General features: G+C 70.0%; 55 protein-coding genes (1 of these 55 only partly in view). 24 read left to right on the forward strand and 31 right to left on the reverse strand.

All coding sequences use genetic code 11. The features are described 5' to 3' along the window. Positions 1-257 precede the first annotated feature (257 nt). Complete coding sequence (locus tag ACZ6YG_RS41355; RefSeq protein ID WP_466020951.1) at positions 258-1,463, forward strand: ATP-binding protein; 1,206 nt, start codon at positions 258-260, stop codon at positions 1,461-1,463. Then, entirely contained in the window at positions 1,464-1,928 is a 465-nt protein-coding gene (locus ACZ6YG_RS41360) for a GNAT family N-acetyltransferase (RefSeq protein WP_466020952.1), read from the forward strand. A 15-nt stretch (positions 1,929-1,943) separates the two neighbouring features. Here the strand turns inward: ACZ6YG_RS41360 and ACZ6YG_RS41365 are convergent, their stop codons facing one another. After that, positions 1,944-2,528: a hypothetical protein gene (locus ACZ6YG_RS41365; RefSeq protein WP_364237524.1), complete on the reverse strand. Its 585-nt coding sequence runs from the start codon at positions 2,526-2,528 to the stop codon at positions 1,944-1,946. Positions 2,529-2,594: 66 nt separating this feature from the next. Between ACZ6YG_RS41365 and ACZ6YG_RS41370 the strand changes: the two genes are divergently transcribed. Continuing rightward, entirely contained in the window at positions 2,595-3,455 is an 861-nt protein-coding gene (locus ACZ6YG_RS41370; protein WP_466020953.1) for an alpha/beta fold hydrolase, read from the forward strand. Next, positions 3,455-4,240, forward strand: coding sequence for a MerR family transcriptional regulator (locus ACZ6YG_RS41375; protein ID WP_466020954.1), 786 nt, complete (start codon positions 3,455-3,457; stop codon positions 4,238-4,240). The genes ACZ6YG_RS41370 and ACZ6YG_RS41375 overlap by 1 nt, the downstream gene beginning before the upstream one ends. Here ACZ6YG_RS41375 and ACZ6YG_RS41380 read toward each other — a convergent pair. The 8 genes from ACZ6YG_RS41380 to ACZ6YG_RS41415 are packed head-to-tail and all read right to left on the reverse strand — an operon-like array spanning position 4,225 to position 11,795. Beyond that, on the reverse strand, positions 4,225-5,154 hold the full coding sequence (locus tag ACZ6YG_RS41380) for an aldo/keto reductase (protein WP_466020955.1): 930 nt from the start codon (positions 5,152-5,154) through the stop codon (positions 4,225-4,227). The genes ACZ6YG_RS41375 and ACZ6YG_RS41380 overlap by 16 nt on opposite strands. Next, positions 5,151-5,456 carry an L-rhamnose mutarotase gene (locus ACZ6YG_RS41385; RefSeq protein WP_466020956.1) on the reverse strand — a complete coding sequence of 102 codons (306 nt, stop codon included), beginning with the start codon at positions 5,454-5,456 and terminating at the stop codon, positions 5,151-5,153. Before ACZ6YG_RS41385 ends, ACZ6YG_RS41380 begins: the two co-directional genes overlap by 4 nt. Next, positions 5,456-6,442 carry an ABC transporter permease gene (locus ACZ6YG_RS41390; protein ID WP_466020957.1) on the reverse strand — a complete coding sequence of 329 codons (987 nt, stop codon included), beginning with the start codon at positions 6,440-6,442 and terminating at the stop codon, positions 5,456-5,458. Before ACZ6YG_RS41390 ends, ACZ6YG_RS41385 begins: the two co-directional genes overlap by 1 nt. Next, positions 6,439-7,887 carry a sugar ABC transporter ATP-binding protein gene (locus ACZ6YG_RS41395; protein ID WP_466020958.1) on the reverse strand — a complete coding sequence of 483 codons (1,449 nt, stop codon included), beginning with the start codon at positions 7,885-7,887 and terminating at the stop codon, positions 6,439-6,441. Before ACZ6YG_RS41395 ends, ACZ6YG_RS41390 begins: the two co-directional genes overlap by 4 nt. Positions 7,888-7,916: 29 nt before the next feature. Further along, entirely contained in the window at positions 7,917-8,945 is a 1,029-nt protein-coding gene (locus tag ACZ6YG_RS41400) for a sugar ABC transporter substrate-binding protein (protein ID WP_466020959.1), read from the reverse strand. An 8-nt stretch (positions 8,946-8,953) separates the two neighbouring features. After that, the gene (locus tag ACZ6YG_RS41405; protein WP_271277218.1) at positions 8,954-9,697 is read right to left on the reverse strand and encodes an SDR family NAD(P)-dependent oxidoreductase; all 744 of its coding nucleotides are present in this window, start codon (positions 9,695-9,697) and stop codon (positions 8,954-8,956) included. Beyond that, complete coding sequence (locus ACZ6YG_RS41410; RefSeq protein WP_466020960.1) at positions 9,694-11,001, reverse strand: L-fuconate dehydratase; 1,308 nt, start codon at positions 10,999-11,001, stop codon at positions 9,694-9,696. Before ACZ6YG_RS41410 ends, ACZ6YG_RS41405 begins: the two co-directional genes overlap by 4 nt. Then, a complete protein-coding gene (locus ACZ6YG_RS41415; RefSeq protein WP_466020961.1) occupies positions 10,998-11,795 on the reverse strand; it encodes a fumarylacetoacetate hydrolase family protein in 798 nt (265 codons plus the stop codon). Before ACZ6YG_RS41415 ends, ACZ6YG_RS41410 begins: the two co-directional genes overlap by 4 nt. 344 nt (positions 11,796-12,139) lie before the next feature. Between ACZ6YG_RS41415 and ACZ6YG_RS41420 the strand changes: the two genes are divergently transcribed. Together ACZ6YG_RS41420 and ACZ6YG_RS41425 are read left to right on the forward strand one after the other, a co-directional pair. Continuing rightward, the gene (locus tag ACZ6YG_RS41420; protein ID WP_466020962.1) at positions 12,140-13,333 is read left to right on the forward strand and encodes a cytochrome P450; all 1,194 of its coding nucleotides are present in this window, start codon (positions 12,140-12,142) and stop codon (positions 13,331-13,333) included. Between the two features lie 113 nt (positions 13,334-13,446). Next, positions 13,447-15,042 (forward strand): AAA family ATPase, encoded by a 1,596-nt coding sequence (locus ACZ6YG_RS41425; protein ID WP_466020963.1) that lies wholly within the window; start codon positions 13,447-13,449, stop codon positions 15,040-15,042. Positions 15,043-15,068: 26 nt separating this feature from the next. On the opposite strand, the gene ACZ6YG_RS41430 is transcribed toward ACZ6YG_RS41425, so the two are convergent. The 4 genes from ACZ6YG_RS41430 to ACZ6YG_RS41445 all read right to left on the reverse strand — a co-directional run bounded on the left by ACZ6YG_RS41430 (position 15,069) and on the right by ACZ6YG_RS41445 (position 17,935). Then, positions 15,069-15,914 carry a hypothetical protein gene (locus ACZ6YG_RS41430; protein WP_466020964.1) on the reverse strand — a complete coding sequence of 282 codons (846 nt, stop codon included), beginning with the start codon at positions 15,912-15,914 and terminating at the stop codon, positions 15,069-15,071. 192 nt (positions 15,915-16,106) lie between these two features. Then, entirely contained in the window at positions 16,107-16,511 is a 405-nt protein-coding gene (locus ACZ6YG_RS41435) for a DUF2000 family protein (RefSeq protein ID WP_466020965.1), read from the reverse strand. A gap of 51 nt (positions 16,512-16,562) precedes the next feature. Next, a complete protein-coding gene (locus tag ACZ6YG_RS41440; protein ID WP_466020966.1) occupies positions 16,563-17,384 on the reverse strand; it encodes an SRPBCC domain-containing protein in 822 nt (273 codons plus the stop codon). Beyond that, positions 17,381-17,935, reverse strand: a complete 555-nt coding sequence (locus tag ACZ6YG_RS41445) for a helix-turn-helix domain-containing protein (RefSeq protein ID WP_466020967.1) — start codon at positions 17,933-17,935, stop codon at positions 17,381-17,383. The genes ACZ6YG_RS41440 and ACZ6YG_RS41445 overlap by 4 nt, the downstream gene beginning before the upstream one ends. A 52-nt stretch (positions 17,936-17,987) precedes the next feature. Here ACZ6YG_RS41445 and ACZ6YG_RS41450 point away from each other — a divergent pair, with 52 nt between their 5' ends. Next, positions 17,988-18,800 carry an AraC family transcriptional regulator gene (locus tag ACZ6YG_RS41450; RefSeq protein WP_271279969.1) on the forward strand — a complete coding sequence of 271 codons (813 nt, stop codon included), beginning with the start codon at positions 17,988-17,990 and terminating at the stop codon, positions 18,798-18,800. Between the two features lie 4 nt (positions 18,801-18,804). Here the strand turns inward: ACZ6YG_RS41450 and ACZ6YG_RS41455 are convergent, their stop codons facing one another. After that, complete coding sequence (locus ACZ6YG_RS41455; protein ID WP_148029387.1) at positions 18,805-19,830, reverse strand: GDP-mannose 4,6-dehydratase; 1,026 nt, start codon at positions 19,828-19,830, stop codon at positions 18,805-18,807. Positions 19,831-20,043: 213 nt separating this feature from the next. Here ACZ6YG_RS41455 and ACZ6YG_RS41460 point away from each other — a divergent pair, with 213 nt between their 5' ends. The 4 genes from ACZ6YG_RS41460 to ACZ6YG_RS41475 all read left to right on the forward strand — a co-directional run bounded on the left by ACZ6YG_RS41460 (position 20,044) and on the right by ACZ6YG_RS41475 (position 24,182). Further along, on the forward strand, positions 20,044-21,285 hold the full coding sequence (locus ACZ6YG_RS41460) for a glycosyltransferase family 4 protein (protein WP_372452505.1): 1,242 nt from the start codon (positions 20,044-20,046) through the stop codon (positions 21,283-21,285). A 31-nt stretch (positions 21,286-21,316) separates the two neighbouring features. Next, positions 21,317-22,033 (forward strand): class I SAM-dependent methyltransferase, encoded by a 717-nt coding sequence (locus ACZ6YG_RS41465; RefSeq protein WP_148029385.1) that lies wholly within the window; start codon positions 21,317-21,319, stop codon positions 22,031-22,033. Next, complete coding sequence (locus tag ACZ6YG_RS41470; protein WP_466020968.1) at positions 22,030-23,070, forward strand: prenyltransferase; 1,041 nt, start codon at positions 22,030-22,032, stop codon at positions 23,068-23,070. Before ACZ6YG_RS41465 ends, ACZ6YG_RS41470 begins: the two co-directional genes overlap by 4 nt. A gap of 140 nt (positions 23,071-23,210) precedes the next feature. Then, on the forward strand, positions 23,211-24,182 hold the full coding sequence (locus tag ACZ6YG_RS41475) for a DUF1702 family protein (RefSeq protein ID WP_466020969.1): 972 nt from the start codon (positions 23,211-23,213) through the stop codon (positions 24,180-24,182). A 9-nt stretch (positions 24,183-24,191) separates the two neighbouring features. On the opposite strand, the gene ACZ6YG_RS41480 is transcribed toward ACZ6YG_RS41475, so the two are convergent. Then, the gene (locus ACZ6YG_RS41480) at positions 24,192-24,827 is read right to left on the reverse strand and encodes a class I SAM-dependent methyltransferase (protein ID WP_466020970.1); all 636 of its coding nucleotides are present in this window, start codon (positions 24,825-24,827) and stop codon (positions 24,192-24,194) included. Between the two features lie 78 nt (positions 24,828-24,905). Between ACZ6YG_RS41480 and ACZ6YG_RS41485 the strand changes: the two genes are divergently transcribed. The 3 genes from ACZ6YG_RS41485 to ACZ6YG_RS41495 are packed head-to-tail and all read left to right on the forward strand — an operon-like array spanning position 24,906 to position 26,650. Continuing rightward, entirely contained in the window at positions 24,906-25,361 is a 456-nt protein-coding gene (locus ACZ6YG_RS41485; protein WP_148029382.1) for a pyridoxamine 5'-phosphate oxidase family protein, read from the forward strand. Further along, positions 25,358-25,549, forward strand: a complete 192-nt coding sequence (locus ACZ6YG_RS41490; RefSeq protein WP_148029381.1) for a ferredoxin — start codon at positions 25,358-25,360, stop codon at positions 25,547-25,549. The genes ACZ6YG_RS41485 and ACZ6YG_RS41490 overlap by 4 nt, the downstream gene beginning before the upstream one ends. A gap of 15 nt (positions 25,550-25,564) precedes the next feature. Continuing rightward, complete coding sequence (locus tag ACZ6YG_RS41495) at positions 25,565-26,650, forward strand: Zn-dependent alcohol dehydrogenase (RefSeq protein WP_466020971.1); 1,086 nt, start codon at positions 25,565-25,567, stop codon at positions 26,648-26,650. Positions 26,651-26,712: 62 nt separating this feature from the next. On the opposite strand, the gene ACZ6YG_RS41500 is transcribed toward ACZ6YG_RS41495, so the two are convergent. From ACZ6YG_RS41500 to ACZ6YG_RS41540, 9 genes are all read right to left on the reverse strand, one after another. Further along, positions 26,713-27,309 (reverse strand): hypothetical protein, encoded by a 597-nt coding sequence (locus ACZ6YG_RS41500; RefSeq protein WP_148029379.1) that lies wholly within the window; start codon positions 27,307-27,309, stop codon positions 26,713-26,715. Between the two features lie 110 nt (positions 27,310-27,419). Then, entirely contained in the window at positions 27,420-28,427 is a 1,008-nt protein-coding gene (locus ACZ6YG_RS41505; protein ID WP_148034296.1) for a sugar phosphate isomerase/epimerase family protein, read from the reverse strand. After that, on the reverse strand, positions 28,424-29,572 hold the full coding sequence (locus ACZ6YG_RS41510) for a Gfo/Idh/MocA family protein (RefSeq protein WP_187280958.1): 1,149 nt from the start codon (positions 29,570-29,572) through the stop codon (positions 28,424-28,426). Before ACZ6YG_RS41510 ends, ACZ6YG_RS41505 begins: the two co-directional genes overlap by 4 nt. An 11-nt stretch (positions 29,573-29,583) precedes the next feature. After that, a complete protein-coding gene (locus ACZ6YG_RS41515; RefSeq protein WP_148029378.1) occupies positions 29,584-30,639 on the reverse strand; it encodes a substrate-binding domain-containing protein in 1,056 nt (351 codons plus the stop codon). After that, positions 30,636-31,661 carry an ABC transporter permease gene (locus tag ACZ6YG_RS41520; RefSeq protein WP_148029377.1) on the reverse strand — a complete coding sequence of 342 codons (1,026 nt, stop codon included), beginning with the start codon at positions 31,659-31,661 and terminating at the stop codon, positions 30,636-30,638. The genes ACZ6YG_RS41515 and ACZ6YG_RS41520 overlap by 4 nt, the downstream gene beginning before the upstream one ends. Further along, on the reverse strand, positions 31,661-33,157 hold the full coding sequence (locus ACZ6YG_RS41525; RefSeq protein ID WP_466020972.1) for a sugar ABC transporter ATP-binding protein: 1,497 nt from the start codon (positions 33,155-33,157) through the stop codon (positions 31,661-31,663). Before ACZ6YG_RS41525 ends, ACZ6YG_RS41520 begins: the two co-directional genes overlap by 1 nt. An 11-nt stretch (positions 33,158-33,168) precedes the next feature. Then, on the reverse strand, positions 33,169-34,326 hold the full coding sequence (locus ACZ6YG_RS41530) for an ROK family protein (RefSeq protein ID WP_466020973.1): 1,158 nt from the start codon (positions 34,324-34,326) through the stop codon (positions 33,169-33,171). 148 nt (positions 34,327-34,474) lie between these two features. Beyond that, positions 34,475-35,347: an SDR family oxidoreductase gene (locus tag ACZ6YG_RS41535; protein WP_466020974.1), complete on the reverse strand. Its 873-nt coding sequence runs from the start codon at positions 35,345-35,347 to the stop codon at positions 34,475-34,477. A 68-nt stretch (positions 35,348-35,415) separates the two neighbouring features. Further along, entirely contained in the window at positions 35,416-36,486 is a 1,071-nt protein-coding gene (locus tag ACZ6YG_RS41540) for an MBL fold metallo-hydrolase (RefSeq protein WP_466020975.1), read from the reverse strand. A gap of 46 nt (positions 36,487-36,532) precedes the next feature. Between ACZ6YG_RS41540 and ACZ6YG_RS41545 the strand changes: the two genes are divergently transcribed. Continuing rightward, on the forward strand, positions 36,533-37,360 hold the full coding sequence (locus tag ACZ6YG_RS41545; protein WP_148029372.1) for a glutathione S-transferase family protein: 828 nt from the start codon (positions 36,533-36,535) through the stop codon (positions 37,358-37,360). On the opposite strand, the gene ACZ6YG_RS41550 is transcribed toward ACZ6YG_RS41545, so the two are convergent. Continuing rightward, entirely contained in the window at positions 37,308-38,588 is a 1,281-nt protein-coding gene (locus ACZ6YG_RS41550) for an MFS transporter (protein WP_148029371.1), read from the reverse strand. The genes ACZ6YG_RS41545 and ACZ6YG_RS41550 overlap by 53 nt on opposite strands. Next, positions 38,585-39,154: a winged helix-turn-helix domain-containing protein gene (locus tag ACZ6YG_RS41555; protein ID WP_148029370.1), complete on the reverse strand. Its 570-nt coding sequence runs from the start codon at positions 39,152-39,154 to the stop codon at positions 38,585-38,587. The genes ACZ6YG_RS41550 and ACZ6YG_RS41555 overlap by 4 nt, the downstream gene beginning before the upstream one ends. Before the next feature lie 75 nt (positions 39,155-39,229). Here ACZ6YG_RS41555 and ACZ6YG_RS41560 point away from each other — a divergent pair, with 75 nt between their 5' ends. The 5 genes from ACZ6YG_RS41560 to ACZ6YG_RS41580 all read left to right on the forward strand — a co-directional run bounded on the left by ACZ6YG_RS41560 (position 39,230) and on the right by ACZ6YG_RS41580 (position 45,672). After that, entirely contained in the window at positions 39,230-39,880 is a 651-nt protein-coding gene (locus ACZ6YG_RS41560; RefSeq protein WP_148029369.1) for a B3/B4 domain-containing protein, read from the forward strand. Between the two features lie 204 nt (positions 39,881-40,084). Beyond that, on the forward strand, positions 40,085-43,753 hold the full coding sequence (locus ACZ6YG_RS41565; protein WP_271276595.1) for a multifunctional oxoglutarate decarboxylase/oxoglutarate dehydrogenase thiamine pyrophosphate-binding subunit/dihydrolipoyllysine-residue succinyltransferase subunit: 3,669 nt from the start codon (positions 40,085-40,087) through the stop codon (positions 43,751-43,753). A gap of 105 nt (positions 43,754-43,858) precedes the next feature. Beyond that, on the forward strand, positions 43,859-44,035 hold the full coding sequence (locus ACZ6YG_RS41570; RefSeq protein WP_187280957.1) for a DUF6104 family protein: 177 nt from the start codon (positions 43,859-43,861) through the stop codon (positions 44,033-44,035). A gap of 96 nt (positions 44,036-44,131) precedes the next feature. Then, positions 44,132-44,935, forward strand: a complete 804-nt coding sequence (locus ACZ6YG_RS41575) for a DUF4097 family beta strand repeat-containing protein (RefSeq protein ID WP_466020976.1) — start codon at positions 44,132-44,134, stop codon at positions 44,933-44,935. Next, on the forward strand, positions 44,932-45,672 hold the full coding sequence (locus ACZ6YG_RS41580) for a PadR family transcriptional regulator (RefSeq protein WP_397198836.1): 741 nt from the start codon (positions 44,932-44,934) through the stop codon (positions 45,670-45,672). The genes ACZ6YG_RS41575 and ACZ6YG_RS41580 overlap by 4 nt, the downstream gene beginning before the upstream one ends. 53 nt (positions 45,673-45,725) lie before the next feature. On the opposite strand, the gene ACZ6YG_RS41585 is transcribed toward ACZ6YG_RS41580, so the two are convergent. The 5 genes from ACZ6YG_RS41585 to ACZ6YG_RS41605 form a co-directional block, all read right to left on the reverse strand. Further along, the gene (locus ACZ6YG_RS41585; RefSeq protein ID WP_466020977.1) at positions 45,726-46,682 is read right to left on the reverse strand and encodes a zinc-binding dehydrogenase; all 957 of its coding nucleotides are present in this window, start codon (positions 46,680-46,682) and stop codon (positions 45,726-45,728) included. Between the two features lie 9 nt (positions 46,683-46,691). After that, positions 46,692-47,579 carry a hypothetical protein gene (locus ACZ6YG_RS41590; protein WP_466020978.1) on the reverse strand — a complete coding sequence of 296 codons (888 nt, stop codon included), beginning with the start codon at positions 47,577-47,579 and terminating at the stop codon, positions 46,692-46,694. A 35-nt stretch (positions 47,580-47,614) separates the two neighbouring features. After that, entirely contained in the window at positions 47,615-48,043 is a 429-nt protein-coding gene (locus ACZ6YG_RS41595) for a type II toxin-antitoxin system VapC family toxin (protein ID WP_364236994.1), read from the reverse strand. Beyond that, the gene (locus ACZ6YG_RS41600) at positions 48,030-48,308 is read right to left on the reverse strand and encodes a hypothetical protein (RefSeq protein ID WP_364236996.1); all 279 of its coding nucleotides are present in this window, start codon (positions 48,306-48,308) and stop codon (positions 48,030-48,032) included. The genes ACZ6YG_RS41595 and ACZ6YG_RS41600 overlap by 14 nt, the downstream gene beginning before the upstream one ends. 99 nt (positions 48,309-48,407) lie before the next feature. Further along, positions 48,408-49,847, reverse strand: coding sequence for an acetyl-CoA synthetase (locus ACZ6YG_RS41605; RefSeq protein ID WP_466020979.1), 1,440 nt, complete (start codon positions 49,845-49,847; stop codon positions 48,408-48,410). Positions 49,848-50,196: 349 nt separating this feature from the next. Between ACZ6YG_RS41605 and ACZ6YG_RS41610 the strand changes: the two genes are divergently transcribed. The 4 genes from ACZ6YG_RS41610 to ACZ6YG_RS41625 form a co-directional block, all read left to right on the forward strand. Continuing rightward, positions 50,197-51,276, forward strand: coding sequence for a trypsin-like serine peptidase (locus ACZ6YG_RS41610; protein WP_466020980.1), 1,080 nt, complete (start codon positions 50,197-50,199; stop codon positions 51,274-51,276). Positions 51,277-51,479: 203 nt separating this feature from the next. After that, positions 51,480-52,643 (forward strand): trypsin-like serine peptidase, encoded by a 1,164-nt coding sequence (locus ACZ6YG_RS41615; RefSeq protein ID WP_148029359.1) that lies wholly within the window; start codon positions 51,480-51,482, stop codon positions 52,641-52,643. 469 nt (positions 52,644-53,112) lie between these two features. Then, positions 53,113-54,621 carry a trypsin-like serine peptidase gene (locus ACZ6YG_RS41620; RefSeq protein WP_466020981.1) on the forward strand — a complete coding sequence of 503 codons (1,509 nt, stop codon included), beginning with the start codon at positions 53,113-53,115 and terminating at the stop codon, positions 54,619-54,621. Between the two features lie 442 nt (positions 54,622-55,063). Continuing rightward, positions 55,064-56,280, forward strand: partial view of a trypsin-like serine peptidase gene (locus ACZ6YG_RS41625; protein ID WP_466020982.1) — the 5' portion only. 292 nt of this gene lie beyond the right edge of the window; the window shows 1,217 of its 1,509 coding nt (coding positions 1-1,217); its start codon is at positions 55,064-55,066; its stop codon lies beyond the right edge, outside the window.

Consider the following 56,280-nt stretch of genomic DNA (forward strand, 5'->3'; position numbering starts at 1 on the left):
GGAGTGGCCGCCCTCATGTCACATCGATCTTCCCTTACGGGCGCCAAGGTGACGAACGGGTTCAAACCCGTACACCACTCCCGTGGACGCTAACCCAGGGTACGGCCAACCCACCACAGCATGAGCGGCCAATCACCCATAAGAAGGGCGACCAAACCACCACGTGAGTAGCGTCCAAACCACCGCCGATGTGCGATGCTGACCCCATGGCGCATACCCCCTTGGGCAGAGTGGTCGTCCGGCACGCGGAAACCCTCGTGAAGGAAGCCCTGACGGACACACGGGTGGTGCTGATCAACGGCGCCCGCCAGAGCGGCAAGAGCACGCTCGTGAAACAACTGGTCAACGAGCACGCGGCAGAGTGGCGCGATCTGGACGTGGCGTACATTCTCCAGGGCGCCCGAGCGGATCCCGATGGCTTCGTCGACGTTCCCGGCATGATGGTCATCGACGAGATCCAGCGGGCACCCGAGTTGCTGCTCGCCATCAAGGCTCAAGTCGACGCCGACCAACGTCCCGGTCGGTTCCTCCTGACGGGCTCGTCCCGTGTTCTCGCGCTGCGAACGTTGCCTGACACGCTCGTGGGACGGATGGAAACGATAGAACTGTGGCCCTTCTCCCAAGGAGAGATCGACGGCGCCCCCGACGGCTTCATCGATGCCGTGTTCGACCAAGGGCCAGACCTACGTCACACCGCCGATGTCTCACGAGCCGACTATGCGGAACGCGTCGTGCGGGGCGGTTTTCCGGAAGCGGTGGCGCGGGTGAACGATCGCAGACGGCGGCGCTTCTTCAGCTCCTATGTCGATCATCTGATTGCCCGCGACATGACCGCGTTGCTGGAGATCGAACGAGTGGCCGAGCTGCGCGTGCTCATCCGGCTACTCGCGGCACGTTCCGGACAACTTCTCGTCAGCCAGTCCCTCGGTGGCGAGGCAGGGCTGCCGGCCACCACGGCCTCCCGCTACCTGAACCTGCTCGAAGAGGTCTTCCTGATCAAACGCATACCTGCCTGGTCGAGAAACCTGAGCAACAGGGCCATCCGCACTCCCAAGGTGGCGTTCGTGGACTCCGGGATCGCCGCATACCTGCTCGGCGCCGACGCCCGGGGCCTCGTACGTCCTGGGGGACAGTTCGGCCCCCTTATGGAGGGGTTCGTGCTCATGGAGCTCGCCCGCCAGCTGACCTGGGCGGAAGAGCAGGTGGACCTCTACCACTACCGGACCAAGGACAAGGTGGAAGTGGACACGGTCCTGGAAAACCGCCGGGGTCAGGTCGTGGGTATCGAGGTCAAGGCCGCATCGACCGTACGGCCGGACGATTTTCGAGGACTGCGGCACCTCGCCGACCGCCTTGGGGACGACTTCATCGCCGGGATCGTGCTCCACACGGGAACGCAGACGCTGCCGTTCGGGGATCGGATGAGGGCGATGCCGGTGAGCGCGTTGTGGGAGATTGGCTGAATGCGTATATCCGAGATCTCAGCTGATCAGCCGGGCCTGATCGATCTGCAGCACGCCGCCTACCGGGTCGAGGCGGAGATCATCGGTGATGACCGCATCCCGCCGCTGCACGAGACATCGGAGGAATTGCGGGCCCAGCCGCTCACCTGGCTGGGGGCGTTCGACGACGACGGCGAGCTGGCCGGGGCCGTGGCGTGGGAGGAGACGGCCGGGGAGATCGACCTGAACCGGCTCATGGTGCACCCCTGCGCGCACCGGCGGGGCATCGGCCGTGCTCTGGTGAAGGAGGTCATGGCCAGGGCCGGCGAGCGCCGGGTCGCGGTCTCCACCGGGCGCGACAACAAGCCCGCCAGGATGCTGTACGAGCGACTCGGGTTCACTCTCACCGGGGAGGCGGAGCCGGTGCCGGGGCTGTGGGTGGTGCACTACTTGCGATCCCGGTGTCTCTCGACGGACGCTGGTTGACCCGGCCATCACGCCTCACCAGTTGTCCCATCCATGATGACCGAACCAGCGACCGCCGACGTGGCGGTACTCGTCGTCGATGGTCTCCGCCTCCGGTTCTCCATGAGGCACCATGAGGAAGCCCGTGTTGCTGTCGATGACCCATTCTTCGGTGCCGAGGTAGGCCGAGCCCGGGACCGGTTCCGAGTCGACGTAGTGCGGAGCCGAGTAGCACACGCGATACAGCCCGACCCATTCGCAGGGCGCGTCGAGCCGCGACTGCTCCTTGACCGTCGCGGCATACGCCTCCATTTCGGGAAGAGAGATCGCGAATCTCAACTGGAAAGGCGCGTCCGTGACGAGCGACAGCAACATGACCCAGACGATCAGCGGGGCTGCCAGCCATCTCCATGGGCGACCGCCGGCCTGGCCCTTCAGCGAGGCCGCGATGAGGCGGCCGATGTAGATCAGAACCAGCGGGCCCAGGACGAAGACCCCTACCAGCAAGATCTCGGCGCGATACCAGAACGGCACGCTGGCCCAGTAGAGCACGAGCAGGCACGGGGCCAGCAGTCCGATCAGGAAGACCCACCCGGGTGGCTTGGTGATCGTGAAGATCATTAGAACACCATAGTCTCGGAGGAGCCGCTTGCCCCTGACGCAGGGTCAACCCCACAGCATGGTGAGATGACCACGAAACCCACGGTGACCGAGGTCGCCGGACCGCACCGGTCGCACGGCGAGCACGACGACGGGGAGCGGGCCGAGAAGGGCGACAGGACGATGCGGCACTTCACGATCCACCACGACGGCGTCACTATCCCGGTGTCCCGGGGCGGCCGGGGACGACCGCTCGTCCTGTGCCCCGGGCTGCACTCGACGCGGGCCCACCTGCGCGAGCTGGCCGGCCTGCTGCGGCGCGACCACGACGTGGTGACCTTCGACCTGCGCGGCCACGGCTTCGCCTCGGCCGCCGGCCGGTACTCCTTCGAGGGGTTCCTGAGCGACCTCGGCGCGGTCATGGCGGAGCTGTGCCTGCCGGAGGCGCCCGTGCTGGCGGGTTACTCGCTGGGCGCCGACCTGGCCGTGCACCATGCCGCCGAGCATCCCGGCTCCGTCTCCGGGCTCGTCCTCATCGACGGGGCGAACCCGGTGCCCGAACCGTTCGTCACCGAGGCCGTCCTGCCGGCGTTCCGGGCCATGTGGGCGGATCTGGCGACGCGGCAGGAGGCCGAGAGGGGCACCGCACGCCAGGTGCTCCTCACCGCCGAGGAGACTCTCGACCTGAATCTCGAGATCGATGCCATCCGGTCCGAGATCCTCGACCGATACCGGAGGATCGACGTGCCCATCAGCCTGATCATGTCCACCTCGATGGCCGGCGACGGGCCGCCGAGTTTCAACGCGAACTGGCGTGCCGGCGCCGAGCGGCTCGTCCGCGAACATCCGCACATCGCCCTGACCTGGCTCGACGCCGACCACCAGCTGGTCTTCACCCATGCCCAGGACATCGCCCGGATCGTCCGGGATTCGACCGGCCGGGTGTGATGCTGACCATCGGCGAGCTGGCGTCGTACGCCGGGGTGACGGTCCGCGCGGTGCGGCACTACCACGCCAAAGGGCTGCTGCCGGAGCCGGAGCGGGACCGCTCCGGCTACCGCAGGTACGGCGCCGGCGCCGTGGTCGAGCTGATCAGGATCCGGACCCTCGCCGAGGCCGGGGTGCCGCTGGCGCGGGTGCGGGAGCTGCTGCGGGCCGACGAGGAGGAGTTCGCCGCGGCGATCGCGGACATCGACAGGCGGCTGCGGGCGGAGATCCGCGAGCGGCAGCGGCACCGCGAGCGGATCTCCCGGCTCGCCTCCGGAGACAGTCTGGCGCTGCCCCCGGAGGTGGTCGAGTATCTCGACCGGCTGCGGGCGCTCGGCGTCGACGAGCGGATCGTCCAGGCCGAGCGCGACGGCTGGATCCCACTGGCCGCGCACTCACCCGAGCGGGTCCCCGGCTGGATGGCACGCAAGCGGGAGCAGCTCGACGACCCGCGGCTCGCCGGCTTCTACCTCACCCTGAGCCAGGCCCTTGACCGGACCGACGACGACCCGCGGCTGGTCGAGCTGGCCGACAGGCTGGCCGCCTACCTCACGCGGATGGCGGACGAGCGGGGCGAGGAGTACGTCGACGACACCGATATCGACTCGCCGCTCGCCCGGCTGATGGACACGCTGGCCTTCGACGTCGTGCCGCCGGCGCGCCGGCTGATCGCGTTGCTGGAGCAGCGGGGCTGGACGGGCTGGACCAGGCTTGAGCGCGTGGCGCCCGATCAACGCCCGTCGTGAAGCAGGCCCTCGGCGCGCAGTTCGGGCCAGAGCGCGCCGGGGACGGGCCGCTCCATCGACGCGGCGTTGGTCCTGACCTCGCCGGGCGAGCGCGCGCCGAGGACGATCGCCGCCGTCGCCGGGTGCCGCAGCGGGAAGGCCATCGCGGCCCGCGGGAGCGTCACCCCGTGGGCCGCGCACACCGAGGCGATCCGCCGGGCCCGGTCCACCAGCTCGGGCGGGGCCGGGTGGTAGTCGTAGGTGCCCGACGGCTCGGGCGTCGCGAGGAGGCCGCTGTTGAAGACCCCGGCCGCCAGCACCCGGACGCCCCGCGACGCGCAGGCGTCCAGGAGCGGCAGGCCCGACTGGTCGAGCAGGGTGTAGCGGCCGGCGAGCATGACCACGTCGAGGTCCGTCTCCCGGACGAACCTCAACGGCGCCCGCCACTGGTTCATGCCGACCCCGATGGCCTTGACCACGCCCTGCGAGCGCAGTTCGGCGAGCGCCGGGTACGCCTCCGAGAGCGCCTGGTCGAGGTGGTCGTCCGGGTCGTGGATGAGCGCGAGGTCGACGCCCGGCAGCCCGAGCCGCTCCAGCGACTCCTCCAGCGAGCGGAGCACGCCGTCGCGGGAGAAGTCCCACACGCGTTCGAAATCACCCGGCACGTCGAAGCCCTGGGTGTCCCTCCGGACAGAGGACGAGGGCACCAGCAGCCGGCCGACCTTGGTCGAGAGCACGTATCCCGACCGGCCGCGGAGCGCCGCGCCCAGGCGGCGCTCCGACAGGCCGAGCCCGTAGTGCGGCGCGGTGTCGAACAGGCGCACCCCGCTCTCCCAGGCCGCGTCGACGGTGGCGCGGGCCTGCTCGTCGGTGACGGCCGAGAACAGGTTGCCGATGGGCGCGGCGCCCAGGCCGACGCGGGGCAGCGCGATCACGTCAGCTCCCAGACCAGCCGGAGACCGCCGGAGTCCTTGTCGAAGCCGCCGTCGAGGAGCCGGTTCATGCGCGCCTGCCACGCCCGGTCGGCCGGGTGGTCGCGGAGCGCGGCCTGCAGTGCGGCGTAGTCGTCGGCCTCGACGAAGTGGAACAGGTCCAGCCCGTCGCGGTAGATCCGCCACGAGTGCAGGCCGTGCGCGCGCATGGCCCGCTCGAGCTCCGCCGGGAGCTCGGCGTGCTCGCGGTCGTAGACCTCCTCGCAGCCGGGCTTCAGCCTGGTACGCAGCGCGAGCCGTTCCATCAGTCCTGTGCCTTCCCGCCGGCTATCCGGCTGATCATGAGGGCGAACAGGATGATGGTCCCGTAGACGACCGGCTGCCAGAAGCCCGAGACGCCCTGGAGCGTGAGCAGGTTCTGCACCAGGCCGATGACGAGCACGCCGGTGAGCGTGCCCTTGCCGCCGTCCATGCTGACGCCGCCGATGACGGCCGCCGCGAACACCATGAAGATCCAGTTGACGCCCATGCCGGAGCCGATGGCGCCGAGCCGGCCGGTCTCCAGGATGCCCGCCAGCGCGGCGAGCGTGCCGCCGAGGATGAACACGCCCCACAGCACCCGGTCCACCCGGATGCCGGCGGCGCGGGCCGCGTCGATGTTGCCGCCGATCGCGTACAGGGACCGGCCGACCCGCAGGTAGGCGAGCCCGGCGATGCCCGCGGCGAACAGCGCGCCGGCGATCCAGATCGAGGCCGGCAGGCCGAGCCAGACGGCGCCGCCCAGGTAGAGCATCGACTCGGGCAGCTCGAACAGCGTCTTGCCCTCGGTAGGGCCGAGGTGCAGGCCGTGCACGATGATCAGCATGGCGAGCGTGACGATGAACGCCGACAGCTGGAACTTGATGATCAGGAACCCGTTGAACGCCCCGATCGCGGCCCCGATGAGCAGGCAGAGCGGGATCACCAGCACGGCCGGCAGCCCGATGCCGAGCCCTCCGGCCGACACCGGCACGACCAGGAGCACGGCCAGGGCGGGCGCCATGCCGACGGTCGACTCCAGCGACAGGTCGAACTTGCCGGAGATCAGGATCAGCGCCTCGGCCAGCACCAGCAGCGAGATCGCGGCCTGCTGCTGGAGGACGTTGGTCAGGTTGCCGGCCGTCAGGAAGACCGGGTCCAGGAACGCGCCCACGATCAGCAGGAGCACGATCACCGGGACCAGCGTCAGGTCCCGGAACCTGGCCAGCCTGAGCCGGGGCACGGCCGGGGTCAGTGCGGTCGGTGTGGTCACTCTTCGATGCCTTCCATCACGGCCACGAGTTCGTGGTCACTCCAGCCACGCGGCACGTCCTTGACGACCCGTCCGTGGAACATCACCAGGACGCGGTCGCAGATCCGCAGGTCGTCCAGCTCGTCGGAGACGAGCACGGCGCCCGCGCCCCGGTCGGCCGCGTCCTCGACGGCGCCGAGCAGCGCCTGCTTGGCCTTGACGTCGACGCCCGCGGTCGGGTTGATCACGACCAGCGCGTCCGGGTCGTCGGCCAGCGCCCGGGCGAACACCACCTTCTGCGCGTTCCCGCCGGACAGGTCGCCGACGGGCTGGTCGGGCCCTTCGGTCTTGATGTCCAGGTCCTGGATCATCCGTACGGCACGGGCGCGGCGTCTCGCGGGTGAGACGGTGCCGAGCCGGCCCAGCTTGTGCGCGATCGACATCGTCCCGTTCTCGGCCACGGACAGCAGCGGCACGAAGCCCTGGTGGTGGCGGTCCTCCGGGACGAACCCGAGCCCGGCGGCGAGCGCGGCCGGGACGTCGCCCGGCCTGACCGCCCGGCCGTTCACGGTGACGGCGCCGGTGTCGGCCCGGCGCAGGCCGACCAGGGTCTCGGCGAGCGACACCTTGCCGCTGCTGCCTGACCCGGCCAGCCCGACGACCTCGCCTGACCGTACGGACAGCTCGACGTCCTGGTAGCGGCCGGCGAGCGAGAGGCCGGACGCGGCCAGCACCACCGCCTCGCGCGGGGTGCGGGCGCGGGCCTGGTAGGCCGCGGTCGCCTCGCCGGTCATGGCGTCGACCAGCTCGTCGTGCGGCAGGTCGGCGACGGGTGAGGTCATGATGTGCCGGGCGTCGCGGAAGACCGTGACGCTCTGGCAGATCTCGTAGACCTCGTCCAGGTGGTGCGAGATGTACATCATCGTCACGCCCTGCCGGCGCAGCGCGCGCATGCGGTCGAACAGCCGCTCGATGGCCGGGCCGTCCAGGCGCGCGGTCGGCTCGTCCAGGATGATGAACCGCGCGCCGAAGGAGAGGGCGCGGGCGATCTCCACGAGCTGCCGCTGCTCGACGCCGAGGTCCCCGGCCAGCGCCCCCGGGTCGACGTCGACCTCGTACGTGTCGAGCAGCTCGCGCGCCCTGGCCCGCAGCGCCCGCCAGTTGATGAGGCGGCCCTCGGTCTGGCGGTTGAGGAACAGGTTCTCGGCCACGGTCAGGGCGGGGATGATCGTGGACTTCTGGTAGACGCAGGCGACCCGCTGCCGCCAGGCGTCGCGGTCGGCGAGGGCGGGGGCGGGCTCTCCCGCGAAGCGCACCTCGCCCTCGTCGGGCCGCTGGAGCCCGGTGAGGATCGACACCAGCGTGGACTTGCCGGCGCCGTTCCTGCCGACGAGCGCGTGGGTCTCGCCCTCCGCGATCGAGATGCCCGCTCCGTCGAGCGCCGTGGTCGGGCCGAAGCGCTTCACGACATTTCGGGCTTCAACGTGATAAGTCATCACTTGACCTGGTTGCCCCAGAGGGTCTGGTCCTCGACGTTGTCCTTGGTGACCAGCGGCGCGGGAAGCTGGTCCTCAAGGCCGTTCGGCAGCTCGATGATCGTGCTGTCGTGGTCCGTCGCGCCCGGCTGGAACGTCTTGCCCTCCAGCGCCGCCTTGGCGTAGTAGAGCGCGTACTTCGCGTACAGGTCGGCCGGCTGCGAGATGGTGGCGTCGATCTCGCCCTTGCGGATCGCCTCGAACTCCTGCGGGATGCCGTCGTTGGAGATCACGACCACGTGCTCGGGGTCGTCGGGCGGCAGCAGCAGGCCCTTCTGCTTGAGCACCTGCAGCGTCGGGGCCAGGTGCACACCGCCCGCGTGCATGTAGACGCCCTTGACGTCGGGGTGCTGCTCCAGCCGGGTCTGCAGCATGGACGCGGCCTTGCTGCCCTCCCACTCGGTGGGCTCGTCGAAGACCGTGATGCCGGGGAACTTGGTCTTCATGCACTCGCCGAACGCCTCGGCCCTGTCGCGCCCGTTGATCGAGCTGAGCGCGCCCATGAGCTGCACGACCTTGCCCTTGCCGCCGAGCCGCTCGCCGAGGAACTCGCAGGACTTGGTGCCGTAGGCGCGGTTATCGGCCCGTACCACCATGTAGACCTTGCCCTTGTCGGGGCGGGTGTCGACGGTGACGACCGGGATGTTCTTGTTCTCCAGGTTCTGCAAGGTGCTGGCGATGGCGCCGGTGTCCTGCGGGGCCATGACGATCGCCTTGGCTCCCTGGCCGATCAGCGCCTGCACGTTGTTGACCAGCTTGGCCACGTCGTTCTGCGAGTTCGTGGCCGGCATCAGCTCGACGCCGAGCTCGCCCGCCATCTCGGGGACGTACTTGATGTAGGAGTTCCAGAAGTCGGAGTCGGCGCGCGGGTGGTCGATGCCGACCTTGCCGCCTTCCCCTCCCGCTGCCGGGGTCGTGGTGGCGTCCGAACCGCACGCGGCGAGGGCGGCGACGAGGGCCGCGCAGACGGCCAGCGGCTTGAGCTTCATCAGGGGGGTTACCTTTCTGGATGGTGCGGGCGGAGCCTCAGCCCCTGCATGCCGCCGTCCACGGCCAGGGCCGTGCCGGTGGTGGAGCCGGACTCGGGGCCGGCCAGATACGCGATGGCGGCGGCGACCTCTTCGGCGCTGACCAGACGGCCCATCGGCTGCCTGGCTTCCAGCGCCGCCCGCTCGGCCGCGGGGTCGTCGGCGGCGTCGAGCAGCCGGGCGACCCAGGGGGTGTCGGCGGTGCCCGGGTTGACGCAGTTGACGCGGATGCCCTCGTGGATGTGGTCGGCGGCCATCGCCAGCGTGAGCGACAGCACCGCGCCTTTGGTCGCGCTGTAGAGGGCCCGCATAGGGAGACCGGCGGTGGCCGCGATCGAGCACGTGTTGACGATCGAGGCGTGCTCCGACCTGCGCAGGTACGGCAGCGCGGCCCGGCTGACGCGGACCATGCCGAACACGTTCACGTCGAACACCCGGCGCCACTCCTCGTCCGGGTTGTCCTCGACCGTGCCCTGGGCGCCGATGCCGGCGTTGTTGACGAGCACGTCGACGCCGCCGAGCCGGTCGGCCGCCTCGGCGACGGCCCGGCGCACCGCGGCGTCGTCGGCGACGTCGGCCGCGATGCCGATCAGCGGCTCGCCGGGCGGGTTCAGGTCGAGGCAGGCGACCTTCATGCCCCGCCCGGCGAGCAGGGTGGCGGTGGCCAGGCCGATGCCGGAACCGCCGCCGGTCACGATGGCTCTCAGGTTCACGTGTTCCTCCAGACCTCTCCGCCGGGGTAGGTGTGGGCGGCGATCGACTCGGCGTGCATCTCGGAGCTGAAGCCGGGCGCCGACGGGGCTCGGTAGCGGCCGTTCTCGATCACCACCGGGTCGGTGAAGTGCTCGTGCAGGTGGTCGACGTACTCGATCACCCGGTTCTCCATGGTCCCGGTGACGCTCACGTAGTCGAACATCGACAGGTGCTGCACCAGCTCGCACAGGCCCACGCCGCCGGCGTGCGGGCACACCGGCACCCCGAACCTGGCCGCGAGCAGCAGGATCGCGATGTTCTCGTTGACGCCGCCGACCCGGGCGGAGTCGATCTGCAGGTACGAGATCGCGCCGGCCTGCAGCAGCTGCTTGAACACGACGCGGTTCTGCACGTGCTCGCCGGTGGCGACCGGGACGGGCCTGATGCCCTCGGCGATGGCGGCGTGGCCGAGCACGTCGTCGGGGCTGGTCGGCTCCTCCACCCAGTGCGGGCCGAACGGCTTGAGCGCGGTCACCCACTCGATGGCGGAGGCGACGTCCCAGCGCTGGTTGGCGTCGACGGCGATGGGATAGTCGGGGCCGCACACCTCGCGGGCCACGGTGAAGCGGCGCACGTCGTCGGCGAGGTCGGCGCCGACCTTGAGCTTGATCTGGCCGAAGCCCTGGTCGAGCGCCTCCTGGCAGAGCCGGCGCAGCTTGTCGTCGTCGTAGCCGAGCCAGCCGGGCGAGGTGGTGTAGGCGGGGTAGCCGGCGCTCTTGAGGTGCTCGATGCGCTCCCGCTTCCCGCTCTCCGCATTTTTCAGGATCTGGAGGGCCTCGGCCGGCGTGAGCGCGTCGCTCAGATACCGGAAGTCGACGAGCTCGACGATCTCCTCCGGCGTCATCTCGGCCAGCAGCAGCCAGAGCGGCTTGCCCGCCCGCTTGGCCTTGAGGTCCCACAGGGCGTTGACCACGGCGGAGATCGCCATGTGCATGACGCCCTTCTCCGGCCCCAGCCAGCGCAGCTGCGAGTCGTAGACCATCTCCTTGTAGAGCGCGCCCAGGTCCTCGGCGTCGCGGCCGATCACGTACGGCTCCAGCGCGGAGATGGCGCCGGTCTGCACGTCGTTGCCGCGCCCGATGGTGAACGCGAACCCGTGCCCGGCGTACCCGTCGTCGGTCCTGAGCACCACGTAGGCGGCCGAGTAGTCGGGGTCGGGGTTCATCGCGTCGGAGCCGTCGAGCTCCCGCGAGGTCGGGAAGCGCACGTCGTGCGTCTCCATCGCGACGATCCGGTACGAGCCCGCGCCCTGTGTCGTCGTCATGCCTGACCCACCGTCTGACGCTGCCGGCCGAGGCCCTCGATCTCCAGCTCCACGACGTCACCGGCCCGGAGGTAGGGCTGGCCGGGCATGCCCATGGCGACCCCGGCCGGGGTGCCGGTGTTGATGAGGTCGCCGGGCTCCAGCACCATGAAGTGGCTCAGGTAGCGGACGATCTCCGCCACGTCGAAGATCATGTCCTTGGTGGAGCCGTCCTGCCGCCGCTCGCCGTTCACCCAGAGCCGCATCGCCAGGTCCTGCGGGTCGCCGACCTCGTCGGCGGTCACCAGCCAGGGGCCGAGCGGGTTGAAGGTCTCGCACGACTTGCCCTTGTCCCATTGGCCGCCCCGTTCGAGCTGGAACTCCCGCTCGGACACGTCGTTGGCCACCGCGTACCCCGCCACCGCGTCGAGGGCCTCCTCCCGCGACTCCAGGTAGCGGGCGCGCCTGCCGATCACGACGGCCAGCTCGACCTCCCAGTCGGTCTTCACGCTGCCGCGCGGCACCAGCACCTCGTCGTACGGCCCGACCATGGTGTCGCTCGCCTTCATGAAGACGACGGGCTCGGCGGGCGGCTCGGCGCCGGACTCGGCGGCGTGGTCGCGGTAGTTCAGCCCGATGCACACGATCTTCCCCGGCCGGGCGACGGGGGCGCCGACGCGCAGGCCCCCGGCGTCGGCGACGGGCAGCGTGCCGCGCTCCAGGGCCTCCCGCACGCGCGTCACTCCGCCGGAGGCGAGGAAGGCGCCGTCGATGTCGGGCTCCCCGATGTCGCGGAGGTTACCGTCGGCATCCATCACCACCGGTCGTTCCTGGCCTACGGGTCCTACTCGCAGCAGCTTCACACCGCGTCCTTCAGTCATACATCGGATGTCTCGCCTCCCGATGCTGAAGGCGGCCTCGGGTGCGTGTCAAGAGCCTCACGCTGGTTAAATCCGATCCGTGACCTGAGGGTCCGGCCCACCGTGCTCTGACCACCCGTCGCACGGAACAGGAGAAACATCGGAGGACATCACGGGCTTACGCGCAGGTGAAACAGCCCTTACAGGTTGACCGGCCGCTTTCCCGTCAACTTGACGGCCGTACAGACGCGTAATAGAACCCGTTTCAGCAGGGTTTCGCGAAGTGTTCGATCAAGAGGGTGAGCCGGGTGCACATCGACCTCGTAGACCAGGACCGTTACGCTGACGCGGGCCCCCCGCACGAGCAGCTCGCCTGGCTCCGGGAGCACGATCCGGTTCACTGGCACGAGGGCGAGCCGGGATTCTGGGCCGTCACCCGCCACGAGGACGTGGTGCACGTCTCGCGCCACTCGGAGCTGTTCTCGTCGGCACGGAAGCTGGCCCTGTTCAACGAGATGCCCGAGGAGCAGCGGGCGCTGCAACGCATGATGATGCTCAACCAGGACCCGCCCGAGCACACCCGCCGCCGCTCCCTGGTCAACCGCGGCTTCACGCCGCGTGCCATCGGCGCACTCGAACAACACATCCGCGACATCTGTGACGACCTGCTGGACCAGCTCGGCACCGAGGCCGACTTCGTCACGGAGGTCGCCGCCCCCCTGCCGCTCTACGTGATCTGCGAGCTCCTCGGCGCCCCCGTCGAGGACCGTGACAAGATCTTCAACTGGTCCAACCGCATGATCGGCGCCCAGGACCCCGACTACGCCGCCTCCCCGGAGGAAGGCAGCGCCGCCGCCGCCGAGGTGTACGCCTACGCCAACGAGCTGGCGGCCAAGCGCCGCGCCAACCCGCGCGAGGACATCGTCACCAAGCTCCTGCAGACGGACGAGAACGGCGAGACGCTGTCGGAGGACGAGTTCGACCTGTTCGTCCTCCTGCTGGTGGTGGCCGGCAACGAGACCACCCGCAACGCGGCCTCCGGCGGCATGCTCGCCCTGTTCGAGCACCCCGGCCAGTGGGACCGTCTGGTCGCCGACCCGTCTCTGGCCGCCACGGCCGCCGACGAGATCGTCCGCTGGGTCTCCCCCGTCAACCTCTTCCGCCGCACCTCCACCAGGGACCAGACGCTCGGCGGCAAGACCATCAAGGAGGACGACAAGGTCGTCGTCTTCTACTCCTCCGCCAACCGCGACACCTCGATCTTCCCGGACGCCGACGTCTTCGACATCGGCCGCAACCCCAACCCGCACATCGGCTTCGGCGGCGGCGGCGCCCACTTCTGCCTGGGCAACCACCTGGCCAAGCTGGAGCTCCGCGTCCTCTTCGAACAGCTCGCCCGCCGCCACCCCCGCCTCCGCCAGACCGGCCCCGCCCGCCGCCTGCGCTCCAACTTCATCAACGGCATCAAGGAACTCCCGGTCGCCATGAGCTGACGACGTCGCATCCGTCCGACCTCGACCGGCGGGCGCGGCCGGGGTCGGACGCCGACCTCGAAGTCCTCGCCGAACGGAGGCCGCTCCCACAGAGATGGTGACAGTATGTGACCATGCGAACGCCCTCAGCGAAATCCTTCAACACCGCCGGTCCGTGCGACCCGCGCCTCCATTACATGCTGCCGCCCACGCCGCGGCTTCCCGAGGCACGGACGCTGATCGAGATGGACCGGTACTTCGTGGTCCACGCGCCCCGGCAGACCGGTAAGACGACCGCGCTGGAAGCCCTGGCATCCGAGCTGACCGCAGAGGGCGACATCGCCGCCCTGATGTTCTCCTGCGAGCGCGCCAAGTCGGCCGGTGACGACTATGCGGCGGCGGAGGAGATCCTGCTGAAGTCCCTCCGCCAGGCCGCCGAGTGGTCGGGATGGCCGGAGGAACTGCTGCCACCGGACTCTTGCCCTCAGGCTCCGGCGGGCACCAGGTTCGATTCGGCGCTGACCGAGTGGTGCCGCCGTAGCCCGCGCCGGGTGGTGCTGCTCATGGACGAGATCGACGGCCTGCAGGGCAACAGCATGGTCAGCATTCTCAGCCAGCTCCGTGACGGCCACAACGCGCGGCCGAAGGGGCGTCCGTTCCCCGCGTCCGTGGTGCTGTGCGGGCTGCGCGACGTGCGTGACTACAAGGTCGCCTGCGGTGGCGACGCCGACCGGTCGAACCCCACCAGCCCGTTCAACATCGTCACCAAGTCCCTGCGCCTGGGCGACTTCACCGCCGGCCAGATCGGCGAACTGTACGAACAGCACACGGAGGCGACCGGACAGGAGTTCACCAAGGACGCCGTCGACCGGGCCTTCGAGCTGACCCAAGGACAGCCATGGCTGGTCAACGCCCTCGCCCACGAGATCATCGTGGAGATGGGGGTGACCGATGCCGTCACCGTCGCGCGGGTGGATGAGGCCAAGGAGCGGCTGATCCGGGCGCGGGCCATGCACCTGGACTCCCTGATGGCGCGGTTGCACGAGCCCCGGGTCAAGCGGGTGATGGAACCGATCGTGGCCGGCGACCTCTACACCGACTCCGCCTTGTCCGACGATCTGTCCTACGTCCGTGACCTGGGGCTGATCAAGCAGAAACCCCCGCTGGAGGTGGCCAACCCGATCTACCGGGAGGTCATCCTGCGCGTGCTGGGCGATTCGTCGCAACAGAACGTGCGCGCGGACCCGCGGAGTTTCGTGCTGCCGGACGGCCGGTTCGACCTGCCCCGGCTGCTGGAGGAGTTCGTGGTCTTCTGGCGCGAGCACGGCGAGGTGCTCATCCGTCAGGAGAACTACCACGAGGCCGCCTGCCAGATCATCCTCATGGCCTTCCTGCACCGCCTTGTCAACGGCGGAGGCTATCTCGATCGCGAGTACGCCGCCGGCACCAAACGCCTGGACGTGCTCGTCCGCTGGCCCTACACCGGCCCCGGCGGCGAGCGGCTGATGCAGCGCGAGGCGATGGAGCTCAAGGTCTGGCGAGCAGGCAAGGACGACCCGCTGACCGAAGGGCTGGCCCAGCTCGACGGGTACCTGGACCGGCTCAGCCTCACCACCGGCGTCCTGGTGATCTTCGACCGGCGGCCCGAGGCCGCGCCGTGGAACCAGCGAGGCACGTTCGAGCAGGCGACCACATCGTCCGGCCGCCAGGTCACCGTTCTCCGTGGATGACCCCGAACGCGCCACGTAAGGGGGTTCTACCCGTACGACCTACCGCGGCGGGAGGTGCGGGGGCGGCGGGTGGCGCGGATGCGGGCGAGGATCCGCACCATGCCCTCGGGGCCCGGCTGCCACCCGCGCTCGATCAGGGCGTTGGCCACGGCCTCCAGGAGGTCGGCGGCCCGGCCGGGGATGACGTCGGGGCCCGCGACGACGATCCGCCAGCCGAGGCCGCGCAGCTCCTCCCGGCGCGACTCGTCGTGGCGGCGGTCGGCGGGGGTGGTGTGATGCTCGCGGCCGTCGTACTCGACCGCCACCTTGTAGGCCTCCCACCCGAGGTCCAGGCAGGCGTGGCGGCCTCCGGGGAGAGTGACGCGGAGCTGCGGAGCGGGTCTGGGCAGCCCGCAGTCGGCGAGCATCATCCTCAGCAGGCTCTCCCTCGGGGACGCGGCCCGCCGGTCGGCGAGGGTGAGCACGTCCCGGGCGCGGCCGGAAAGGGTGCGGTGCCACAGCGGGCCGAGGTCGACGCCCCGGCGCAGGAACTGGTCAAGCACCACCACCGCCTCGGCCCTGGGCAGCCAGTGGGCGCAGTCGAAGGCGGTCCTGGCGGGGGTGGTGACGCGGATGCCGGCATGGTGGGTGACGTCGCCGGTGAGCAGGGCCGCCGGATAGGTGGCGCAGCCGGGGGCGTCCAGCCCTTCCGGGGTGATCAGCTCCAGGGGTTGCAGCGTGCCGAGGGGGTGCGACGTCTCCACGCCCCAGACGCGTGCCGCGCTCGCCCGGCACACCACGGCCTCGGGAATCGCCCGCGTGACCCGCCGGGCCTGGACCAGCAGGAGGACCCGTTCGCGCTCCCCTGCCCGCTTGCGCTCCTTCTGCGGCACCGGCTGAACCGCCGGGCCGAAACGGGGCTGCGGCTCCCGTGGCCTCCAGGAAGCATCGTCAGACTCACCGTGAGTACGGTCCCCGGGTTCAGACGATGTGGAGGCGGTCATGGGTTCAGGGTGCACCCGGTGGCCCGCGCGAGCGGGAGGTGAGCGGGGTTCTGTGGATGGGCGACGGCCGTCCACAGGACGTCACGGGTGCAGTTGGAGGCCCTTGAGGGTTTTGTCCACGGTGTTCTTGGGGCCATACACCGCCAGGCCGACGAGCTGCAGGTCCGGCGCCGCCACCGCGCGCACGGCGGCGCGGTTGGCGTCGTCGTGGCCCGTCTTGAACATCTCCTCGATGTAGACCGCCACCCGCAACCCCCGCGCCACGGCCTTCTCACGGACCGAGGCGAGCGAGCCGGCCGTGTAGACGAGCACCGGCTGGCGGAACATCGGCAGGTAAGCGTTGCCCGACCCGTCCTCGTACGGCTCCCCGATCGTCTCCGGCGCGCCGCCGGCCACGGCGCTCGCGAGGAAGGCGGTGACGTTCAGTTTCTGCCAGGTGGCCAGGTCGTCGCGGACCACGATGCCGATCTTCGTGTCGAAACGCATGGCGTCCAGGCTGCCGTCACCGCCCCCTCGGGGTCTTGAACGCTGGTGCGGCTACCCGGCCAGCACCGGCTGCCAACCGGGCACCTCGTGGAAGCGGCGCAGCTCGGCCAGCCCGGCGAGGTTGCCTCCCCAGGCGGCGAAGGGCGGGCGGTCGAAGCCGCTCTGGATCATGGTGAGCCGGGTCTTGCCGCCGGTGCCCTCCAGCTCCCAGGTGCCGACGCCGGTGGCGCCCCAGTCGACGCTGACCTTGCGGTCGGTCTCCAGCTCCAGGATCTTGGCCGGGTGGGGGTTGTTCTCGATCCCGCCCATCGCGAACCGCCCGCCGACGTGCGGCTCGATCTCGATCGGGTAGCCGAACCAGCGGGTGGCCGACTCGGAGTCGATCAGCGAGTGGAAGACCTGCTCCGGGGACGCGTCGACCAGGACCGAGGCGCGCAGGTCGCCGGTGGCGGTGAAGTCGATCTTCGGGGTGAGCTCGCGGCCCTCGAAGTGCTCGGCCAGGTTGGTCAGCGCCAGGCACCAGTACGTCTGCAGCACTCCCCTGATCGAGCTCTCCGCCAGCGCCTCCTCCATGCTGAAGTGGCTCTGCTCGACCGTGACGATCGTGGTCTCGGGCCCCTCCTCCTCCAGCCGGAGCTCGGTGGTCGTCTCGACGCCGTCCAGCGTCCAGGCGAACCGGACCGTACGGTCGTCGGCGTGCAGCAGCCGCTGGTGCGGCGCGTCGCCCTCGGGGGTGTGGCGGCCCCAGAAGGCGTAGCGGTCGGGCAGCTCCACCTCGGCGTGCTCGGCGAGCCAGACACGCAGCGCGGCGGGGTCGGTGAGGGCGTGCCGGACCTCCTTGACCGGGGCCTGCACGCGGGCACGAATGATCATGGGCTTTCTCCCTTGGGGTAACAGGCGAGGGCGAGCTTGAAGGCGTCGCCTTCGGCTCCCCCATAGCGCGTGAACAGGTCCCGCATCACGGTCTGCAGGTCGTCGAGGAACTCCTGCCGCTGCTCCGGCCGTACGTAGATCTCGCCGGACAGGCCGATGGACGGCAACTCCGGGGCGGTCCTGTCGAGCGCGGCGATGTCGGCCTGGACCTCCTCCATGAGGTCGAGCAGGTAGCCGAGGCTGAGCTCGTCGCGTGCCCTGGTCAGCCCGATGCGGCCCACGAGGCGCGGCGACAGCCAGTAGGAGCGGGCGCCGGCCTGGTAGATGCCCTCGCTGATGCCACGCACCTTGCGCTCGGCCACCTGGTCGACCAGCCCCGCGTCCACCAGCCGCTTGACGTGGTAGTAGACCCGCTGCGGGGTCTGACCGAGCCGGGCCGCGACCTCGCTGCAGGTGCGCGGCTCGGCGAGCTGCCGCAGCACCTCGACGCGCTGCGGCTTGAGCAGCGCCTCGGCCTGCTCGATCTCTTCCAGATACAGGACTTCTCTCATCGCAAAAATCATCCTTTACGTAAAAACACTGTTTGTCAATAGAATCGGAGGCGTGGCACGTGAATGGTCCCGCTACTGGAGGTCTCCCGACCGGCCGATCGAGGCCATGCACGCCCACTTCGCGCGCCACGTCTACCACCGGCACAGTCACGAGACCTACTCGTTCGGCATGACCGAGGACGGCGCGCAGTCGTTCACCTGCCGGGGGTCGGCGCACACGAGCACCCCGGGCATGGTCATGGCCTTCAACCCCGACGACCCGCACGACGGCCGGCCCACCGACGCCCTCGGCTTCACCTACCGCATCGTCCATCTCGGCCCCGGCCTGATGTCGGAGGTGCTCGACGACCTGGCGGGCCGCCGCACGGGCCTGCCGCTGTTCGCGGAGCCGGTGGTGCACGACCCGGCGCTCGCCGCCGCCCTGCGCGCGTTGCACGCGGCCCTGCTCGGCGGCGCGCCCGCGCTGCGCCGCGACGAGCTGCTCGCCGACACGGTCAGGGCGCTGGTACGGCGCGCGGCCACCGGCCCGGTCACCGTGGCGGGCGGCTCCGGCGGGGTGGCGGCCAGGGTCAGGGCGATGCTGCGTGACCGCCCGCTCGACGACGTGACGGCCGACGACCTGGCCAGGGAGGCGGGCACCAGCAGGTTCGCCGTCTACCGGGCGTTCCGCGCCGCCTACGGGATGGCGCCCAGCGACTACCAGCGCCTGCTCAGGCTGCGGGAGGCGCGACGGCTGATCGCGGGCGGGACCCCGATCGGCGAGGTGGCGGCGCTCACCGGGTTCGCCGACCAGAGCCATCTGACGCGCTGGTTCGGCCGCTGCTTCGGGCTCACCCCCGCCGCCTACCGCGCCGCCGCCCTGTGACCCGTCACGGCCAGGAGGACTCCTGGTCGGGGTCGCCGCCGTCGGTCAGCAGCCGCAGGTCCGACTCGACCATCATCGCCACCAGCTCGTCGAACGACACCGTCGGCTCCCAGCCGAGCTGCACCCTGGCCTTCTTCGGGTCCGCGCACAGCAGGTCGACCTCGGCGGGCCGGTGCAGCGCCTGGTCGGTGACCACGTACCGCTCCCAGTCGAGCCCCGCCGCCGCGAACGCGGCCTCGGCCAGCTCCCTGACGGACTTCATCCGCCCGGTGCCTATCACGTAGTCCTCGGGCTTGTCAGCCTGGAGCATGAGGTGCATGGCGCGCACGTAGTCGCCGGCGAACCCCCAGTCGCGCCGCGCCTCCAGGTTGCCCAGCCGCAGCTCACCGGCCAGGCCGAGCTTGATGCGGGCCACCCCGAGCGAGACTTTGCGGGTGACGAACTCGGCCCCGCGCCGGGGCGACTCGTGGTTGAACAGGATGCCGGAGACCGCGAACATCCCGTACGACTCGCGGTAGTTCTGCGTGAGGAAGTGCCCGTACGTCTTGGCGACCCCGTACGGCGAGCGCGGGTGGAAACCGGTGCTCTCGTTCTGCGGGGTCTCGCCGACCTGGCCGAACATCTCCGAGGAGGAGGCCTGGTAGAAGCGGATCTGCCCGCCCGACGGGCGCCCGCCGCGTGAGACGCCGGAGCACACCCGGATGGCCTCCAGGACGCGCAGCACGCCCATCCCGGTGACCTCGGCCGTCAGCTCGGCCTGCTCCCACGACATCGGCACGAACGAGATCGCGCCGAGGTTGTAGACCTCGTCCGGCTGAACGCGTTCCACCGCGGAGATCAGCGAGCCCTGGTCGAGCAGGTCGCCCCTGACGAGGTGGACGTCGGCCAGAAGCTTGCGGATGCGCGACACGCGCGGGTTGGCCTGGCCGCGGGCCAGCCCCCATACCTCGTAGCCCTGATCGAGCAGGTGCTCCGCCAGATAGGAACCGTCCTGGCCGGTGATGCCGGTGATCAGAGCGCGCCTGGCCAAGGGTCCTCCAACTCTCGCCTACCCGGGGAATACTATCTAGAACACGTTCCACCGAACAACGCTCGGTCAGGCTAATGCCGCAGTTCGCACGGCTTGTCCGTGTGACTGTGAACCATTCCAGATGACCTACCGAATGGTAGCCTTCTCGGACTAAGGTCATCTTTCACGGTACACGCCCGCGTTCCGGGCCTACCGGCGGAGAAAGGGGTGTCCGTGAGCACGGACTCGCTGCGGATCGCGCTGCTGTCCTACCGCAGCAAGCCCACCTGCGGCGGCCAGGGCGTCTACCTCCGCCACCTGAGCCGCGAGCTGGTCGCGCTCGGCCACCACGTCGAGGTGTTCTCCGGCCAGCCGTACCCCGAGCTCGACGAGGGCGTCATCCTGCGGAAGGTGCCCAGCCTCGACCTCTACCGCGACGAGGACCCGTTCCGCACCCCCAGACTCGGCGAGTACCGCGACTGGATCGACCTCCTGGAGGTCGGCACCATGTGGACCGCGGGCTTCCCCGAGCCGCTCACCTTCACCCTGCGCGCCCACCGCGAGCTGAAGAAGCGCGTCGGCGACTTCGACGTGGTGCAGGACAACCAGACCCTCGGCTACGGCCTGCTCGGCATCCAGAAGCTGTTCCCGGTGGTCGGCACCATCCACCACCCGATCAGCGTGGACCGGCGCATCGAGCTGGAGGCCGCCCAGGGCGTCAAGAAGCTGACCATGCGCCGCTGGTACGGGTTCGTGAAGATGCAGGCCAAGGTGGCCCCCCGGCTGAACCCGATCCTGACGGTCAGCGAGTCGTCGCTGGCCGACATCCACCGCGACTTCAACGTGCCGCAGGCCAACATGCGCCTGATCCCGCTCGGCGTCGACACCCGTTACTTCCACCCGCGCCCGGACAAGCCCCGCCGCAAAGGCTCGATCGTGGCCGTGGCCAGCGCCGACTCCCCGATGAAAGGGGTCGCCACGCTGCTGCGGGCCGTCGCCAAGCTGGCCACCGAGCGCGACGTCAACCTGACCGTGGTGAGCCGGCCGACCCCCGGCGGGCCCACCGAGCAGCTCGTGCAGGAGCTGTCGCTGCAGGACCGGGTCCGGTTCGTGCACGGGATCTCCGACGACGAACTGGGCGAGCTGATCGCCACCTCGGAGATCTCCGTCGTCCCCTCGCTGTACGAAGGGTTCTCGCTGCCCGCCGTCGAGCACATGGCCTGCGGCACGCCGCTGGTGGCCAGCCGTACGGGGGCGCTGCCCGAGGTCGTGGGCGACGCCGCGGTCCAGGTGTCGCCGGGCGACGCCGAGGAACTGGCCGCGGTGCTGCGCCGGCTGCACGACTCGCCGGAGGAGCGCGAGCGGGTGGGCCGGGCCGGCTACGACCGGGTCATGGAGCGCTACACCTGGCACGTGGTCGCCAAGAAGACCGTCGAGGCCTACCGGGAGGCCATCGCCGCCCGCCGGTCCCGCTGATCGCCCGTCCGAAGACAGGAGAACGTTTCTCGTGCTGACCGTCGACTTCGACCGGCTGCCCGTGGGCCCTGGGGTGCGCGTGCTCGACCTGGGGTGCGGCGGTGGCCGGCACGCCTTCGAGGTGCTGCGCCGCGGCGCGAACGTGGTCGCCTTCGACATGGACCAGACCGAGCTGGACAGCGTGGCGGCGATGTTCGCGGCGATGGACAAGGCGGGCGAGGTGCCCGGCGGGGGCACCGGCGAGACCGTCCAGGGCACCGCGCTCGACATGCCGTTCGAGGACGCGAGCTTCGACCGCGTGATCGCCGCCGAGGTGCTGGAGCACATCCCGGACGACATGACGGCGATGCGGGAGATCTTCCGGGTGCTGAGGCCCGGCGGCACGGCCGCGATCACGGTGCCGAGCTTCCTGCCCGAGCGCATCTGCTGGGCGCTGGACGAGGACTACCACACGGCCCCCGGCGGGCACGTGCGCATCTACACGCTGGCCGAGCTGTCGGCCAAGCTGAAGTCCACCGGGTTCGTCATCGGCCCGCACCACCACGCCCACGGCCTGCACGCCCCCTACTGGTGGATCAAGTGCGCCGTCGGCGTCAACAACGACGACAACCCGCTGGCGAAGGCGTACCACGAGCTGCTCGTGTGGGACATCATGAAGCGCCCTCCCGCCACCAGGATCGCCGAGGCTCTGCTGAACCCGATCATCGGCAAGAGCGTCGTGCTCTACGTGCGGAAGCCCGAGGCGTGATCTCGCGCGAGCAGGTCGTACAGACGGCCGAGAGCATCGCGGCCATCCAGCAGGACGACGGGGGCGTGCCCTGGCCCGAAGGACACGTCGACGCGTGGAACCACATCGAGTGCCTGATGGCCATGGCCGTCGCCGGGCTGCGCGAGCCGGTCGAGCGGGGCTACGCCTGGCTGGCGGCGCACCAGCGCGAGGACGGCTCCTGGCCGATGAAGGTGGTCGGCGACGCTGCGGTGGAGCGCGGCGGCGAGTCCAACCACGCCGCCTACGTCGCGGTCGGGCTCTGGCACCACTGGCTGGTGACCGGCGAGCGGGCCTTCGCCGAGGAACGCTGGCCGATGGCCAAGGCGGCGCTCGACTACGTGGCGGGGCTGCAGACCGAGCGCGGCGAGATCGTGTGGGAGCGCGACGCGCACGGCCGGCCGGCCACCTACGCGCTGCTGACCGGCTGCGCCTCCATCCACCAGGGGCTGCGCTGCGGGGTGCTGCTGGCCGATCGCCTGGGCGACCCGCAGCCGCACTGGGAGCTGGCCGCCGACCGGCTGGCGCACGTGCTCGCCGCGCACCCGGAGGCGTTCGCCGACAAGAGCCGCTACTCGATGGACTGGTACTACCCCGTGCTCGGCGGCGCGGTGCGCGGCCAGGCCGCCTTCGAGCTGCTGGAGCGGGAGTGGGGCACGTTCGTGGTCCCCGGGCTCGGCATCCGCTGCGTGTCGGACCAGCCGTGGGTGACCGGCGCGGAGACGTGCGAGCTGGCGCTGGCCCTGGACGCGCTGGGCGACCGTGACCGCGCGGTCGCGCTCTTCGCCGACATGCAGCACCTGCGGCACGAGGACGGCTCGTACTGGACGGGCTGGCAGTTCGCCAACCGCAAGCACTTCCCGTACGAGCGTTCCGGCTACACGTCCGCGGCCGTGATCCTGGCCGCGGACGCCCTGCAGGGGCTCACCGGCGGGGGCGGGATCTTCCGCGACACCGCCGCGCCGTCCGGCCTCACCGGCCGCCCGGAGCTGTGCGGCTGTACGCCCGCGCGGGCGTGACACGCAAGCGGTTTTGCCGCGTCTTTGCGCGCGAGGCCCGTGCGGCTCCGTGAAAGCGCCCAATGCGGTTACTAGCTTCGGGAGCGACCGTACGAGGCGTCTTCGGGGGAAGCGTGGGCGACACGGGCACGACATCGTTCTTGGAGCACGCCGGAAGCGAGCCGGTGGCGAGCCCGGCCCGAGGATGGCGGCGGCTGCTGTCGAGGGATCCGGGCGAATCGGACCTGAGCAGGCGGAGGTTCCGGCTCACCCGGCCGGCCTCCAGGGCCGTCATCGAAGGCGCGGAGAGGTCCTACCTCACCGGGTTCAACGCGGTCGTCTCACGGAATGTCGAACGGATCGAGGACATCTCCCGTGATCAGCTGGCCTTCGCCTACGAAGGGGCGGGGGCCGCGTGCGCGGTGCTCGATCTGGTCACCCTGACCCGGGGCCGGCGCCTTCGCGAGCTACTGGCCGGCCCCGCCGCGCACCACGCGTTCGCCGTCCATCTGGGCGCCGGCCGCGGCTACGCCATGCTGCGGATGCGGCCGGTGCGCGCCGCCCGGCGGGCCCACCCGCTGCTGCGCTGGCTGGCGCTCGACGGGTTCGGGTTCCAGTGGAGCATGGCGCGGGCCGACCGGATGGTGGGCGAGCGGGCCATGCCCGACCTGCTGTCGCGGGCCCACTGCGCGCTGTTCGACCAGGGGCTGGGGCGGCTGCTCTGGTATCACGACTGCGCCTCGCCCGACGACGTGGCGGCCAGGATCGCCGCCTATCCGGTGGCGCGGCGGGCGGCGCTGTGGAGCGGTGTGGGCTTCGCGGCCGCCTACACCGGCGGCGCGGAGGCCGACGAGCTGTGGTGGCTGACCGAGCACGCGGGAGCCGACGGCTTCCGCTCCCACCTGGCGCAGGGCTGCGCGTTCGCCGCGACGGCAAGGGCACAGGCGGGGCACCTGCCGGACCACGTGGCGCAGGCGGCGCCGATCCTGGCGGGCGGCACGGCCGAGGAGGCCGTCGCCTGGGCCGACCGGGCGCTGCTGACCCTCCCGGACGACCCGTGCGGCCACGAGGAGTTCCTCGCCTGGCAGGCGCACACCCGCCGCCTCTGGCTGCGCCGCCACCAGCCGGCCTGACCCGGCGCGCTAGATGCCGTCGGCGACGCGTTCCAGGACGCGCAGCGAGCCCGTCACGCCGACCTCGGCGAACGCCCCGGACTCCAGCGCCCGCAGGTAGACGCGGTAGGGCGCCTGGCCGCCGTCGGCGGGGTCGGGGTAGATGTCGTGGAAGACGAGCGCCCCGCCGGGCATGACGTGCGGCGCCCAGCCCTCGTAGTCGCGGGTCACCGGCTCCTCGGAGTGGCCGCCGTCGATGAACAGCATGCCGAGCGGCGTCGTCCACAGCTTCGCCACCCGGTCCGAGTGCCCGACGATCGCGATCACCTCGTCCTCCAGCCCGGCGGCCGCGATCGTGGCGCGGAACGTCGGCAGGGAGTCCATCTTGCCGAAGCGCAGGTCGACCAGCGTCGGGTCGTGGTGCGCCCAGCCGGGCTGGATCTCCTCGGAGCCGCGGTGGTGGTCGACGGTGACGACCACGGAGCCGGTCTCGCGGGCGGCGGCGCCGAGATAGATCGCCGACTTGCCGCAGTAGGTGCCGATCTCGCAGATCGGCCCGCGGGTCCCGTACGTCCGAGCCACCTCGTACAGGGCCAGGCCCTCCTGCGCGGGCATGAAACCCTTGGCGTGCTCAGCTGCGTAGAGCAGCGCGGGCGGCATCGTCATGCCCAGCACCCTAACGGCACCGAATCTTATTCGGGCGACCCCTTGCCCGCCATTATGCAACCTGTTCTACTTGGCAGCGTGAATCAGCGCGCTCGCATCTCCATGTCCGAGGAAGAGGTCGCCGCGTTCCTGGAAGCGGGACGTAAGCTCCAGCTGGCCACCATCAACGCCGACGGCACGCCCCACCTCGTGACCATGTTCTACGGCCTGGACGACAAGGGCAGGATCACGTTCTGGACGTACGCCAAGTCGCAGAAGGCGCTCAACCTGGCCCGCGATCCGCGGGTGAGCTGCCTGGTCGAGCTGGGCGACGACTACAGCGAGCTGCGCGGGGTGCTGGTGTACGGGCGGGTCACGCCGCAGGACAGCCCTGAGGACGTGCTAGACGTCGGCATGCGGGTGGCCCGCCGGATGACTCCCGGCGTGGCCGACGAGCAGCTGCGTCCCTACGTGGAGCACACCGGGCGCAAGCGGCTCGCCTACGTGGTCGAGCCTGTCAAAGTGGTCTCATGGGATCACCGGAGAATCACGTGAAAGTCAGTGTCGACGAGCTGGTCTGCGAGGCCAACGCCGTCTGCATGGGCCTCGCGCCCGAGGTCTTCGAGCTGGATGACGACGACCAGCTCCACATCCTGCTCCCCGAACCACCCCCCGAGATGCTCGACCGCGTCCGCCACGCGGTGCGGTCCTGCCCCAAAGCCGCCCTCTCCCTTGAGGATTAGCCGGAGGAGGAACCCATGCGCGCAGCTCTCCTGCACGCCATAGGCGACGACAAGCTGGACATCCGCGACGACATCACGCTGGCCCCCGTCGGGCCGGGTGACGTCCGCGTACGGATCAAGGCGACGGGCGTCTGCCATTCCGACCTGTCGGCCATGACCGGCGTGCTGCCGCAACCCGTGCCGCTGATCCCCGGTCATGAGGGCGCGGGCGAGGTGGTGGAGGTCGGCGAGCACGTCGGCTCGGTCCAGCCGGGCGACCACGTGGTGATCAGCTGGCGGCCGGCCTGCCAGGAGTGCGACCTGTGCCTGGGCGGCCAGCCCTTCCTGTGCATGAAGTACATCATCGAGTCGTTCACCAAGGGCAACTTCCGCTTCGGCGGCGGCACCACCGCCTTCGGCATGGCCGGCTGCGGCACCTGGGCCGAGGAGATCGTGGTCCCGTCGGTGGGCGTCGTGAAGATCGACCCCGAGGTGTCGTGGGAGGCGGCGGCGCTGATCGGCTGCGGCATCACCACCGGCGTGGGCGCCGCGATCAACACCGCCAGGGTGCGCCCCGGCTCGACGGTCGCAGTGATCGGCTGCGGCGGCGTCGGCCTGTCGGTGATCCAGGGCGCGCGCATCTCCGGCGCCCGCACGATCCTCGCGATCGACCCGCTGGAGTCCAAGCACGAGCTGGCCAAGAAGGTCGGCGCCACCCACGCGGTCACCCCCGAGGGCGTGCCGGGCGCGCTGGCCGAGCTCACCGGCGGCGCCGGCTTCGACTACGGCTTCGAGGTCGTCGGCAAGTCGGCCACCATCCAGTCGGCCTGGCAGATCACCCGCGCGGGCGGCGACGTGATCGTGGTCGGCGCGGGCGCGGCCGACGACATGGTCTCGATCTCCGCCTTCAGCCTGCTGTTCGAGGGCAAGAACCTGCTGTCGAGCCTGTACGGGGAAGCGGACGTCCGCCATGACTTCCCGTACTTCGCCAAGCTCTACAAGGCCGGGCAGCTCGACCTGGAGTCGCTGATCAGCTCCCGCATCAAGCTCGCCGACCTCAACGACGCGGTGGCCGCGCTGAAGAGCGGCGAGGTGCTGCGCCAGATCGTCATCATGGACTGATCGCGGTTTCGGTCGCCGGCGCCCGGGTGGATCGTCCCGGGCACCGGCGGCCGCAGGAGGGCTCAGCCATGGCCGTGGGTCGCGCCGGCCGGGCACTTCACGCTCGGGTTCCACTGCTCGAACATGCCCTTCGGGTTCTCCTTGAAGATCCAGAGGTGCAGGTCGTAGTGGATGGGCATGCCGTCCACGTGCGGCCCCATCGGCCCCTGGAACTCGTGCCCGAGCAGCGTGGGCCGGTCGTCGACGGTCGCGATGCGCTGGTCCCTGTCGCGCTGGAAGTATTCGACAGCCCCCAGCTCCCGCCCGCCGTGGCCGTCGGGCACGTACACGAGGATCTCCGGACGCATCAGCTCGATCTTCGGGTCCTCGATGAGCCGCGTGTTGGCGTAGTGGTAGCCCATGCCGCCGAGCCGCTCACCGCCGGGCAGCGTGTACGGGAACTCCCAGCAATCGTCGGCCCTTTCGTACCCGTCCTGCTCGGCGACCTTCGGGTCCTTGTACTTCGCCGTCGCCTGGCGCAGCTGGTCGAGCCAGTCCGCCGGAGGGGTGTCACTCCGGTCCACGTCGACGCCCTCCGCCTGGGCCGTCGCCGCGGCGGGCAGGACGACGACGGACGTCGCGCATGCGGCGGCCAGGAGCATGGATGCGATTCTTCTCATGCCCTTGTTTGTCCGCTAACGCCCCTCGTGTCAAACACCGAGGGTTTCCAATTCTTCACTGACGGTCAGCGGCGGGCGAGGGCCTCGGGTCGGAGGCCCTCGCCCGATGGTCAGCCGCTGCTGAAGGCCGCGTCGAAGGCAGCCGTCGGCGGGGTGATCGAGTTCATGGTGCGGATGTACGACAGCGCCTCCCTGGCCCCGTCGAGCCGGTCCATCCCGGCGTCCTCCCACTCGATCGAGATCGGTCCCTCGTACCCGATGGAGTTCAGCGCGCGGAAGCAGTCTTCCCACGGCACGTCGCCGCGGCCGGTGGAGACGAAGTCCCAGCCGCGCCGCATGTCCGCCCACGGCAGGTGCGACGACAGGCGGCCGCGGCGGCCGTCGCCGACGCGGACGCGGGTGTCCTTGCAGTCGACGTGGTAGATGCGGTCGGCGAAGTCGAGGATGAACGCCACCGGGTCGAGGTCCTGCCACACCATGTGGGACGGGTCCCAGTTGAGCCCGAACGCGGGCCGGTGGCCGATGGCCTCCAGGGTGCGCACGGTGGTGTGGTAGTCGTAGGCGATCTCGCTCGGGTGCACCTCCAGCGCGAACCGCACGCCGACCTCGTCGAACACGTCCATGATCGGGTTCCACCGGTCGGCGAAGTCCTGGTAGCCGGCGTCCACCATGGAGGCGGGCACGGGCGGGAACATCGCGACGGTGTGCCAGATGGACGAGCCGGTGAAGCCGACGACGGTGTCGACGCCGAGCAGGGCGGCGGCCCTGGCGGTGTTCTTCATCTCCTCGGCGGCGGCCTGGCGCACCGACTCGGGGTCGCCGTTCCCCCAGATGCGGGCGGGCAGGATCGCCTTGTGCCGCGCGTCGATCGGGTGGTCGCAGACGGCCTGGCCCACGAGGTGGTGGGAGATGGTCCACACCTTCAGGCCGTGCTTGTCGAGCTGGGCGCGCTTCTGCTCGACGTACGACGGGTCGGAGACGGCCTGGGCGACGTCGAAGTGGTCGCCCGAGCAGGCGATCTCCAGTCCGTCGTAGCCCCATTCGGCGGCGAGCCGGCACACCTCCTCGAACGGCAGGTCGGCCCACTGGCCGGTGAACAGCGTGACGGGTCTCATCAGTCCTCCACGGTGGTGTAGCGGCTGCCGTCGGCCGCGCTGCGCTCGACGGCGGCGAGCACGCGCTGGACGCGCAGCCCGTCGGCGAACGACGGCGTGGGATCGGCGCCCTGGCCGATGGCCTCCAGGAAGTCCTTGATCTCGTGGGTGAACGTGTGCTCGTAGCCGAGGCCGTGGCCGGGCGGCCACCACGCGCCCACGTACGGATGGTCGGGTTCGGTGACGAGGATGCGCTCGAAGCCGCGCCCGCCGTCGCTGACCCACAGCTCGTTCATCGCCTCGAAGTCGAAGGCGAGGCTGCCCAGCGAGCCGTTGAGCTCGATCCGCAGCGCGTTCTTGCGGCCGGTGGCGAACCGGGTGGCCTCGAACGAGCCGAGCGCCCCGCCGGACAGCCGGCCGACGAACAGGGCGGCGTCGTCGACCGTGACGGCTCCCCTGCCGGAGCCGCCGCTGGCGGCCAGGCCCGCCGAGCCTTCGGCCAGCGGCCGCTCCTTGATGAACGTCTCGGTCAGCGCGGACACCCCGACGAGGTGCTGGCCGGCGATGAACTGGGCGGCGTCGATGATGTGCGCGCCGATGTCGCCGAGCGCGCCCGAGCCGGCCTTGTCCTTCCGCAGCCGCCACACCAGCGGGAAGTCCGGGTCGACGATCCAGTCCTGGAGGTACTGGGCCCGCACGTGGCGGATCTCGCCGAGCCGGCCCTCCTCCACCAGGCGGCGGGCCAGCGCGATGGCGGGCACCCGCCGGTAGTTGAACGCCACCATGCTCTTACCGGTGGCCGAGGCGGCGGCCGCCGCCATGGCCTCGGCCTCGGGCACGGTGTTGGCGAGCGGCTTCTCACAGATGACGTGCTTGCCGGCGCGGAGTGCGGCGATGGCGATCTCGGCGTGCGTGTCGCCGGGCGTGCAGATGTCGACCACGTCGACGTCCGCCCGCCCGACCACCTCCCGCCAGTCGGTCACCGCCTCGTCCCAGCCCAGCCGCTCGGCCGCCGCCTCTGTGGCGTCCTTCGACCGGCCCGCGATGACCCGCATGCGGGGCGTGACGGGCAGGTCGAAGAAGGCGGCGACGTTGCGCCAGGCCTGGGAATGGACGCGGCCCATGAAGGCATAGCCGATCATGCCGACGCCGACGGTTCTGTCTGACATGCAACCCCCGATCAGGATTCGAAGCCGAGTGGCAGATACTGCTCGACGTTCTCCTTGGTAATGGTCTCGGATGCCAGCGTGATCGACTGGGGAACCTGGTTCTCCACGAGATCACTCATGCCCTTCCCTTGGGCGATCAGGCGGGCGAGCTTGATCGCGGAGGAGGCCATGGTCGGGCTGTAGGTGACGGTGGCCTTCAGGACCGTGTTGTCCTCCTTGATCGCCCGCATGGCGTTGGCCGAGCCGGCCCCGCCGACCATGATGAACTCGTCCCGGCCGGCCTCGCTGATGGCGGCGAGCACGCCGACGCCCTGGTCGTCGTCGTGGTTCCAGAGCGCGTCGATCTTGCTGTGGGCCTGCAGCAGCGAGGTGGCGACCTCGTTGCCGGTCTCGACGGTGAACTGCGCGTCCTGCTGGGCGGTGACCTCGAAGCCGTACGTCTTGAGCGCGTCGGCGAAGCCCTTGCTGCGGTCCTGGGTCAGCGGGAGGGTGGCGATGCCCTGGATCTCGACGATGACCGGGTTCGAGACGTTCTTCTCCTTGAGCGCGGTGCCGATGTAGTGGCCGGCGGCCACGCCCATGCCGTAGTTGTCGCCGCCGATCCAGGTGCGGTAGGCGAGCTTGTCGGGGAAGATCCGGTCCAGGTTGACCACGGGGATGCCGGCCTCGGTGGCCCGCAGCGCGATCTGGTTCAGCTGCTGGCCGTCGTTGGGCAGGATGACCAGCGCGTTCACCTTCGCGGCGATGAGCGACTCGACCGCGGAGATCTGCTGGTTGATGTCGTTGGTGGGCTCGACGGCCTGGAACTCGACGTCCGAGAACTGCCCGGCGGTGGCTTCGGCGTTCTTGGCGATGGCCGCGATCCAGCCGTGGTCGGCGGCGGGGGCGGAGAAGCCGATGGTCACCTTGGTGCCGGGCTCGTCGTTGCCGCCGGCCGCCTGGGTGGGCGCGGGGGCGGCCGAGGTCGGCGCGGCGGACGGCTCGTTGCTGGTGCAGCCGGCCGCCAGCAGCGCGGCTCCGCCGAGCCCGCCGATCAGGAAACCCCGGCGCGCGACGTTTTCACTCATGGTGCTCTCTCCTTCAAGTTCCGCCGCTGGAGGAGGACGGCGACGACGATGATCAGGCCCTTGGCGATCAGTTGGTCACTGGTGTTGAGCCCGTTGAGGATGAACAGGTTCGTGATGAGCGTGAAGATGAGCAGGCCGAGGATCGATCCGATGATCGTGCCCCGGCCGCCGGTGAGCAGGGTGCCGCCGATGATGACGGCGGCGATCGCGTCCAACTCGTACAGGTCGCCGTGGGTGGACGAGCCCGTGGTGGTGCGGGCCATGATGAGGACCGCGGCGATGCCGCAGCACAGCCCCGACAGCGCGTAGAGCAGCATGGTGTGCCGGCGCACGTCGATGCCGGCGAGCCGGGCCGCCTCGGGGTTGCCGCCGACGGCGTAGGTGCGGCGGCCGAACGTGGTGCGGTTGAGCAGCACCCAGCCGAGCGCCACGACCAGCGCGAAGATGTAGACCAGCAGCGGGACGCCGAGCACCCGCGTGGTCGACAGCTCGACGATGGCGGAGTTCTCCGGCTGGATGAGCTGCGTCTTGCGGTCGGACATGCGCTGGGCGAGCCCGCGGGCGGCGACCAGCATGGCCAGGGTGGCGATGAACGGCACCAGCCGCCCGTAGGCGATGAGCACCCCGTTGACCAGCCCGGTCCCGGTGCCGACCAGGATGGCGCAGATCGCCATGACGACCGGGCCGAACTCCTGGGTGGCCACCGTCGTCGCCCACACCGAGGCCAGCGCCATGATCGCGCCGACCGACAGGTCGATGCCGCCGCCGATGATGACGAACGTGGCGCCGACGGTGATGACGCCGATGGTGGCGGCCAGCGACAGGATGCTGACCAGGTTCGAGGTGGTGGCGAACGCGGCCGGCTTGGTCACCAGGCCGACGACGACCAGCAGCGCGATCGCCACCAGCAGGCCCATGTGGCCGGCCTCGGTCAGCCTGCCGAGCGGGTTGCCGCCCGCCCTCCCAGGCAGCGCGATGCCTGGCGGCCCGGTGTCCGACCGTGGTTTCGTGGGGTCGCTCATCAGGCCGCCCTCCCGTTCATGATCATGTCGAGTACGAGGTGCTCGTCGAGCTCGCGGGCGTCGCCCTCGTGGATGACCGACCCTTCGCGCAGCACCAGCACGCGGTCGGCGAGGCCGAGCACCTCGGGCACCTCACTGGAGACCAGCAGCACGCCGATGCCGCGGTCGGCCAGGTCGCGGATGACCGCGTACAACTCCGCCCTGGCGCCCACGTCGACGCCCCGGGTCGGCTCGTCGAGCAGGAGCAGCTTGCGGCTGCCGAGCAGCCAGCGGGCGAGCACCGCCTTCTGCTGGTTGCCGCCCGACAGCGTCTTGACGGGCCGCTCCGGGTCGGGCGGGCGGATGTCGAGTGCCTTGGCCAGCCGCTCGGCCTCCGCCCTCTCCCGGGTACGGTCCAGCCAGCCGAACTTCGCGAACCCGGGCAGGCTGCCCAGGGTGATGTTGGCCGTGACGCTCTGGTCCAGCAGCAGCGCCTGGGCCTTGCGTTCCTCGGGGGCCAGGCCCATGCCCCGGCGCACGTTGCCGACGACGCTCTTCCGTACCTGCTTGCCGGAGAGCACCACCCGGCCGGAGGACGGGCGCGCCCCGTACACGGCTTCGAGGATCTCCGAGCGCCCGGAGCCGACCAGGCCGGCCAGCCCGACGATCTCGCCGGCGCGCACCGAGAAGGAGACGTCGCGGAACGCGCCCGGGGAGGTGAGCCCCTCGACCCGCAGCACCTCCTCGCCGGGCGGCCCGTCGGCGGGCGCCTCCGGCCGCGGCGGGAACACGTACTCGACGTTCCTGCCGGTCATCAGCGAGACGATCTGGGAGGTGGGGGTGTCGCGGGCGGGCAGCCCCACCGCGACGGTGCGGCCGTCCTTCAGCACGGTGACGCGGTCGCCGATCTCGCGGATCTCCTCCAGCCGGTGGGAGATGTAGACCACGGCCACGCCCTGGCTGGTCAGCTCGCGGATGATGCGGAAGAGGTTGGCCACCTCGTCGTGGGCGAGCGCGGCCGACGGCTCGTCCATGATGATCAGCCGGGCGTCGTGGGACAGCGCCCTGGCCATGGACACGACCTGCTTGGCGGCCGGGGACAGCCGGCCCACCTCGGTGGTGGGGCGGATCTCGGGGTGGCCGAGGCGTTCGAGCACCTGGCGGGCGGCCCGGTTGCCGGCGGCCCGGTTGACGAAGCCGAGCCTGGCGTGCTCGTGGCCGAGGAAGACGTTGTCGGTCACGCTGAGCCCGTCGACCAGGTCGAGCTCCTGGTAGATGGTGGCGAAGCCGAGCTTGATCGCGTCGTTGGGACCCGACGGGCGGACCCGCCGGCCGTTGAACTCGACGGTGCCCTCGTCGGGTTGGTGCACGCCCGCCATGACCTTGATGAGCGTGGACTTGCCGGCGCCGTTCTGGCCCAGCAGGCAGTGCACTTCTCCCGCCCGCACGTCGAGGTCCACGCCGTCGAGCGCGCGCACGCCGGGGAACTGCTTGACGATGCCCCTCATGACGAGCATGGGGCTCCCTTTCAGGCGTTGACGATCTTGTTGATGTTGTCCGGGGACAGGTAGTGCTCGATCGCCAGGATTCCGGCGCCCATGACCGCGGCGTCGACTCCCATGCGACTCGGCACGATCGACAGATGGTGGGTGGCCAGCGGCAGCGAGCGGCGGTAGATCGTCTCCCTGATGCCCGCGAGCAGGTGCTCGTGGACGCGGGAGAGCGCGCCGCCGATGACGATGGCCTCGGGGTTGAAGAAGTTGACCAGGCTGGCGAGCACCTCGCCGATGAGCCGTCCGGCCTCCCGGACCAGCCGCAGCGCCTGGGTGTTGCCGGCCTGGACCAGGGCGACGACGTCGGCGCCCGTCTCGGCGGGGACGCCGAGCTCGGTGAGCCGGCGCGCCACCGCCGCGCCGCCCGCCACCGCCTCCAGGCAGGCGCTGTTGCCGCACCGGCAGCCGGACTCCTCGTGGCCGCTGACGCGGATGTGGCCGATGTCGCCGGCCGAGCCCTGGGCGCCCCTGTGGAGCGTGCCCTCGGCCACGATGCCGCAGCCGATGCCGGTGCCGACCTTGACGAACAGCAGGTGGCGGGCCGCCGGGAAGGCGTTGCGGTGCTCGCCGAGCGCCATCACGTTCACGTCGTTGTCGACCAGGACGTCGACGCCGGGGAAGTAGTCGGGGATGGGGTAGTCGTTCCAGCCGGGCATGATCGGCGGGTTGTTGGGCCGGCCGGTGGCGAACTCGACCGGCCCCGGCACACCCATGCCGATCACCCGCAGTGCCGCCCTGGGCCGGCCCGCCTCGGCGAGCAGCCGGTCGATCCGCCCGTCGACGTGGACCAGGACCTTCTCCGGGCCTTCGCCGATGAGCAGCGAGTCCTCGCACTGGGCGAGCAGGTCGCCGGTCATGTCCATGAGCGCGATCCGGCAGTGGGTGGCGCCCAGGTCGACGCCGGCGAACGCGTGCTCCTCGGCGTGCAGGCGGAGCTGGCGCGGCGGCCGTCCGCCGGTGGACTCGCCGCTCTCGGTCTCCTCGACCAGCCCGCGTTCGATCAGCGCGTCCACCCGTTGCGAGATCGTGGAGCGGGCCAGGCCGGTGAGCCGGGCGAGATCGGAACGGGTCGTGGCAGAGCCTGCGCTGATGAGCGTCAGGACGTCACCGGGCGAGCCCGGGGCGGGGGTCATGCCGCGACAATAAGATCACACAACGCGCAATTCAAGAGGGCGAGGTGACATAACTCCCCATACTTACGCCGTTCATCGAACAAAGTCTGATTGGCCGGACATGACGAAGGCCGGACGGGGTCCCCCGCCCGGCCTTGACGTGCCGCGATCAGAGCATGCGCTGCATGGACTCCGTAGCTGACTGGACGTACGGCTGCTCGGCCATGACCTCGTCCCAGTGGTCGGCGATCGTCTCGGGCGTGAGGTCGTCGGTCTTCCAGCCCGGTCCCTCGGCGACGAACACCCGGGCCACCCGGCCCCCGCCCACGCTGAACACCTCGCCGCTCACCTCGCACGACTCGTGCACCAGGTAGGCGACCAGGGCGCTGATCCGCTCCGGGGTGAACTTGGCCTCGAGCTCCGCGGGCAGCAGCGCCTCGGTCATCCGGGTCCACGCGATCGGGGCGATGGCGTTGGCCTTGATGCCGTTGCGCGCGCCCTCGATGCCGATGGTCTTGGTCAGCCCGACCAGGCCCATCTTGGCCGTGGAGTAGTTGGCCTGGCCGAAGTTGCCGAACAGGCCGGCCGGGCTGGAGGTGTTGACGACGCGGCCGTAGCCGGCCTCCTTCATGTGCGGATAGGCGGCCTGGCTGACCAGGAAGGACCCGCGCACGTGCACGGCGAGCACGTTGTCGAAGTCCTCGACCGTCATCTTGCCCAGGGACTTGTCCCGCAGGATGCCGGCGTTGTTGATCACGATGTCGACCTTGCCGAAGGCGTCGACAGCGGACTTGACGATCGCCCGCGCGCCCTCGGGGGTGGCGACGTTGTCGGTGCTGGCTATCGCCTGCCCGCCGTTCTTGGTGATCAGCTCTGCCACCTCGGCGGCGGGGCCCGTCGAGGCGCCGGTGCCGTCGAGCGCGCCGCCGAGGTCGTTGACGACCACCTTGGCGCCGCGCTCGGCCAGCAGCAGTGCGTGTGAGCGGCCGAGGCCGTGCCCGGCCCCCGTGATGATCGCGACCCTGTCATCGAACCGCAGCATCGAACCTCCAGCACAGGAGAACAACATTCTGTTACCTGCACGATAACCCAGCGCCCCGCGGTCAGCCCTCAGCTCGGGTCCACAGCTCCGGTCCACAGCTCCGGCTCCCCCGGCAGGCGGCGGGCCCGGCCGCGCGACTCCAGCCACACCAGGTGGGCGAGCGTCTCGTTGCCGGCCGCGCGGCGCATGAACGACGGGATCGACTCCCAGGGCCGCGACCAGGTGAGCTTGGTGGCCACGTCCCAGCAGGTGACGCCGTCCGTGCCGGAGACGACCTCCTCGATCTCGGCCAGCCGCTCGCGGTGGTGCTCCATCACGTAGTCGACCCGCCCGGCCAGCTCCAGGAACCGGTACTCGTGCGCGGGGAGCACCTCCTCCACGTCGAACGCGCGCAGGGCGGCCAGCGCGTCCAGGTAGTCGGCCAGCGGGTTCGGCGCCGACTGCGGGTGCACGGCGACGGCGGAGGTGATCCTGGGCAGCACGTGGTCGCCGGTGAACAGCAGCTTCCTGGACGGCTCGGCGAAGCACAGGTGGCCGGGCGAGTGCCCCGGGGTCCACACCGCGCGCAGGTCCCAGCCGGACAGGTCGAGCCGGTCGCCGTCCTCGATGAGCCGGTCGGGCGCGGCCATCGTGACGAAGGTGCGGATCATCATGGACGCGCCCGCCAGCTCGTCCACGGTCGAGGCGGGCACGCCGCACCGCAGGAGCTGCGCGCGCTCCTTGGCGACGAGCGCGTCGATGAACTCCTCGTCGTACCGCTCGCGCAGCAGCCCGGCGTCGGCGGGGTGCAGCCCGATCCAGGCGCCCGACGCCTCGCGGACCCGCCCGGCGAGCCCGTAGTGGTCGGGGTGGATGTGGGTGACGAGCACCGCCTTGACGTCCGCGATCGTGTAGCCGGCCACGCCGAGCCCGGCCGTCAGCGCCTCGTACGCCTCGTCGGTGTCCCACCCGGCGTCGATGATCGCCACGCCGTCGGCCAGCTCCAGCGCGTAGACGAGCACGTACCGCAGGGGGTTGATCGGGATGGGCACCGGGATCGACCAGAGACCGGGCCGGACCCGCTCGACCTCGGGGATGCCGCCGCCCGTCCATGCCGCGCGCTGCTTCTCGCTGGAGGGGGTCACCACGAACTTCGCCATGCCCGTGATTCTGCCCGTACTTCCCGAACCATGTTCTACTGGGGTCATGGACGCGGTACGGGACGGGCGCTGGGTCAGGCAGGCCAACCACTTCACCGACCGGCTGGGGCCGCCCGAGCCGGGCCGCTACCGGCTCTACGCCTCCTACGCCTGCCCGTGGGCGCAGCGGGTGCTGATCGTCCGCGAGCTGCTCGGCCTCCAGGACCTGCTCGACGTCGCGATCGTGGACCCGATCAGGGACGAGCGGGGCTGGCGGGTGCCGGGCGGCGGGTTCCTGTCGGAGCTCTACCTGGCCACCGACCCGGGCTTCGAGGGCCGCCACACGGTGCCGTGCGTGTGGGACGTCAAGGAACGGCGCATCGTCACCAACGACTTCCCGCAGATCACCCTGGATCTGGAGACCCGCTGGGGCGGCACGCCCGACCTGTACCCCAAGGAGCTGCGCGACGGGATCGACGCCGTGAACGACCGCCTCTACCACGGCCTCAACAACGCGGTCTACGAGGCGGGCTTCGCCAGGAGCCAGGAGGCGTACGAGGACGCGGTGCGCCGGGTGTTCGCCACGCTGGACTTCCTGGAGGAGCGGCTGACGGGGTCGGAGTTCCTGTTCGACCGGCTGACTGAGAGCGACGTGCGTGCCTACACGACGCTGGCGAGGTTCGACACGGTCTACTACGCGCACTTCAAGTGCTCGGTCCGCCGGCTGACGGACTATCCCGCGGTGTGGGCGTACGCGAGGAGGTTGTACGCGATCCCGGCCTTCCGCGAGACCACGGACTTCGACCACATCAAGCGCCACTACTACATGACCCAGACGACCATCAACCCGAACCGGCTCGTGCCGCTGGGACCGGAGCTCGACTGGAGCCTGTGACCGGCATCCGGACGAACAGCAGCGCCGAGGCCAGCACCACGGCCGCGCTCACGCCCCAGGCGGCTGCCACGCCGGCCTGCACGGCGAGCGTGCCGAGCGTCAGGTTGGCCAGGATGCCGCCGGACTGCAGGGAGAGCGAGGACGTGGAGGTGACGGTGGTGCGCTCGGCGGCCGTGACGGCGTTGTGGGTCATCTCCAGGCACAACAGCCCGGTCACCGAGGAGCCGACGAACAGCGCGACGTAGGCCGCGCCGGCGGTCAGCAGCCCGGCCGCGCCGCCGAGCCCGGCCGTCGCGGCCAGCGCGCCGACGGAGAGCGCGGTCGCCACGAGACCGGCGATCGCTCCCCTGGCCGAGCCACCGGCCAGGCGGGCCGCCCGGGGCGCCAGCGCGCTGCCCGCGGCGCTGCCGGCGAATCCCAGCGCGGCGACGACCGCGTACGCCGTGCTGCCCTGCTCGGCCGTGCCCGCCAGCTGGGCCAGACGGCCCGGGGTGAGCAGCTCGATCGACATCAGCATCACGCCCGAGGCCGCGGACGCGAGCATCAGGCGGCGCAGCACGCGCCCGCCGGCCGCCAGCCGCACCCCGGAGACGACCGTGGCGGGCACCTCGCGCAGCACGCCGCCCAGCGACCTGCGAGCATGCGGCGGCTCGGGCAGCGCGAGGAGCACGACCGCCAGCAGGACCGCCGCCGCCACCGCGCCGACCAGGCTCGGCGCGGCCAGCGGGAACACCAGCTCAGGCGGCACCACGAGCGGCAGGGCGCCGCCGGCCAGCACGCCGAGGCAGAGCGCCACGGACTCCATGGCCGCGCCGCGGGACAGCCCCGGCTTGAGGTCGGCGTCGCGCCCTTCGAGGCGGTGCAGCGTGTCGACGTACCAGGACGTGGCGGGACCGCTGGACAGGGCCCTGGCGACGCCCTTGAGCGCCCCGCTGACCAGGAACATCCAGAACGCCGTGGACACGCTCATCAGCAGGAGTGCCGCTGTCAGGAACACGGCGGAGACGGCCAGCATCACGCGCCGCCCCACGACGTCGGACAGGCCGCCGGTGGGCAGTTCCAGCGCCACGGTGACCGTCGAGAAGACCGTGACCACCAGGCCGATCTGCGCCAGGCCGAGACCTCTCTCGGTCATCAGCAGCACCATCGAGGGGACCTGCAGCCCGACCGGCAACCAGGCCAGGAAGCAGACGAGCGTGTAGCGGCGTAACGCGGAACGGGCGGTCATGACTCCTCCTCCTGGGACGTGCGGGGGACGGCGCCCAGCCAGACGTGCACCTTCCTGGCGCCGGGGTCGCCGGCGTGGCGGGCGACGAGGTCGCGCAGGAGCTCCTCGGCCCGGTCCTTGAACTCGCGGAGCGCGGCGGGCGGCAGCGTGAGGAGGTGGTCGCTCATCCCGGAGACGTCCGCCCACTCCTCGGACCAGCCGGCCTGGCCGTACTCCTCCATCACCCGCCCGACCATCTCGGCCTGCCGCAGGTGGATGATCCTGAGCGCCTCGCGGCCCTCGGCGCTGGCGGACAGCTCGACGGCGTCCCACGAGGTGTAGCGGTGGCGGGCGCGCCAGCGGCGCTCGCGGCCGTCGCGCTGGTCGGCGTCCTCCTCGATGAAGCCGTACTTGAACAGCTCGCGCAGGTGGTAGCTGGTCGAGCCCGAGCTCTCGCCGACCTTGCGGCCCAGCTCGCTCGCGGTGGCCGGCCCGTCGCCGCGCAACAGGCCGAGCAGGCGCACCCGCAGCGGGTGGGCGACCGCCTTGAGCACCCGCGGGTCACTGATCGTGTACTGCTCTTCCATACAGTCGAGCGTAAACCGCAAAGAGTTTTTTGCAAAGGCAATTTTGCGGTTTTCCGAGATCGATAGACTGGGCGGATGCTGGACGACATCTGGGTGGACGACGCGGTCGCCGCGCTCCGCCCCGACTTCACGGTGCTCGCGATGACGGCTCTCGGCCTGCGCAACGGGCCCACCGACGACCGGTCCCGCGCCTGGCTCGCCGAGGCGGCCGAGGCGGCGCGGCCGGTCCAGGACGCCAAGATCGACGCCTGGAAGGACGCCTACCGCGCCTTCGGCGCCAAGCCGCAGCGCACCCGCCCGTCGGTCGACGCGCTCACCCGCAGGCTGCCGCTGCCGGAGATCAACCTGGTGGTCGACGCCTACAACTCCGTCAGCGTCAGACACGCGCTGCCCATCGGCGGCGAGGACCTCGACCGCTACTCCGGCCCGGCCCGCCTGGTCAGGGCGACCGGCGACGAGGCGTCCGAGGAGGCGCTGGGGCCGCCTGAGCCCGGTGAGGTGATCTGGCGCGACGACGTGGGCGTGACCTGCCGCAGGTGGAACTGGCGCCAGGTGGTGCGCACCCGGCTCACCGAGGAGACCACCAACGCGATCTTCCTGCTGGAGCGGCTGGAGCCGATGACGCTGGAGGAGCTGAAGGAAGCCGGCGAGGAGCTCGCCGACCTGCTGACCCGGCTCACTCCCGAGGTCCGCATCACCACCAGGCTCGTATCAAGCGGGAAGTAAACACCATCCAGTGATGTTGATACCAAAAGGTAATATTTTCAGCACCGCCTGTACTGACGAGGGAGGCGTGACCTCTTTGGACACCCCTGAGAGGATCAGCCGTGGCGCAACGGCCTAGGCTGCGCGCTGTGCCGGTCCGGGCGAGTAGCCTTGGACAAGTTCTCTATCATCAACGCCGATCTGCGGAAGAGGGCGATTTCCGCCGTGTCGTCTGAGTCGTCGCGGACAAACCCGCTGGCAAGCTTTGGTCAGAATGAATGGCTTGTCGACGAGCTGTACCAGAAGTACCTCCAAGACCCCGAGTCTGTAGACAAGGCCTGGTGGAACTTCTTCGCTGACTACAACCCTGACTACGGACCGGGGCGCACCCCGGCCAGGGAGGCGGCGAACGGCACGGCTACCGCGCCCGCGCCCGCCCCCGCAGCACCAGCGAAGGAGCCGCCCAAGGCGGCACCACCCAAGGCGGCGCCGGCCGCCGTGAAGCCGAAGCAGCCGCCGGCCCCGGTGCCCAAGGGCGCCGAGGAGGTCAAGCTGCGCGGCGCCGCGGCGCGCACGGCCGTCAACATGGACGCCTCGCTGGCCATCCCGACCGCCACCAGCGTCCGGGCCATCCCGGCCAAGCTGATGGTCGACAACCGCATCGTGATCAACAATCACCTCAAGCGGGGTCGCGGCGGCAAGGTCTCCTTCACCCACCTGATCGGCTTCGCCGTGGTCCGGGCGCTGGCGGCCATGCCGGACATGAACCACTCCTACACCGAGGTCGACGGCAAGCCCACGCTGGTCAAGCCGGAGCACGTCAACCTCGGCCTGGCCATCGACGTGCAGAAGAGCAACGGCGAGCGCCAGCTGCTCGTGCCGTCGATCAAGGCGGCCGAGGAGATGGACTTCCGGCAGTTCTGGATGGCCTACGAGGAGATCGTCCGCAAGGCGCGCGCCGGCAAGCTCGGCGTCGACGACTTCGCCGGCACCTCGATCTCGCTGACCAACCCCGGCACGATCGGCACCGTCCACTCCGTGCCCCGCCTGATGCCCGGCCAGGGCACCATCATCGGCGTGGGCGCGATGGAGTACCCCGCCGAATACCAGGGCGCCTCCCCCGAGACGCTCTCCCGCCTGGCCGTCTCCAAGGTCATCACGCTGACCAGCACCTACGACCACCGGATCATCCAGGGCGCCCAGTCGGGCGACTTCCTGCGCACGATCCACCAGCTGCTGCTCGGCGAGAACGGCTTCTACGACGAGATCTTCGAAGCCCTGCGCATCCCGTACGAGCCGGTCCGCTGGGTCCAGGACGTCTCGGCCTCGCACGACGACGACGTGTCCAAGTCCGCCCGGGTGCTGGAGCTGATCCACGCCTACCGGGTGCGCGGTCACCTCATGGCCGAGACCGACCCGCTGGAATACAAGCAGCGCAAGCACCCCGACCTCGACATCCAGTCCCACGGGCTCACCCTGTGGGACCTGGAGCGCGAGTTCGCCACCGGCGGTTTCGGCGGCCGCCCGCTGATGCGGCTCCGCGAGATCCTGGGCGTGCTCCGCGACTCCTACTGCCGCACCGTCGGCATCGAGTACATGCACATCCAGAACCCCGAGGAGCGGGCCTGGATCCAGGCGCGGGTGGAGAAGCCGCACGCCTCCCCGGCCCGTGACGAGCAGCTCAACATCCTGAGCCGGCTCAACACCGCCGAGGCGTTCGAGACCTTCCTGCAGACCAAGTACGTCGGCCAGAAGCGCTTCTCGCTGGAGGGCGGCGAGTCCCTCATACCGCTGCTCGACTCGGTGATCAGCGACGCCGCCGACGAGGGCCTCGACGAGGTCGTCATCGGCATGGCTCACCGGGGCCGGCTCAACGTGCTGGCCAACATCGTGGGCAAGTCCTACGGGCAGATCTTCGGCGAGTTCGAGGGCAACATCGACCCCCGCACCGCCCACGGCTCCGGTGACGTGAAGTACCACCTGGGCGCCTCCGGCGAGTTCACCGCGCCGAGCGGCAAGACCATCACCACCTCGGTGGTGGCCAACCCGTCCCACCTGGAGGCGGTCGACCCGGTCCTGGAGGGCGTCGTCCGCGCCAAGCAGGACCTGCTGGAGCGCGGCGAGGAGGGCTTCACGGTCCTGCCGGTGCTCGTCCACGGCGACGCGGCCTTCGCCGGCCAGGGCGTCGTGGCCGAGACGCTCAACCTGTCGCAGCTGCGCGGCTACCGCACCGGCGGCACCGTCCACGTCGTGGTCAACAACCAGGTCGGCTTCACCACCTCGCCCGCCTCGTCCCGCTCCTCGGTCTACGCGACCGACGTGGCGCGGATGATCCAGGCGCCGATCTTCCACGTCAACGGCGACGACCCCGAGGCCGTGGTCCGCGTGGGCGAGCTGGCCTACGAGTACCGCCGGGCGTTCCGCAAGGACGTCGTGATCGACCTCATCTGCTACCGCCGCCGCGGCCACAACGAGGGCGACAACCCGGCCTTCACCCAGCCGCTGATGTACGACCTCATCGACGCCAAGCGCTCGACCCGCAAGCTCTACACCGAGGCGCTGATCGGCCGGGGCGACATCACGGTCGAGGAGGCCGAGTCGGCTCTCCGCGACTACCAGGCCAAGCTGGAGCAGGCGTTCACCGAGACCCGCGAGGCGGCGAAGAAGCCGCTGGAGGCGGGGGCGATGCGGGTGCCGCCGACCGAGGTGGTCAAGTGGTCCCACGCCGACACGGCGACCTCGATCACCGACGAGACGCTCAAGCGCATCGTCGACACCCAGCTCAGCCTGCCCGAGGGCTTCACGGTGCACCCGCGCCTCGCGCCGGTGCTGCAGCGCCGGGGCCAGATGGTGGAGCAGGACTCCATCGACTGGAGCATGGGCGAGACGCTGGCGTTCGGCGCGCTGCTCATCGACGGCCACCCGGTCCGCCTCGTCGGTCAGGACTCCCGCCGCGGCACGTTCACCCAGCGCCACGCCGTGCTGGTCGACCGCGTGACCGGCGCCGAGCACACCCCGCTCAAGGCGTTCAACCAGGGCACGACCAAGTTCTACGTCTACGACTCGCTGCTGAGCGAGTTCGCGGCGCTGGGCTTCGAGTACGGCTACAGCGTCGTACGCCCTGACGCGCTGGTGCTGTGGGAGGCGCAGTTCGGCGACTTCGTCAACGGCGCCCAGACGATCATCGACGAGTTCATCTCGTCCGGTGAGCAGAAGTGGGGCCAGCGCTCGGGCGTGGTGCTCATGCTGCCGCACGGCTACGAGGGGCAGGGTCCCGACCACTCCTCGGCCCGCATCGAGCGGTTCCTCCAGGTCTGCGCGCTCGACAACATGACGGTCGCGCAGCCGACCACCCCGGCCAACCACTTCCATCTGCTGCGCTGGCAGGTGAAGTCGGGCCGGCACAAGCCGCTGGTCATCTTCACGCCGAAGTGGCTGCTGCGCCACAAGCGGGCCACCTCGAAGGCCGCCGACTTCACCTCGGGCACCTTCCAGCCGGTCATCGGCGAGACGCTGATCGACCCGGGCAAGGTCACCAAGGTGGTCCTGTGCTCCGGCAAGGTCTACTACGACCTGCTGGCCAAGCGGGAGGCCGACGGCCGCGACGACGTGGCGCTGGTCCGCGTGGAGCGGCTCTACCCGTACCCGAAGGAGGAGCTCGACGCCGAGCTGGCCCGGTTCGGCCCGCAGGCTGAGCTGCTCTGGGTGCAGGACGAGCCGATCAACATGGGCCCGTGGCCCTACCTGTCGCTCAAGCTGGCCGAGGACCCGCAACTGCTGGGCGGCCGCCCCCTGCGGCGGGTCTCCCGTCCGGCCAACAGCTCGCCCGCGGCCGGCTCGCACGCCGCCCACGACGCGGAGCTGGAGGAGATCCTGCGCCAGGTCTACGGCTGACCTGATCACGTGAGTCGGCCCCCGCCCCGGCGGGGGCCGACTGCTTTCGCCGCGCTCCCCGCCGGGACGTGCGGGTCGCTTGGAGAGTCGAGGAGACGGAGCACGATGTACTTCACGGATCGGGGGATCGAGGAGCTGGTCGCTCGCCGGGGCGAGGAGGAGGTCACCCTGCTCTGGCTCGGCGAGCGGCTGCGCGAGTTCGTCGATCTCAACCCCGAGTTCGAGACACCGGTCGAGCGTCTGGCCACCTGGCTGGCCAGACTCGACGACGAGGACGAGTGACACCCGCCCGCCCGTAGACGCGATACATCTTGAGATTTCGGCGGACGCGACATATCGTGTTCACTGTCAAGATGCGTCGCCAGAGAGGGCGGGATCATGCGGCAGTGGACCATCGAGAGTCCAGAGCAGCTCACGTTCGGGCACGTTGACGCCCTCGACGTGCGCATCGTGGCGGGCAGGCTCGCCGTGCTGGCCAGCGACGGTCCACCGGCGCTCGAAGTGACCGAGTTCGACTCGGCCTCACCGCTGCTGGTCACCTACGACGAGGACACCCGGCGTCTGAGCGTCACGTACAAGGATCTGACCTGGGACGGGATGCTCGGCTGGCTGCGCCGCGACCGGCGCAGGACCGTCGCGACGCTCACCGTGCCGCGCCGCTGCGCGGTCAACGCCGGAGTCGTGTCGGCGTCCGCCGTGGTGGCCGGGTTCGAGGCGTCGACGCAGGTCAAGAGCGTGTCCGGCGAGATCGTGCTCGACGGCGTGAGCGGTGAGGTGAGCGCCACCACCGCCTCGGGCGCGGTGGAGAGCCGGGCGATGGAGGGCGATCTGTCGTTCAAGAGCGTCTCCGGCGACCTGACCGTCGCCGACGGCCTGCCGCGCAGGCTGCGCGCCAACACCGTCTCCGGCCGCATCACCGCCGACCTCGCGCTCAAGCCGACCGGCTACGTCACGCTGAACACGGTCTCCGGCTCCATTCTGGTCCGGCTGCCCGAGAACGCGGCGACGGACGTCACGATCAGGTCGACGTCCGGCCGCCTGGTCAGCGCCTTCGAGGAGGTGTCGCAGACCGGCGGCCCCGGCGCCCGGTCGATGTCGGGCCGGCTGGGCGGCGGCATGGCCTCCCTTTCCGCGACGACCGTCTCCGGCGAAGTCACGCTGCTCAAGAGGGAGAAGCAATGAGTCCCGTCTTCGGCCACGGCCGGCTCCGGCTCTACCTGCTCAAGCTGCTGGAGGAGAGCCCCCGACACGGGTACGAGGTCATCCGGCTGCTGCAGGACCGTTTCCTCGGCGTCTACTCGCCCTCCCCCGGCACCATCTACCCGCGCCTGGCCCGCCTGGAGGCCGAAGGCCTGGTCACGCACGAGGTGGCCGACGGCAAGAAGGTGTTCTCCATCACCGACAAGGGCCGCGAGGAGCTGAACGCCCGCCTCGACGAGCTCGACGACCTGGAGCGGGAGATCTCGGCCTCGGTACGCGACATCGCCCGGGAGGTGAAGGAGGACGTCCGCGACACCGTCAAGTCGCTGCGCGAAGAGCTGACGCGGATGGCCAGGGACGTGCGCACCGGCACCGGCGACGACATCCGCCGTACGCGTGAGCGGCAGAAGCAGGAGTTCACCCGGCTCAAGGAGGAGCAGAAGCGCCAGTGGAGCGAGCACGCCCAGCACTGGCAGGGCGAGAGCGAGCGGCTGGCCGGCGAGTGGCGGCGCATCTGGACCGAGGTGTGGCGCACGGTCGGCGGCGCGCCGGAGAGCCGGGCGGAGCTGGACGACGAGTTGGGCGAGGCGCTCGCCGACTTCGTGGCGAAGGTCCGCGAGGAGGCGTCGGAGTCCAGCATCACCCGCGAGAAGCTCGACGACCTGCGGCGCACGCTCGACGAGACGTCCGCCCGGGTGCGTGACACGCTGCGGTCATGATCCGCCGGAGGGCCCCTGGTCCCCCGCCACCCGGGACCAGGCGCCCTCCGAGGTCAGGCGGTGAAGACGATCTTGCCGAAGACGTCGCCCTCGTGCATGGCCGCGAACCCGTTCCGGGCCTCGGCGAGCGGCATCGTCCGGTCGACGACCGGCCGGACCCCGGTCTGCTCCAGGAAGACGCCCAGCCGCTGGAGCTGGTCGCGGGTCCCCATGGTGGAGCCGACCACCGAGAGCTGCAGGAAGAAGACCCGGTTCAGGTCGGCCGGCGGGACCGCCCCGCTGGTGGCGCCGCTGACCACGATCCGCCCGCCCGGTCTGAGCGACTTGAGCGAATGGTCCCAGGTGGCCTGGCCGACCGTCTCCATCACGGCGTCCACCCGCTCGGGCAGCCGCGCGCCGGACTCGAAGACCTGGTCGGCGCCGAGCTCACGGGCCCGTTCCCGCTTGGACTCGGAGCGGCTGGTTGCCCACACGCGGAACCCACCCGCCCGGCCGAGCGCGATGAGCGCGGTGGCGACGCCGCCGCCGGCCCCCTGCACGAGCACGGTCGAGCCGGGCTCCAGCCCGGCCTTGTCGAACAGCATCCGGTACGCGGTCAGCCACGCGGTCGGCAGACAGGCGGCCTCCTCGAAGGAGAGCGCGGCCGGCTTGGGCACGAGGTTGCGGCGGGGCACGGCCACGCGTTCGGCGAACGTGCCGTCGTACACCTCCGACAGCAGCGACCGCTTCGGATCGAGCGTCTCGTCGGCCCCCGTGCCGACCACCGCGTGCACGACGACCTCGTTGCCGTCCTCGTCGACGCCGGCCGCGTCGCAGCCGAGCACGATCGGCAGCCGGTCCTGCCTGATGCCGACGCCCTTGAGCGTCCACAGGTCGTGGTGGTTGAGCGCGGCCGCCCGCACCGAGACGGTCGTCCAGCCGTCGGGGACCTTCGGCTCGGGGCGCTCACCGAGGGTCAGGCCGGCGAGAGGATTGTCGGGATCGGTCTGTGTGGCGGTAACGGCGAACATGGCCGCACCTTACTTGACGCTGATCCGGATGCCGTCGAGCGCCTTGCCGACGAACGCGTCGTCGCCCATCGCGACCACGCGCATCCCGTCGCGGCACACGTCCGCGACCGGGTGTCCGCGCCCCCGGACGCCCCGGGGCAGGCCGCGCGCCTTCTTGCAGCCGGGGGTGGGGATGAGCGCCACCATGTCGGTCGCGCCGCCGCCGAACCAGAGCTGCGGCCCCACCGGTTCGCCGCGTTCGGTGTCGCCCGGCGCGGCCAGCCGCACCCGCCCGGAGCCGGACAGCACCAGGTGGCCGTCACCGGTCACCCGGCCGCGCACCCCGCTCGCGACCGCCAGCCGCTGGTCGAACCCCAGCCCGGGCGGGCGGTCGTACATGGCCATCCGCCACGGGCCGAACGCGAACAGCAGCACCTGCCCGAACGAGCCGCTGCCCGCCTGACGCGGCCAGAGCGTCACGTTGTCGCCGAACGACCTGATCGGCTCGCCCCCTCGGGTGATCTCCAGCTCGCCGTTGTAGGGGGCGGTGAGCTGGCGGAACTCGTCGTCGACCCACACGCCCTGGAACGGTCGCAGGCCGAGCCGGTCGAGGCGGAGCTCGGCGGGGTAGCGCACGGTGGCCCGGACGCCGTCGGGGAACGTCACCTCGATCCGCGCCGTGCCCTTCTTCTCGTCCGCTTCCGGATGCAGCAGGTTGGGGCGGCTGTCGACGCGGGTGAGCGACCGGATGGGGGCGGCGGCCTCGCGGGGCGGTTCCCGCTCGGGCGCGGGTTCGGGCCCGCGGCTGAGGATCAGGCCGGCGACGGACGCGCCCAGGAGCGCGAGCACGACCAGCAGCCCGATCGGACGGCGGCGGTCGCGCTCGCCCGCTTCGATGACATCGAACTGATCGGCCACGACGGACCTCGCTAGCGAGTTGTACTGCCTTCAGTTCAGTTGAGCGGCGACCGCCAGCGCAACCCCTCGAACTTGGCGAAATCCCGGTCACAGGTCACGAATTCGCATCCGTGCTCAATGGCGAGCGCGGCGAGATACGCGTCGGGCGCGAGCTTGCCGGCCACACCCGCCTGACGGCACAAGCGGGTGAAGATCTCCCAGTGCCGGGCCTCCGGGGCGACCAGCACCGCTTGGGGCTGGTTGCGGTAGGCCTGCGCGAACGCCAGTGCCCGGTCGAGCGGATCCGGGGTGAGGTAGACCTTCCGGTTGGTCACGATGCGGATGAAGCCGTTGACGACGAAGTCGCTCACGGCATAGCTCGAGTCACCATTGATCAGATCGTCGAGGAAGGCGGTGTAGCGCTTGTGCTCCACGGCTTCGGCGCGGAAGGCGTTGACGAGGACGTTGATGTCAAGAAGCAGCATCGCGCAACGCCTCCAGCATCTCCGCGTCGTCGGGCTCGAAGACGATGTGCTCCAGCTTCTCGCCGGCGTCGAGCCGCACCTGCACCCACGGCTGGTAGCCGGGCTCCGCGTCCGAAGTGATCAGCTCCACGCGCGGCCGATCGGCCACGCCGGTGGAACGGTTGAGTAGTTGACGCAAGGCGTCCTCCATCACTGAGTTGAGACTGCGTCCGTTTCTGGCCGCGTACGCCTTCGCCTCGTTGAGGAGTGTCTCGTCGATGCGCACCGTGGTCCTCCGCATGACTCCAGCGTCCGCCAGTGACATTTAAATGTCAATAGCGAAGCGTAGTCGAGCGGTCACAATCTTTGCACCATCTTTGCCACCTCACCAACTCGCCACATTGACCTTGCCGTCCGTCGTCAGCTCGACCCGCTGCCCCACCAGCTCCCGCGACACGGCGTCCGCCATCAGCTCCTCCCTGGTCACGTGCGCGTACGCCCGCGCCCCCGACGGCAGGTCGGCGACCAGGATGCCCCGCCACGGCACGCCGTCCTTGTCGTGCGCGACCGTGTATCCCGCCACGACCGCCGGTCCCTCGTACGAGTCCGCGATCGGCACCGGCTCGGCGGTGAAGACCGGCTCCGGCCCGCCCAGGACACCGCCCGGCTCCGTGGACCAGATCGCGTAGGTGTGCTTGGTGAGGTGCATGCCGACCCCGGTGACGAGCCCGTGGCCGCCGCCGGCGCGCAGCAGGCCGGCCATGGTGACGGTGGAGTGCAGCACGTAGTCGCTGGCCGGGCCGCCCGCGTACGGCAGGCCGCCGGTGACGGTGAGGCCGCGCGGGTCCATCGGGTCGAGCTTGATCGCGTCGCAGGCCTGACGGAGCGCGATGGCGAAGCAGCTGTAGACGTCGAGCGCGCGCATGTCGTCCAGGGTGAGCCCGGCCCTGGCGAACGCGGACTCGGCGGCCCTGCCGACGGCCTGCGAGGCGCCGAGCGCAGGCCGGGCGGCCACCTCCCACGTGTCCTCGGCGTAGGCCCAGCCGCGCAGGTGGACGCGCTGGTCGGAGCGCACCCCGAGGCGGTCGGCGAGCGCGGTGCTGGCCAGCACGACCGCCGCCGCCTGGTCGACCTCGATCACGGCCACGGTGCTCCGGTTGTACGGCCAGCCGACGAACCGGTTGCCGTCGATCAGCTCTTCGGGGGTGCGCGGGGTGCGCCGCCAGGCGTGCGGGTTGGCGGCGGCCACCCGCGTCATCGGCGCCATCATGCGGCCCCGGTCGAGCATCTCCTGCTCGATCGTGTGGCCGAGGGCGGCGCGGCGGGCGGTTTCCATGATCGGGTACGTGTGCACGGGCAGGAAGAGCTCGTGCGCCAGCTCGCTGGGGTGCGGCGGCCGTTCCCAGGCGTACGGCGGCCTCGGGTCGGCGGCGTGGCTCCACGGCGCGTGCTCGCCCGCCAGCCGGTACGCCCGGCGGGTGGCCAGGGCCTCGGCTCCGGTGATCAGCGCGGAGTCGAGCTCGCCGGCCGCGATCCGGGCCGCCGCCTCGCCGATGAGCGTCTGCGGAGCGGTGCCGCTGACCTTCGAGTACGCGGTGTGCCCCGGAGTGGCGCCGAGCCGCTCGGCGAGCCGTCCGGTGGGCGTGTCGTACTGCCAGGAGTCCGTGTGGACGATCTGGATCGATTCGAGGCGTTCCACCGGGAGCCGCGCCTGGGCCGCGGCGGCCCGCGCCGTCTCCTCCCACAGGTCGAGCGGTTCAGGGCCGGGCTGCTCGCGGACGGTGCGCTGGGCCGCGCCGATGAGGCAGGGGGTGCGTGGATCCATGCCCCCATCCAACCAGAACAAGATTCGGTTGATAAGGAACGGTTTCGACCAGCACCGGAGGCCGGGCCGAGTGATCATCGAATCCGCCACGCCGGGAAGAACATCTTCCGCGCGAACGTGACCTTCCACCATTTGACCGTCGACCATCGCGAATTGGCCTCGCAAATCCGGCGTCTAGCTGGGATGACGTCATACAATGAAGATCGTTTATAGGCACGTTCCAGCACGCTTGACATGGTTCTTATGCGACGCAAGTCACGCTTGCTCAGATAACGAATCTCCATCCGAGCTGCAATAGCCCCAGTTGATCTGGAAAAATCCACCGTTACAACCTCAGAAAGGCACTTTCATGATCTCCCGGGCCAGGCACCTGCTAGCCGCCGCCGTCAGCGGCGCGCTGCTGATGCTGCCCGCGTTCACCGGGAGCGCGAACGCCGCCGCGGCGAGCCACGTCTTCCACGTCTCACTCGCCAAGACGAAGGCGGACGTGCAGAAGGTCGCCGACTACTGGAAGCCCGAGAAGCTCAAGAAGGCCGACAGCTACACCCCCGCCGCCCCCACCTCGAACGGCTCGCCGAAGTCCGGCACCGCGGGCGGCGGCACGGTGACCAGCCAGCGGATCACCGCCCTGCGCAAGGCGGCCGGCCCGGTCAACGCCGTGGCGCCGAAGACGGGCCGGGCCAGCACGACCGGCAAGGTCTTCTTCCGGCTCGGCGCCAAGGAGTACTGGTGCTCGGCCGCCGCCGTGGCGGCCGGCAACCACAGCGTGGTCGCCACCGCCGCACACTGCGCCTACGACGCACGCCAGGGCAAAGAGGCCGATTCCTGGATCTTCGTCCCGGAGCCGGGCGCCGACGGCACCACGCCGCACGGCATCTACGTGGGCTCCTCGATCAGCATGCACGAAGACTGGGCCGGCAAGAACGACTACGACTTCGACTACGCGTTCGTCACGGTCCACCGCGGCTTCACCTGGGTCAAGCAGGGCAACACCTACGTGGCCAAGGACGTCGGCCGGCTGCAGGACAACGTCGGCGGGCTCGGCCTGGAGCTGGCCAAGAAGCCGCCGCTCGCCCAGGTGCACGCCTTCGGCTACCCCGCCGGCCCGCAGCCCGACGGCAGCAGGCCCTTCAACGGCCAGACGCTGAAGAGCTGCGTGGGCGGCACCCGCAAGGCCGTCGCCCCCAGCCTCGACCTCGACCACGGCGTGCAGCTCCACCCCTGCAACTTCAGCAAGGGCGCCAGCGGCGGCCCGTGGATCACCGGCCTGCACAACAACCTGGGCAATCTCATCGGCGTCAACAGCCTGACCTGGAACAGGGACGCCAAGGGCGAGTTCGACGCGGTGTCCTCGCCGTACCTCACGGCCGCCGCCGGAGACGTCTACCGGCACGCCGCCGCGCAGAAGACCCCGGCAAATGTGATCTAGTTAACAAGTTACCGCTCGGTCACTCCGGGCGATCAGCCCAGACATTGATCTCGGTACGGTCACGGCGGCGTTCCACGCGCCGGCCGCGCCCGGCGGGAACCCGCGTGACCAGGATCGACGCTGTACGGTTCCGGCTGTCCGTTTGCTGGCATCCGGGGCGCACCAAGGCGCCGCGCCAGCGTAAGGCAAAGCCTGGAGTTACCTTGAAGCGAATCCTCCTCCCCGTCGGCGGCGCCACCGTGGCGACCGGCATGCTGCTCGCCGGCCTCAACGGCACCGCGCAGGCCGCCGGCGACGTCGCCAACGACCCCATGGCCAGGAACACCAGCCAGGCGGCCTCGGTCGCGTCCTTCTGGTTCGCCTCGAACGGCGCCGCCCTCCGTCGCGCCACCGCCTACACCTGGGATTCCAAGGACGTCAGGAAGGTCGTCTCCAAGGGCGGCTACAGCCCTGACGGCCGGCCCGGCACCGCCGCCCCCACCAGCGGCAACAAGGCCGCGGGCGGCTCGCAGAACGTCAACCTGCCCAAGACGGTCGGCAAGGTGTTCTTCGTCGACGGCTCCGGCAAGTTCCGCTGGTGCTCGGCCACGTCCATCCAGTCGAACTACCGCAACCTGGTCGCCACCGCCGGCCACTGCGTGTACGACACCGAGAGCAACAAGGCCCTTCTGAACAACTGGGTCTTCGTGCCCGGTTACTACCAGGGCAAGACCCCCTGGGGCATCTACGTCGGCAAGCAGGCCTTCACCCACTACGACTTCGACGTCTACGAGGACTACGACCGCGACTACGCGTTCGTCACGGTCTACAACGGCATCCAGTTCACCGGGGCCGAGCGCGTCAGCCGGCGCGACTACCAGCGCTTCAGCGGCCCCAAGCGGTCCTGGGGCGGCCAGCGCTACATCCTGAAGTCCAGGGACGTCGGCCGGCTCGGCGACAACGTGGGCGGCCAGGGCTTCGCGTGGAACCAGCCCGCCAACCGCACCGTGCGCACCTTCGGCTACCCCGCCGCGCCGCACCCGGACGGCAGCAGGCCGTACAGCGGCGTCACCCCGAAGCACTGCTACGGCAGGACCACCGCCAAGGCCGTCGGCGCCTCCTGGCTGAAGATCAATGAGCACATCGGGCTCAAGTGCGCCGTGACCCCCGGCTACGACGGCGGGCCGTGGCTCACCCAGTACAGCAACGCCAAGCGGGTGGGTTACGTCAACGGTGTGACCAGCACCTTCGCCGACCAGGACGGGAACGACCGGATCGACTACATCACGTCGCCGTACTTCGACGGCGAGACGGCCGCGGTGTACAACGCGGCCAGGAACGTGTGGTCGGGCAAGATCGTCGGCCCCAACGGCGAGCTCTACCGCTGACCCAGTCCGCTTCGTGAAGGGCCCGGCCACCCGCCGGGCCCTTTTTCGTGCCCACGGAGGCTAGGTGTCAGCGCAAGGCCCAGACGGGACAAAACAGCCCAGACGATCATGGATTCCCCGGAACCTGAACGTTCCCTGGCAGAAGACTGGCTACTTAGACGGAGGATAGGTTCCATTCGGTTCCTGTGATCTGAATCACATTTCCCTGACTACAGCCCGTGAGGCGATGCTAACGGAACTTTCGTCCCAATCTTCACACCCCCTACATACCCTGCGAAAACGTACCGACCCGATCACGTACGGCGAACATCTCTGACAGGTCACGGAATGGTCACGGCGATCCGGGTCCATGCCGGACCCGTCGATTCGGCTTCCACCTGCGGAGATCACCGCGCTATGTTCCTTGCTATCCCTTTACTGACGCATGGGGCGCAAGTTGCGGCCCACGACAGACCAAGGAGCAGTTCCCTTGAAGCGCATCCTCATCCCCGCCGGTGGTGCCGTTCTGGCCACCGGTCTCCTGGCCGCCGGTCTGGCCGGTACGGCTCAGGCCAACAACGACGTCGCCACGGACGCGATGGCGAAGAACGCCGCCGCGGCCAAGGCCATCGCCTCGTTCTGGGCGGACAACAACGGCGCTGCTCTGAAGGCCGCCAAGGAGTCCAACGTCTGGGACAAGACGGACGTCACCAAGCTGCAGAGCAAGGGCGGCTACAGCGCCGACACCAAGGCGGGCTCCACCGCCCCGATCGGCCAAGAGAAGAAGACGTCCGCCAAGGTGCAGAACGTCAACATGCCGAAGACCATCGGCAAGGTGTTCTTCGTCAACGGCAAGGGCGAGAAGAAGTGGTGCTCGGCTACTTCGATCCAGTCGAAGTACCGCAACCTCGTCGTCACCGCCGGCCACTGTGTCTACGACGTCAAGGCCAACTCGGACGTCATGGACAAGTGGGTCTTCGTCCCCGGTTACTACCAGGGCAAGTCCCCGTTCGGCATCTACGTCGGCAAGCAGGCGTTCACCCACTACGACTTCGACGTCTACGAGGACTTCGACCGCGACTACGCGTTCGTCACCGTCTACAACGGCGTCAAGCTGGGTGAGGCCAAGCCGAAGCAGGTGGCCAAGTCCGAGTGGGACAAGTACCAGGGCATCAAGGAGGCCAAGGACGTCGCCATCACCGAGGCCGAGTACCAGAAGTGCGTCGACCTCAATGGTGGCGAAACTCCTGACTGCTGGGCCAAGGTCTCCAAGAACGTCGACCTCGTCGGCCCCGACCACCCCAAGGCGGTCATGGCCCTCAAGGAAGTGTCCAAGGAGGAATACGACAAGGCTCCCTCCGGGCACAAGAACGGTGCCAAGGCTCCGACCAAGACGGTCACCGAGAACGTGACCAAGACGGAGTACTGGAACTACAAGGGCCCGGGTTACCGGAAGATCGACAAGGCCGGCAACTTCACCATCACGCACTACTTCGTGAAGTACTTCGTGAAGGAAGACGCGGTCAAGGGCTACTACAAGACCGTCTTCTACATCCTCGAGGGCTTCGCGAAGGACGCCGGCCGCCTGGGCGACAACGTCGGCGGCCAGGGCTTCGCCTGGAACCAGCCGACCGGCAAGTACGTGCGCGTCTTCGGCTACCCGGCCGCGGCGCACCCCGATGGCCACAAGAACTACACCGGCGTTACTCCGAAGTGGTGCTACGGCAAGACCACGAAGAAGCTGGTGGGTGACGCGGCCAAGAAGATCCAGGAGCACGTCGCGCTCAAGTGCGCGATGACCGAGGGCGCCGACGGTGGCCCGTGGCTCTTCAAGTACAGCAACGCCAAGCGTCTCGGCTACGTGAACGGTGTCACCAGCACCTTCAACGACCAGGACGGCAACAAGCGCGTCGACTACATCTCGTCGCCGTACTTCGACGGCGAGACCAACACGGTGTACAAGGCCGCCGCCAACGTGTGGTCCGGCAAGATCATCTAATTTGCGACGCCACTGACGGTCACCCCTTGAGGGATCGTCACCTGTGAGACCCGAAGGGCCCGGCACACCAGCCGGGCCTTTCGGCGTTCCTGGGCCCGGAAAGTGCGGGCGCTTGGACGCACGGGAGACGCGGATGGTGCCATGAACCCATTGTGATGTGCATCACATCAGCGAGAGGGGCGCCGCGGAAGGGCCGCACCGCTCTCGCCAGTCACACTAACAACATCCTTATGCTGATCTGCGGGAACGCCCGGCCGGCGACCTTCCCCCGGCTCCTGCGCTGAAGCGTCTCAAACATCACAGATCGATCACGCCCGACATGTCGCCTCTTTTTCATTCAAAGCGGCTTCCTGTTAGCAAGATCGACACTGTATCTTCCTGGCTATCCCTTTACTGACGCATGGGACGCAAGAGGCGTTCCACGACAGCGCAAGGAGTTACCTTGAAGCGCATCCTCCTTCCGGCCGGTGGCGCCGTTCTGGCCACTGGTCTCCTGGCTGCCGGCCTGGCCGGTACCGCTCAGGCCGACGCGAAGATCACCGACGAGGTCCTGGCCAGCCAGGCCAAGGCCGCTGAGATCCTCGACTTCTGGACCAAGTCCAACAACGCTGCCCTGAAGCAGGCCTCGGCCTACCACTGGGACAGCAAGGACGTCACGAAGGTCGTGTCCAAGGGCGGTTATTCGCCTGACGGCAAGCCTGGCTCCACCGCGCCCATCGGCGAGGAGAAGAAGTCCGCTGTCAAGACCCAGAACGTGAACCTGCCGAAGACCATCGGCAAGGTCTTCTTCGAGGGTCGCGACGGCAACCTGTACTGGTGCTCCGGCACCTCGATCCAGTCGAACTACCGCAACCTGGTTGCGACCGCTGGTCACTGCGTCTACGACGTGTCCGGCAACGCCGAGGTTGTGTCGCGCTGGGTCTTCGTCCCGGGCTACTACGAGGGCAAGACGCCTTACGGCGTGTACGTGGGCAAGCAGGCCTTCACCCACTACGACTTCGACGTCTACGAGGACTTCGACCGCGACTACGCGTTCGTCACCGTTTACAACGGCATCGGTGGGGTCCTCAACACGCCGAAGAGCGTTTCCAAGGCCGAGTTCGACGCCTACAAGGGTGAGAAGGGCGTCAAGGAAACCTCGATCACCGAGGCCGAGTACAAGAAGTGCGTCGACCTCAACGGTGGCGAGACGTCCGACTGCTACGCCAAGACCGCTGAGAAGGTCGACCACGTCGGCCCGAACTACCCGGGCGCCGTGAAGGCCTACACCGAGGTCTCCAAGGAGGAGTGGACTGCCGCTCCTGGTGGCAACGGCAACGGCAGCAAGGCATCGGTCTGGACCAAGAACGTCACCAAGTCGCAGTACTGGGACTACAAGGGTCCGGGCTACCGGAAGATCGACGGTGCCGGCAACTACACCATCACCCACTACTACATCAAGCACTGGGTGAAGAAGGAGTCCGTCAAGGGCTACTTCAAGGCCGCGTTCTACATCGTGGTGCACCAGGTCAAGGACGCCGGTCGCCTCGGCGACGTCGTCGGCGGCCAGGGCTTCGCGTGGAACCAGCCGACCGGCAAGTACGTCCGCACCTTCGGTTACCCGTACGGCAAGCACCCCGACGGCAGCAAGCCCTACACCGGCAAGACGCCGAAGTGGTG

The organism is Nonomuraea sp. NPDC054003 (assembly GCF_055585125.1).

Bases quoted from the DNA above. Each gene is read 5' to 3' on its own strand.
- ACZ6YG_RS41360 (WP_466020952.1), top strand. From the start codon at position 1,464: ATGCGTATATCCGAGATCTCAGCTGATCAGCCGGGCCTGATCGATCTG.
- ACZ6YG_RS41365 (WP_364237524.1), bottom strand. From the start codon at position 2,528: ATGATCTTCACGATCACCAAGCCACCCGGGTGGGTCTTCCTGATCGGA.
- ACZ6YG_RS41370 (WP_466020953.1), top strand. From the start codon at position 2,595: ATGACCACGAAACCCACGGTGACCGAGGTCGCCGGACCGCACCGGTCG.
- ACZ6YG_RS41375 (WP_466020954.1), top strand. From the start codon at position 3,455: ATGCTGACCATCGGCGAGCTGGCGTCGTACGCCGGGGTGACGGTCCGC.
- ACZ6YG_RS41385 (WP_466020956.1), bottom strand. From the start codon at position 5,456: ATGGAACGGCTCGCGCTGCGTACCAGGCTGAAGCCCGGCTGCGAGGAG.
- ACZ6YG_RS41400 (WP_466020959.1), bottom strand. From the start codon at position 8,945: ATGAAGCTCAAGCCGCTGGCCGTCTGCGCGGCCCTCGTCGCCGCCCTC.
- ACZ6YG_RS41410 (WP_466020960.1), bottom strand. From the start codon at position 11,001: ATGACGACGACACAGGGCGCGGGCTCGTACCGGATCGTCGCGATGGAG.
- ACZ6YG_RS41415 (WP_466020961.1), bottom strand. From the start codon at position 11,795: ATGGATGCCGACGGTAACCTCCGCGACATCGGGGAGCCCGACATCGAC.
- ACZ6YG_RS41425 (WP_466020963.1), top strand. From the start codon at position 13,447: ATGCGAACGCCCTCAGCGAAATCCTTCAACACCGCCGGTCCGTGCGAC.
- ACZ6YG_RS41435 (WP_466020965.1), bottom strand. From the start codon at position 16,511: ATGCGTTTCGACACGAAGATCGGCATCGTGGTCCGCGACGACCTGGCC.
- ACZ6YG_RS41440 (WP_466020966.1), bottom strand. From the start codon at position 17,384: ATGATCATTCGTGCCCGCGTGCAGGCCCCGGTCAAGGAGGTCCGGCAC.
- ACZ6YG_RS41445 (WP_466020967.1), bottom strand. From the start codon at position 17,935: ATGAGAGAAGTCCTGTATCTGGAAGAGATCGAGCAGGCCGAGGCGCTG.
- ACZ6YG_RS41480 (WP_466020970.1), bottom strand. From the start codon at position 24,827: ATGACGATGCCGCCCGCGCTGCTCTACGCAGCTGAGCACGCCAAGGGT.
- ACZ6YG_RS41495 (WP_466020971.1), top strand. From the start codon at position 25,565: ATGCGCGCAGCTCTCCTGCACGCCATAGGCGACGACAAGCTGGACATC.
- ACZ6YG_RS41500 (WP_148029379.1), bottom strand. From the start codon at position 27,309: ATGAGAAGAATCGCATCCATGCTCCTGGCCGCCGCATGCGCGACGTCC.
- ACZ6YG_RS41510 (WP_187280958.1), bottom strand. From the start codon at position 29,572: ATGTCAGACAGAACCGTCGGCGTCGGCATGATCGGCTATGCCTTCATG.
- ACZ6YG_RS41515 (WP_148029378.1), bottom strand. From the start codon at position 30,639: ATGAGTGAAAACGTCGCGCGCCGGGGTTTCCTGATCGGCGGGCTCGGC.
- ACZ6YG_RS41520 (WP_148029377.1), bottom strand. From the start codon at position 31,661: ATGAGCGACCCCACGAAACCACGGTCGGACACCGGGCCGCCAGGCATC.
- ACZ6YG_RS41525 (WP_466020972.1), bottom strand. From the start codon at position 33,157: ATGCTCGTCATGAGGGGCATCGTCAAGCAGTTCCCCGGCGTGCGCGCG.
- ACZ6YG_RS41530 (WP_466020973.1), bottom strand. From the start codon at position 34,326: ATGACCCCCGCCCCGGGCTCGCCCGGTGACGTCCTGACGCTCATCAGC.
- ACZ6YG_RS41535 (WP_466020974.1), bottom strand. From the start codon at position 35,347: ATGCTGCGGTTCGATGACAGGGTCGCGATCATCACGGGGGCCGGGCAC.
- ACZ6YG_RS41540 (WP_466020975.1), bottom strand. From the start codon at position 36,486: ATGGCGAAGTTCGTGGTGACCCCCTCCAGCGAGAAGCAGCGCGCGGCA.
- ACZ6YG_RS41545 (WP_148029372.1), top strand. From the start codon at position 36,533: ATGGACGCGGTACGGGACGGGCGCTGGGTCAGGCAGGCCAACCACTTC.
- ACZ6YG_RS41550 (WP_148029371.1), bottom strand. From the start codon at position 38,588: ATGACCGCCCGTTCCGCGTTACGCCGCTACACGCTCGTCTGCTTCCTG.
- ACZ6YG_RS41555 (WP_148029370.1), bottom strand. From the start codon at position 39,154: ATGGAAGAGCAGTACACGATCAGTGACCCGCGGGTGCTCAAGGCGGTC.
- ACZ6YG_RS41560 (WP_148029369.1), top strand. From the start codon at position 39,230: ATGCTGGACGACATCTGGGTGGACGACGCGGTCGCCGCGCTCCGCCCC.
- ACZ6YG_RS41570 (WP_187280957.1), top strand. From the start codon at position 43,859: ATGTACTTCACGGATCGGGGGATCGAGGAGCTGGTCGCTCGCCGGGGC.
- ACZ6YG_RS41575 (WP_466020976.1), top strand. From the start codon at position 44,132: ATGCGGCAGTGGACCATCGAGAGTCCAGAGCAGCTCACGTTCGGGCAC.
- ACZ6YG_RS41580 (WP_397198836.1), top strand. From the start codon at position 44,932: ATGAGTCCCGTCTTCGGCCACGGCCGGCTCCGGCTCTACCTGCTCAAG.
- ACZ6YG_RS41585 (WP_466020977.1), bottom strand. From the start codon at position 46,682: ATGTTCGCCGTTACCGCCACACAGACCGATCCCGACAATCCTCTCGCC.
- ACZ6YG_RS41595 (WP_364236994.1), bottom strand. From the start codon at position 48,043: ATGCTGCTTCTTGACATCAACGTCCTCGTCAACGCCTTCCGCGCCGAA.
- ACZ6YG_RS41605 (WP_466020979.1), bottom strand. From the start codon at position 49,847: ATGGATCCACGCACCCCCTGCCTCATCGGCGCGGCCCAGCGCACCGTC.
- ACZ6YG_RS41610 (WP_466020980.1), top strand. From the start codon at position 50,197: ATGATCTCCCGGGCCAGGCACCTGCTAGCCGCCGCCGTCAGCGGCGCG.